The sequence below is a fragment of the Calidifontibacter terrae genome (assembly GCF_054778835.1).
Genome location: NZ_BAAGZF010000014.1, coordinates 1 through 56,568 on the forward strand (window position 1 = coordinate 1; position 56,568 = coordinate 56,568).

The 56,568-nt window shown below is 66.7% G+C and carries 58 protein-coding genes and 1 other RNA gene (1 of these 59 only partly in view); 19 read left to right on the plus strand and 40 right to left on the minus strand.

The genetic code is table 11. From position 1 onward, the window contains the following. On the plus strand, positions 1-310 hold a 310-nt coding region (locus ACYU98_RS14430; protein WP_460468924.1), incomplete at its 5' end, for a hypothetical protein. A 228-nt stretch (positions 311-538) separates the two neighbouring features. Here the strand turns inward: ACYU98_RS14430 and tyrS are convergent. The 17 genes from tyrS to ACYU98_RS14515 all read right to left on the minus strand — a co-directional run bounded on the left by tyrS (position 539) and on the right by ACYU98_RS14515 (position 17,860). Continuing rightward, the gene (tyrS, locus tag ACYU98_RS14435) at positions 539-1,795 is read right to left on the minus strand and encodes a tyrosine--tRNA ligase (RefSeq protein WP_460468925.1); all 1,257 of its coding nucleotides are present in this window, start codon (positions 1,793-1,795) and stop codon (positions 539-541) included. A 58-nt stretch (positions 1,796-1,853) separates the two neighbouring features. Continuing rightward, on the minus strand, positions 1,854-2,456 hold the full coding sequence (locus ACYU98_RS14440) for a DNA-3-methyladenine glycosylase (RefSeq protein ID WP_460469004.1): 603 nt from the start codon (positions 2,454-2,456) through the stop codon (positions 1,854-1,856). Between the two features lie 2 nt (positions 2,457-2,458). Then, positions 2,459-3,004, minus strand: a complete 546-nt coding sequence (locus ACYU98_RS14445) for an AAA family ATPase (RefSeq protein ID WP_460468926.1) — start codon at positions 3,002-3,004, stop codon at positions 2,459-2,461. 3 nt (positions 3,005-3,007) lie between these two features. Continuing rightward, a complete protein-coding gene (argH, locus tag ACYU98_RS14450; RefSeq protein WP_460468927.1) occupies positions 3,008-4,456 on the minus strand; it encodes an argininosuccinate lyase in 1,449 nt (482 codons plus the stop codon). Further along, complete coding sequence (argR, locus tag ACYU98_RS14455; protein ID WP_460468928.1) at positions 4,456-4,953, minus strand: arginine repressor; 498 nt, start codon at positions 4,951-4,953, stop codon at positions 4,456-4,458. The genes argH and argR overlap by 1 nt, the downstream gene beginning before the upstream one ends. Beyond that, positions 4,950-5,891 (minus strand): ornithine carbamoyltransferase, encoded by a 942-nt coding sequence (argF, locus tag ACYU98_RS14460; RefSeq protein WP_460468929.1) that lies wholly within the window; start codon positions 5,889-5,891, stop codon positions 4,950-4,952. Before argF ends, argR begins: the two co-directional genes overlap by 4 nt. Then, positions 5,888-7,060 (minus strand): acetylornithine transaminase, encoded by a 1,173-nt coding sequence (locus tag ACYU98_RS14465; protein ID WP_460468930.1) that lies wholly within the window; start codon positions 7,058-7,060, stop codon positions 5,888-5,890. The genes argF and ACYU98_RS14465 overlap by 4 nt, the downstream gene beginning before the upstream one ends. Next, positions 7,057-7,965, minus strand: a complete 909-nt coding sequence (gene argB, locus ACYU98_RS14470) for an acetylglutamate kinase (protein ID WP_460468931.1) — start codon at positions 7,963-7,965, stop codon at positions 7,057-7,059. The genes ACYU98_RS14465 and argB overlap by 4 nt, the downstream gene beginning before the upstream one ends. Before the next feature lie 9 nt (positions 7,966-7,974). Next, complete coding sequence (gene argJ, locus ACYU98_RS14475; protein ID WP_460468932.1) at positions 7,975-9,126, minus strand: bifunctional glutamate N-acetyltransferase/amino-acid acetyltransferase ArgJ; 1,152 nt, start codon at positions 9,124-9,126, stop codon at positions 7,975-7,977. A 61-nt stretch (positions 9,127-9,187) separates the two neighbouring features. Further along, positions 9,188-10,210 (minus strand): N-acetyl-gamma-glutamyl-phosphate reductase, encoded by a 1,023-nt coding sequence (argC, locus tag ACYU98_RS14480; protein WP_460468933.1) that lies wholly within the window; start codon positions 10,208-10,210, stop codon positions 9,188-9,190. A 210-nt stretch (positions 10,211-10,420) separates the two neighbouring features. Next, on the minus strand, positions 10,421-12,937 hold the full coding sequence (gene pheT, locus ACYU98_RS14485) for a phenylalanine--tRNA ligase subunit beta (RefSeq protein ID WP_460468934.1): 2,517 nt from the start codon (positions 12,935-12,937) through the stop codon (positions 10,421-10,423). Beyond that, complete coding sequence (pheS, locus tag ACYU98_RS14490; RefSeq protein WP_460468935.1) at positions 12,937-14,031, minus strand: phenylalanine--tRNA ligase subunit alpha; 1,095 nt, start codon at positions 14,029-14,031, stop codon at positions 12,937-12,939. The genes pheT and pheS overlap by 1 nt, the downstream gene beginning before the upstream one ends. Positions 14,032-14,114: 83 nt before the next feature. Next, positions 14,115-14,906: a TrmH family RNA methyltransferase gene (locus tag ACYU98_RS14495; RefSeq protein WP_460468936.1), complete on the minus strand. Its 792-nt coding sequence runs from the start codon at positions 14,904-14,906 to the stop codon at positions 14,115-14,117. A gap of 23 nt (positions 14,907-14,929) precedes the next feature. Continuing rightward, on the minus strand, positions 14,930-15,316 hold the full coding sequence (rplT, locus tag ACYU98_RS14500; protein ID WP_460468937.1) for a 50S ribosomal protein L20: 387 nt from the start codon (positions 15,314-15,316) through the stop codon (positions 14,930-14,932). A gap of 58 nt (positions 15,317-15,374) precedes the next feature. Then, positions 15,375-15,581 (minus strand): large ribosomal subunit protein bL35, encoded by a 207-nt coding sequence (locus ACYU98_RS14505; protein ID WP_460468938.1) that lies wholly within the window; start codon positions 15,579-15,581, stop codon positions 15,375-15,377. A gap of 87 nt (positions 15,582-15,668) precedes the next feature. Continuing rightward, a complete protein-coding gene (gene infC / locus ACYU98_RS14510) occupies positions 15,669-16,472 on the minus strand; it encodes a translation initiation factor IF-3 (RefSeq protein ID WP_460468939.1) in 804 nt (267 codons plus the stop codon). Positions 16,473-16,657: 185 nt separating this feature from the next. Next, positions 16,658-17,860 (minus strand): MFS transporter, encoded by a 1,203-nt coding sequence (locus ACYU98_RS14515; protein ID WP_460468940.1) that lies wholly within the window; start codon positions 17,858-17,860, stop codon positions 16,658-16,660. A 162-nt stretch (positions 17,861-18,022) separates the two neighbouring features. Here ACYU98_RS14515 and ACYU98_RS14520 point away from each other — a divergent pair, with 162 nt between their 5' ends. The 4 genes from ACYU98_RS14520 to lpdA all read left to right on the plus strand — a co-directional run bounded on the left by ACYU98_RS14520 (position 18,023) and on the right by lpdA (position 21,989). Continuing rightward, positions 18,023-19,585, plus strand: coding sequence for a catalase (locus ACYU98_RS14520; protein ID WP_460468941.1), 1,563 nt, complete (start codon positions 18,023-18,025; stop codon positions 19,583-19,585). Between the two features lie 69 nt (positions 19,586-19,654). Then, complete coding sequence (locus tag ACYU98_RS14525) at positions 19,655-20,185, plus strand: hypothetical protein (protein ID WP_460468942.1); 531 nt, start codon at positions 19,655-19,657, stop codon at positions 20,183-20,185. Positions 20,186-20,189: 4 nt separating this feature from the next. Beyond that, positions 20,190-20,522, plus strand: a complete 333-nt coding sequence (locus ACYU98_RS14530; RefSeq protein ID WP_460468943.1) for a DUF952 domain-containing protein — start codon at positions 20,190-20,192, stop codon at positions 20,520-20,522. 66 nt (positions 20,523-20,588) lie between these two features. After that, positions 20,589-21,989, plus strand: coding sequence for a dihydrolipoyl dehydrogenase (lpdA, locus tag ACYU98_RS14535; protein ID WP_460468944.1), 1,401 nt, complete (start codon positions 20,589-20,591; stop codon positions 21,987-21,989). A 98-nt stretch (positions 21,990-22,087) separates the two neighbouring features. Here the strand turns inward: lpdA and ACYU98_RS14540 are convergent, their stop codons facing one another. The 4 genes from ACYU98_RS14540 to ACYU98_RS14555 form a co-directional block, all read right to left on the minus strand. Beyond that, positions 22,088-22,666 carry a maleylpyruvate isomerase N-terminal domain-containing protein gene (locus tag ACYU98_RS14540; protein ID WP_460468945.1) on the minus strand — a complete coding sequence of 193 codons (579 nt, stop codon included), beginning with the start codon at positions 22,664-22,666 and terminating at the stop codon, positions 22,088-22,090. After that, on the minus strand, positions 22,663-23,163 hold the full coding sequence (locus ACYU98_RS14545) for an SRPBCC family protein (RefSeq protein WP_460468946.1): 501 nt from the start codon (positions 23,161-23,163) through the stop codon (positions 22,663-22,665). The genes ACYU98_RS14540 and ACYU98_RS14545 overlap by 4 nt, the downstream gene beginning before the upstream one ends. Beyond that, on the minus strand, positions 23,160-23,504 hold the full coding sequence (locus tag ACYU98_RS14550; RefSeq protein WP_460468947.1) for an ArsR/SmtB family transcription factor: 345 nt from the start codon (positions 23,502-23,504) through the stop codon (positions 23,160-23,162). Before ACYU98_RS14550 ends, ACYU98_RS14545 begins: the two co-directional genes overlap by 4 nt. A 75-nt stretch (positions 23,505-23,579) precedes the next feature. Further along, a complete protein-coding gene (locus ACYU98_RS14555; protein WP_460468948.1) occupies positions 23,580-24,326 on the minus strand; it encodes a DinB family protein in 747 nt (248 codons plus the stop codon). Between the two features lie 65 nt (positions 24,327-24,391). Here ACYU98_RS14555 and ACYU98_RS14560 point away from each other — a divergent pair, with 65 nt between their 5' ends. From ACYU98_RS14560 to ACYU98_RS14575, 4 genes are read left to right on the plus strand one after another with little or no spacing between them, the layout of a single operon-like run. Next, complete coding sequence (locus ACYU98_RS14560) at positions 24,392-24,883, plus strand: flavodoxin family protein (protein WP_460468949.1); 492 nt, start codon at positions 24,392-24,394, stop codon at positions 24,881-24,883. A gap of 57 nt (positions 24,884-24,940) precedes the next feature. Continuing rightward, positions 24,941-25,909 carry a zinc-binding dehydrogenase gene (locus ACYU98_RS14565; RefSeq protein ID WP_460468950.1) on the plus strand — a complete coding sequence of 323 codons (969 nt, stop codon included), beginning with the start codon at positions 24,941-24,943 and terminating at the stop codon, positions 25,907-25,909. Positions 25,910-25,946: 37 nt separating this feature from the next. After that, positions 25,947-26,783: a patatin-like phospholipase family protein gene (locus ACYU98_RS14570; RefSeq protein WP_460468951.1), complete on the plus strand. Its 837-nt coding sequence runs from the start codon at positions 25,947-25,949 to the stop codon at positions 26,781-26,783. After that, positions 26,780-27,775, plus strand: coding sequence for a 1-acyl-sn-glycerol-3-phosphate acyltransferase (locus tag ACYU98_RS14575; RefSeq protein ID WP_460468952.1), 996 nt, complete (start codon positions 26,780-26,782; stop codon positions 27,773-27,775). The genes ACYU98_RS14570 and ACYU98_RS14575 overlap by 4 nt, the downstream gene beginning before the upstream one ends. Here ACYU98_RS14575 and ACYU98_RS14580 read toward each other — a convergent pair. From ACYU98_RS14580 to ACYU98_RS14625, 10 genes are all read right to left on the minus strand, one after another. Then, the gene (locus ACYU98_RS14580; protein WP_460468953.1) at positions 27,766-28,494 is read right to left on the minus strand and encodes an SseB family protein; all 729 of its coding nucleotides are present in this window, start codon (positions 28,492-28,494) and stop codon (positions 27,766-27,768) included. The two genes, ACYU98_RS14575 and ACYU98_RS14580, sit on opposite strands and share 10 nt — an antisense overlap. Further along, positions 28,491-29,234, minus strand: a complete 744-nt coding sequence (gene priA, locus ACYU98_RS14585) for a bifunctional 1-(5-phosphoribosyl)-5-((5-phosphoribosylamino)methylideneamino)imidazole-4-carboxamide isomerase/phosphoribosylanthranilate isomerase PriA (RefSeq protein ID WP_460468954.1) — start codon at positions 29,232-29,234, stop codon at positions 28,491-28,493. The genes ACYU98_RS14580 and priA overlap by 4 nt, the downstream gene beginning before the upstream one ends. 38 nt (positions 29,235-29,272) lie before the next feature. Next, positions 29,273-29,890, minus strand: a complete 618-nt coding sequence (hisH, locus tag ACYU98_RS14590; protein ID WP_460468955.1) for an imidazole glycerol phosphate synthase subunit HisH — start codon at positions 29,888-29,890, stop codon at positions 29,273-29,275. Beyond that, entirely contained in the window at positions 29,887-30,504 is a 618-nt protein-coding gene (locus tag ACYU98_RS14595) for a hypothetical protein (protein ID WP_460468956.1), read from the minus strand. The genes hisH and ACYU98_RS14595 overlap by 4 nt, the downstream gene beginning before the upstream one ends. Positions 30,505-30,508: 4 nt before the next feature. Then, complete coding sequence (hisB, locus tag ACYU98_RS14600; protein WP_460468957.1) at positions 30,509-31,144, minus strand: imidazoleglycerol-phosphate dehydratase HisB; 636 nt, start codon at positions 31,142-31,144, stop codon at positions 30,509-30,511. Then, positions 31,141-32,268 (minus strand): histidinol-phosphate transaminase, encoded by a 1,128-nt coding sequence (locus ACYU98_RS14605; protein WP_460468958.1) that lies wholly within the window; start codon positions 32,266-32,268, stop codon positions 31,141-31,143. The genes hisB and ACYU98_RS14605 overlap by 4 nt, the downstream gene beginning before the upstream one ends. Beyond that, a complete protein-coding gene (hisD, locus tag ACYU98_RS14610; RefSeq protein WP_460468959.1) occupies positions 32,265-33,611 on the minus strand; it encodes a histidinol dehydrogenase in 1,347 nt (448 codons plus the stop codon). Before hisD ends, ACYU98_RS14605 begins: the two co-directional genes overlap by 4 nt. Before the next feature lie 89 nt (positions 33,612-33,700). After that, positions 33,701-36,682, minus strand: coding sequence for a bifunctional [glutamine synthetase] adenylyltransferase/[glutamine synthetase]-adenylyl-L-tyrosine phosphorylase (locus tag ACYU98_RS14615; protein WP_460468960.1), 2,982 nt, complete (start codon positions 36,680-36,682; stop codon positions 33,701-33,703). Beyond that, complete coding sequence (locus ACYU98_RS14620; RefSeq protein ID WP_460468961.1) at positions 36,679-38,016, minus strand: glutamine synthetase family protein; 1,338 nt, start codon at positions 38,014-38,016, stop codon at positions 36,679-36,681. The genes ACYU98_RS14615 and ACYU98_RS14620 overlap by 4 nt, the downstream gene beginning before the upstream one ends. 83 nt (positions 38,017-38,099) lie before the next feature. Continuing rightward, a complete protein-coding gene (locus ACYU98_RS14625; RefSeq protein WP_460468962.1) occupies positions 38,100-40,421 on the minus strand; it encodes an immune inhibitor A domain-containing protein in 2,322 nt (773 codons plus the stop codon). Positions 40,422-40,580: 159 nt separating this feature from the next. Here ACYU98_RS14625 and panB point away from each other — a divergent pair, with 159 nt between their 5' ends. Continuing rightward, positions 40,581-41,432, plus strand: a complete 852-nt coding sequence (panB, locus tag ACYU98_RS14630) for a 3-methyl-2-oxobutanoate hydroxymethyltransferase (protein WP_460468963.1) — start codon at positions 40,581-40,583, stop codon at positions 41,430-41,432. A 48-nt stretch (positions 41,433-41,480) separates the two neighbouring features. Here the strand turns inward: panB and ACYU98_RS14635 are convergent, their stop codons facing one another. Further along, on the minus strand, positions 41,481-42,695 hold the full coding sequence (locus tag ACYU98_RS14635; RefSeq protein ID WP_460468964.1) for an MFS transporter: 1,215 nt from the start codon (positions 42,693-42,695) through the stop codon (positions 41,481-41,483). Positions 42,696-42,744: 49 nt separating this feature from the next. After that, entirely contained in the window at positions 42,745-43,803 is a 1,059-nt protein-coding gene (locus tag ACYU98_RS14640; RefSeq protein ID WP_460468965.1) for an NAD(P)-dependent alcohol dehydrogenase, read from the minus strand. Between the two features lie 65 nt (positions 43,804-43,868). Between ACYU98_RS14640 and ACYU98_RS14645 the strand changes: the two genes are divergently transcribed. Together ACYU98_RS14645 and ACYU98_RS14650 are read left to right on the plus strand one after the other, a co-directional pair. Then, the gene (locus ACYU98_RS14645; protein ID WP_460468966.1) at positions 43,869-44,183 is read left to right on the plus strand and encodes a hypothetical protein; all 315 of its coding nucleotides are present in this window, start codon (positions 43,869-43,871) and stop codon (positions 44,181-44,183) included. A 30-nt stretch (positions 44,184-44,213) separates the two neighbouring features. Beyond that, a complete protein-coding gene (locus tag ACYU98_RS14650) occupies positions 44,214-45,062 on the plus strand; it encodes an MFS transporter (RefSeq protein ID WP_460468967.1) in 849 nt (282 codons plus the stop codon). Here the strand turns inward: ACYU98_RS14650 and ACYU98_RS14655 are convergent, their stop codons facing one another. Next, a complete protein-coding gene (locus ACYU98_RS14655; protein WP_460468968.1) occupies positions 45,063-45,239 on the minus strand; it encodes a methionine aminopeptidase in 177 nt (58 codons plus the stop codon). A 55-nt stretch (positions 45,240-45,294) separates the two neighbouring features. Between ACYU98_RS14655 and map the strand changes: the two genes are divergently transcribed. Both map and ppgK read left to right on the plus strand, forming a co-directional pair. Next, complete coding sequence (map, locus tag ACYU98_RS14660) at positions 45,295-46,155, plus strand: type I methionyl aminopeptidase (protein WP_460468969.1); 861 nt, start codon at positions 45,295-45,297, stop codon at positions 46,153-46,155. Between the two features lie 22 nt (positions 46,156-46,177). Continuing rightward, positions 46,178-46,930, plus strand: coding sequence for a polyphosphate--glucose phosphotransferase (ppgK, locus tag ACYU98_RS14665; protein ID WP_460468970.1), 753 nt, complete (start codon positions 46,178-46,180; stop codon positions 46,928-46,930). 22 nt (positions 46,931-46,952) lie between these two features. Here ppgK and ACYU98_RS14670 read toward each other — a convergent pair whose 3' ends face one another. The 3 genes from ACYU98_RS14670 to ACYU98_RS14680 are packed head-to-tail and all read right to left on the minus strand — an operon-like array spanning position 46,953 to position 48,967. Next, positions 46,953-48,077, minus strand: coding sequence for a lipid II:glycine glycyltransferase FemX (locus ACYU98_RS14670; RefSeq protein ID WP_460468971.1), 1,125 nt, complete (start codon positions 48,075-48,077; stop codon positions 46,953-46,955). Between the two features lie 23 nt (positions 48,078-48,100). Then, positions 48,101-48,277 (minus strand): hypothetical protein, encoded by a 177-nt coding sequence (locus ACYU98_RS14675; protein ID WP_460468972.1) that lies wholly within the window; start codon positions 48,275-48,277, stop codon positions 48,101-48,103. Positions 48,278-48,310: 33 nt separating this feature from the next. Then, positions 48,311-48,967, minus strand: a complete 657-nt coding sequence (locus ACYU98_RS14680; RefSeq protein WP_460468973.1) for an MBL fold metallo-hydrolase — start codon at positions 48,965-48,967, stop codon at positions 48,311-48,313. A 51-nt stretch (positions 48,968-49,018) separates the two neighbouring features. On the opposite strand from ACYU98_RS14680, the gene ACYU98_RS14685 reads away from it, so the two are divergent. Both ACYU98_RS14685 and rnpB read left to right on the plus strand, forming a co-directional pair. After that, positions 49,019-50,479 carry a GuaB1 family IMP dehydrogenase-related protein gene (locus ACYU98_RS14685; protein ID WP_460468974.1) on the plus strand — a complete coding sequence of 487 codons (1,461 nt, stop codon included), beginning with the start codon at positions 49,019-49,021 and terminating at the stop codon, positions 50,477-50,479. Positions 50,480-50,503: 24 nt separating this feature from the next. Further along, positions 50,504-50,853, plus strand: an RNA gene (gene rnpB, locus ACYU98_RS14690) — RNase P RNA component class A. 32 nt (positions 50,854-50,885) lie between these two features. On the opposite strand, the gene ACYU98_RS14695 is transcribed toward rnpB, so the two are convergent. Beyond that, a complete protein-coding gene (locus ACYU98_RS14695; RefSeq protein WP_460468975.1) occupies positions 50,886-51,806 on the minus strand; it encodes an EamA family transporter in 921 nt (306 codons plus the stop codon). Between the two features lie 71 nt (positions 51,807-51,877). Between ACYU98_RS14695 and ACYU98_RS14700 the strand changes: the two genes are divergently transcribed. Beyond that, complete coding sequence (locus ACYU98_RS14700; RefSeq protein ID WP_460468976.1) at positions 51,878-52,774, plus strand: LysR family transcriptional regulator; 897 nt, start codon at positions 51,878-51,880, stop codon at positions 52,772-52,774. 34 nt (positions 52,775-52,808) lie between these two features. On the opposite strand, the gene ACYU98_RS14705 is transcribed toward ACYU98_RS14700, so the two are convergent. Continuing rightward, entirely contained in the window at positions 52,809-54,254 is a 1,446-nt protein-coding gene (locus tag ACYU98_RS14705) for an RNB domain-containing ribonuclease (RefSeq protein WP_460468977.1), read from the minus strand. Between the two features lie 60 nt (positions 54,255-54,314). Here ACYU98_RS14705 and ACYU98_RS14710 point away from each other — a divergent pair, with 60 nt between their 5' ends. Together ACYU98_RS14710 and ACYU98_RS14715 are read left to right on the plus strand one after the other, a co-directional pair. Continuing rightward, on the plus strand, positions 54,315-55,064 hold the full coding sequence (locus tag ACYU98_RS14710) for a YaaA family protein (RefSeq protein WP_460468978.1): 750 nt from the start codon (positions 54,315-54,317) through the stop codon (positions 55,062-55,064). Beyond that, the gene (locus tag ACYU98_RS14715) at positions 55,057-56,136 is read left to right on the plus strand and encodes an SLC13 family permease (RefSeq protein ID WP_460468979.1); all 1,080 of its coding nucleotides are present in this window, start codon (positions 55,057-55,059) and stop codon (positions 56,134-56,136) included. Before ACYU98_RS14710 ends, ACYU98_RS14715 begins: the two co-directional genes overlap by 8 nt. Here ACYU98_RS14715 and ACYU98_RS14720 read toward each other — a convergent pair. Continuing rightward, positions 56,105-56,568 carry the 3' portion of a helix-turn-helix domain-containing protein gene (locus ACYU98_RS14720; RefSeq protein WP_460468980.1) on the minus strand. The gene runs 106 nt beyond the window's last position, so only the last 464 of its 570 coding nucleotides appear in the window; its start codon lies off the right edge, out of view; the stop codon is at positions 56,105-56,107. The two genes, ACYU98_RS14715 and ACYU98_RS14720, sit on opposite strands and share 32 nt — an antisense overlap.

Here is a 56,568-nt window from a genome sequence, read left to right on the forward strand (position 1 = left end):
ACAAGAGCAAAACAAACCAAAAGGTCTGCTCACTACAATGTACAATCTCAACCAAACAAACAATTGGCATCAATCATTCGACACGCTGTTGAGTTCTCAAGAAACAACTGCTCACCTTGGTGATGAATCGCTTTCGCTTTTCACCCGTTCGGGGCAACTCGTTAACCTTAGCATTCGTTTTCTTTCCGTTCAAACCGGGCTTTTCGGCCGATTCGAAGAAATTCATTCGAATGTTTGTCGCCTTTCAAGTGAGCTGCCTTTCGGCTTCTCACCCGCTTGGGGCAACCTGTCAAACTTATCATCTGCTTGATTCTCGTTCAAATCGGCGTTTCGACCGATCTGGCTGAGTCTCAGCGGAGGATTCGTTTCCCGGGCCGGCCAGGCCTCTCGGCTTGTCCGTTCCCCTCGGGGCGACTCGGAGAACATTACGCGGCGCTTCGACGGATGCCAAATCGGGCCCCCGAGAGCCTCCTGTGGAGGGTTCCCGAGACCCCGACTCGTCAGTCATGGCACGGAACAATGCCTCTTCGACGCGCTGTCAGACGCGCCGCGCAGCCGCCTGGTGCTTGCGCCCACGCTTGATGATCGCGACGGAGCCGTGCAGAAAGGTGCTGTCGTCGAGCGCCAGTTCCTCGGAGGCGACCTTGACGTTGTTCACCGAGACTCCCCCGTCGTTGATCAGCCGTCGGGCCGAGTTGCGACTGTCCGCCACCCCCACTGAGATCAGCGCATCCACGATGTTCGTCCCCACGGCCACATCACCACCGGGCAGCTCGGCAGTGGCGTCGCGCAGGGTGTCGGCGTCAAGGCCAACCAGGTCACCCTTGCCGAACAAGGCTTCCGAGGCTGCCTGCACCTTTTGAGTCGCGTCGGCGCCATGGACCAGCGTGGTGGTCACGGCGGCGAGCTCCTTCTGGGCGGCCCGTCGGAATGGTTCTTCGGCCACCTGTCGCTCAAACTCCGAAATCTGCTCCGCGTCGTGATCCCCGAACACCTTCAGCAACTTGACCACCTCGGAGTCTTCGACATTGAGGAAGTACTGGAAGAACGCGTACGGCGACGTCATCGCCGGATCGAGCCAGATCGCGTTGCCCTCGGACTTGCCGTACTTGCGACCCGTGCTGTCGGTGAGCAGCGGGGTCGTCAACACGTGAGCGCGCGCCCCCTCGGCCTGCCTAATCAGGTCGACTCCGGCGAGGATGTTCCCCCACTGGTCGACCGCACCCGTCTGGAGCGTGCAGCCGTAGGTCCGAAAGAGGTGCAGGAAGTCCAGGCCCTGCAGAATTTGGTAGCTGAACTCGGTGTAGCTGATCCCAGCATCGGAGTTCAGCCGCGCCGAGACCGCGTCCTTTTTGATCATCGCGTTGACCCGGAAGTACTTCCCGTAGTCGCGCAGGAAATCCAGCGCGCTGATGCTCTCGGTCCAGTCCAGGTTGTTCACCATGGTCGCGGCGTTGTCGCCATCGAAGTCGAGGAACGCCTCCGCCTGGTGTCGGATCGAAGCGACCGCCTCGGCGACCTGCTCCTTGCTGCGCAAGACCCGCTCACTGTCCGGTTTCGGGTCACCGATCAGCCCGGTCGACCCCCCGACGAGGCACAAGACTCGATGGCCGGCGCGCTGCAGCCTGCGGGCGACCACCAGTTGGACCAGGTTTCCGAAGTGCAGCGACGGCGCGGTGGGGTCGAAACCCACATACATCGTGATGGTCCCGCCGAGCGCCTCCCGCAGCGTGGCCTCATCGGTGGTCTGCGCCACCAAGCCACGCCACTGCAACTCGTCCAGGATCTCGCTCACGGTGTTCCGCACTCTCATGTCTGATGACGGCGACGGTTGTCGCCGGGTCAAGCCTGCCCTACGCCCCGGATCCACTGCGACGCGGTTTCGCGGGGCGATAGGCCGACACGGTCGGATCGTCATGCACCCAAAACCGCCACGGGTAGTCCACTCCCCCGCCTGCACCGGAAACACCAACCCGCGGACCGCTCCGAATCCGTTGCGGCGCAACAGGATCGTAGAGCTCGAGGCGTACGGGGGACGCGGGATCGTGCAGGTCGACGCCGTAGTCGTCCAGGGTCAGCCCGAGTGCGCTGGTGAGCCGCGCGGGACCGCGCGCCAGATCGCGAGCGGGTCCCTTCGGCCGCCGCTGCTGTGCGAGCTCGAGGCCGTCCACCACCTCGCCGGCGCGCAACAACACTGCCGCGGCGGTTCCGTCGACGCCACAGACGTAGTTCGCGCAGACGTGCATGCCGTAACTGAGATAGGTGTAGAGCCGCCCGGCCGGTCCGAACATCACCTCCGTCCGTGGCGTCGGCCCACGGAAGGCATGCGACCCCGGGTCGTCGACGCCCTCGTACGCCTCGACCTCGGTCAAGCGCACCGTCACCCCACGCCCGTGCAACAGGGAACCAAGCAGCCGTGGCGCCACGTCGAGCGCTGAATCGGTGAGGGCGGCCATCTTCACGCCTGATCCGCGAACGCCACGATGCGGTCAGCCGACTCTGCAGGCGTCAGGTCGGTGGTGTCGAGCTGCAGCGCGTCGGCGGGTGCAGGCAGTCCGGGCCGTTTCAGCAGCTCGCGCAACACCGCCGGGTCGCGCAACTTGGCTCGCGCCCCGCGATCGGCCGAGGTCACCCGTCGCAACAGCTCCCGCTCGTCGCAGGTGAGCCAGATCGGCAGGAACTGCGCGCCACGCACGCGGGCGAGGTTGGCCAAGGTCTGCACGAGCTGCGCGTTCGAAGGCTCATCGGGCAGCCAGTTGGTGAAGATGTGCGAAACATGCGCCGGCGCCGCCTGGGCCGCTTCGAGCACCACCTCGTGAACGCGCTTGCGCAGCGCATCGGTGACCGAGATGTCGGTAGTGCGATCGACCCCCATCGGCACGAACACCGGGTCGTTGATCAAATGGTTGTCGATCAACGCGGCCCCGGTTCGCTCGCGCAGCAGGCTCCCGATCGTCAGTTTCCCGACGGCCGGCGGACCCACCAGGTAGTAGAGGACCGGCATCAATCAGACCTCGACGGCGCGCTGCTGAGTCCAGAGTCGAGCCTGAGCCGCAACGATCTTCGCGGCTTCGCGCTGTTCGGCGACGCGCACCGGGGCGGTGCCTCCTTGAGCGTCGCGGGAGCTCAGCGATCCCTCGACGCTCAGCACCTCCCGTACGGCGGGAGTGAGGGCCGGGTTGATCGCCGCGAGTTCCTCGTCGGTGAGGTCCCACAGCTCTTTATCCTGCTTCTCGCAGACCCGCACGCATTCACCGGCAACCTCGTGGGCGATCCGGAACGGGGTGCCCTGGCGCACCAGCCACTCGGCGATATCGGTGGCCAGCGCAAAACCCTGCGGCGCCAGCGACTCGAGCCGATCGGTGTTGAAGACGAGGGTGTGGACCATGCCGGAGAACGCCGGAAGGAGCACTTCGAGGGTGTCGACGGCGTCGAACACCGGCTCCTTGTCTTCCTGCAGGTCGCGGTTGTAGGCCAACGGCAACGCCTTGAGCGTGGTGAGCAGCCCGGCGAGGTCGCCGACGAGCCGGCCGGCCTTCCCGCGCGCGAGCTCGGCAACATCCGGGTTCTTCTTCTGCGGCATGATGCTCGACCCGGTCGAGTAGGCGTCGTCGAGCGTGACGAACGAGAACTCCTTGGTCGCCCAGAGAACGACCTCTTCGGCGATCCGGGAGATATCGACCGCGGACATCGCCGAAATGAACGAGAACTCCGCGACGAAGTCCCGGCCGGCTGTTCCGTCGATCGAGTTCATCGTCGACCGGCTGAACCCGAGGTCTCGGGCCACCGCGTTCGGGTCGAGACCGAGGCTTGAGCCGGCGAGGGCGCCCGAACCGTACGGGGATTCGTCGGCGCGCTTGTCCCAGTCGGCCAGACGCTGCACGTCGCGCAACAGCGCCCAGGCGTGAGCCAGCAGGTGGTGCGAGAGCAACACCGGCTGCGCGTGTTGCAGGTGGGTGCGACCCGGCATCGCGACGCCGTGGTGCTGTTCAGCCTGACCGATCAACGCCTCGACGACATCCAGCAGCAGGCCGCCCACGACCCGCGCGTGGTCGCGCAGGTACATCCGGAACAGGGTCGCCACTTGGTCGTTGCGGCTGCGACCAGCTCGCAACCGACCACCGATATCGGCGCCGGCCCGCTCGATCAAGCCGCGTTCCAGCGCGGTGTGGACGTCCTCGTCCTCCAGAGCCGGAGTGAACGCGCCGGACCGTACGTCGGTCAGCAGTCGATCCAGCGCCTCGATCATCGCGTCGCACTGGGCTTGGTCGAGCAGCCCCGCGGAGTGCAAGACCCGGGCGTGGGCCTTGGAGCCCGCAATGTCGTACGCCGCCAGGCGCCAGTCGAAGTGCGTCGACTTCGACAGCGCGGCCAGCGCATCTGCCGGTCCGCCGGCGAACCGACCGCCCCAGAGGCTGAGGCGTTCGTCGGTGCTGTTCGGAGTGTTCTCGCTCATCAGTTCCCTTGTGCCAATTCGAGGAAGTAGGCCGCGACCGATTCTGCCGTCCCGGTGCCGGACGCGATCACCAGGATGGTGTCATCGCCAGCGATGGTGCCCAGCACATCCGGCGGCTGGGCGTGATCGATCGCGGAGGCGAGCAGGTTTGCGCCGCCCGGAGGGGTCTTGAGAACGACCAGATTCTCCGAGAACTGCGACGAGACAAGGAAATCCGCGCAAATCCGGCGCAACCTGCCGCTGGGTTCTGCCAGCGAGAGCGGAGCGTTTCCGTCGCCACCCTCGGCGGCGATTGCATAGACCAAACCGCCGTCGCGCCGCAGCTTCACCGCGCCGAGTTCCTCCAGGTCACGCGACAGCGTCGCCTGAGTGACCGAGAAGCCGTGCGTCGCCAGCCGCTCGGCCAGATCGGGCTGGGAGCGTACGTCCTCGCTGCCGATGATCTGGGTGATCGCGCGATGCCGGGCGGCCCGGTTGCCGGTGTTGCCGGCGCTCACAAGACACCACTGTGGTTCAGCAGGAAGGCCATCAGTGCCTTCTGCGCGTGCAGCCGGTTCTCGGCTTCATCCCAGACCACCGACCGCGGCCCATCGATGACGTCGGCGCTGATCTCGTAGCCTCGGTAGGCCGGCAGGCAGTGCATCACGATCGAGTCGGGCGCGGCGTGGGAGAGCAGATCGCCGTCGAGTGCGTATTTGGCGAACGGGCTTGCCTCACCCTTGCGGCTGTCGCTCTCGTTCTCCTGCCCCATCGACACCCAGGTGTCCGTGATCACCGCGTCGGCGCCAGTGACCGCCGCAATCGGGTCATCGGTGACCGACACCGAACCGCCTGTCTCAGCAGCGATCTCGCTCGCGCGGGTCAGGATCTCGGGGTCGGGTTGGTGACTGCTCGGGGTGCCGATCCGAACGTTCATCCCGGCCAGCGCGCCACCGAGCAGGTAGGAGTGGGCCATGTTGTTCGCGCCGTCGCCGACGTAGGTCATCGTCAGGCCCGCGAGAGCGCCCTTGTGTTCGGTGATCGTCAGCAGGTCGGCCAGAATCTGGCAGGGGTGGAACTGGTCGGTGAGAGCGTTGACCACCGGAACCGTTGCCTGCGAAGCCATTTCGTCGATCCGCGACTGATCGTGGGTGCGCCACACGATGGCGGAGACCTGTCGGGTGATGACCCGGGTGACGTCGGCGATCGACTCGCGGGTGCCAATCTGAGCAAGGTTGCCGTCGACCACCGTGGCGATACCGCCCAACTCCGCGACACCGACCGAGAACGACAACTGGGTGCGCAGCGTCGGCTTGTCGAAGATCAACGCAACGGCTTGCGGACCGGCCAGCGGCTGCTCGGCATGCCGACTCGTCTTGAGCCGAGCAGCCAGTTCCAACACCTCGGCCTGCTCGGCCGGCGTGAGGTCGTCGTCGCGCAGGAAGTGACGGATCATGAACGGGACTCCTGAATCAGCGTGGGAAGAACGTCGAGGAACCTCTGCAGGTCGTCGCGAGTGAGGATCAACGGCGGCGCGATGCGCAACGCATCGGGCGCCACCGCGTTGACGATGAACCCCGCCGCACGGGCATGTTCGACGACAGTTGTGGCAATCGGCTCCTCGAGCACGAACGCCTGCAGCAGGCCACGCCCACGGATCTGTCGTACGCCCTCGATCTCCTGTGTCTGCAGCCAGTCGCCCAGTTCCTGAGCGCTGGCCAGCAGGTGGTCGCGTTCGAGGGTGTCGATCACGGCGAGGCCGGCGGCGCAAGCCAGCGGGTTGCCGCCGAAGGTGGAGCCGTGCTGGCCCGGTTCGAGCAGCGTCGAGGCCCGCTCGCCGAACGTGATCAGGGCCCCGATCGGCACCCCGCCGCCCAGGCCCTTTGCGACGGTGATCGCGTCCGGCACGATCCCGCTGCGCTGGAAACCGAACCAGTCGCCGGTACGCCCAACGCCGGTCTGGATCTCATCGACCACCAGTAGCGCGCCGGCCGCGGTCGTGATCTCGCGCGCAGCGCGCAGGTAGTCGTCGTCAGCGACGATGACGCCGCCTTCGCCTTGTATCGGTTCCAAAAATACAGCCGATGTGTCCGCGCCGACCGCGGCGCGCAAGGCGTCAACGTCGCCGTACGGAACATGGCTCACGCCCGGCAACAACGGCTCGAAGGGTTCGCGGTAGGCGGCCTTGTAGGTCAACGCAAGTGCGCCGGTCGAGCGGCCGTGAAAGGCCGACTCGGCAGCAACGATGCCGGTGCGGTCCGTGCGGCGGGAGAGCTTGATCGCGGCCTCGATCGCCTCGGTGCCGGAGTTGGCGAAGAAGACTCGCGATCCGGCCGGCGCACCGCTGATCCGCACCAACGTCTGCGCGAGCTCGATCTGAGCGCGAGTGGTGAAGAAGTTCGACACGTGGACGCACTCCGCGGCCTGCTTTGAGACCGCGGTGACCAGCGCGTGGTGGTTGTGGCCGAGGGCGTTGACCGCAATGCCGCCCAGCAGGTCGAGGTAGCGCTTCCCGTCGGTGTCCCAGACGTAGGCGCCGTCGCCGTGGTCGATGACCAACGAGGGGCGGCCGAACACGCCCAGAAGGTTGTCGACGTACGCCTGCAGTTCGTAGTCCTGATTCATACCGATTCCTCCGGAACGATCATCGTGCCGATGCCGGCGTTGGTGAACACCTCGAGCAGCAGCGAATGGGGGCGACGGCCGTCGATCACGTGGGCCTGAGGTACCCCGCCCTCGATCGCGCGTACGCATGCCTCGAGTTTCGGGACCATCCCGGCGTCAACGGTTTGCAGGAGTTCGCGGGCCTGGCTGACCGGCAAGCTGGAGAGCAGGCTGTTGCGATCAGGCCAGTTTTCGTAGACGCCTTCGACGTCGGTGAGGACCACCAGTTTGCGCGCGCCGAGCGCGGTGGCCACGGCCGCGGCGGCGGTGTCAGCGTTGACATTGAGCACCTGTCCGTCGTGGTCGAGATCAGGCGCGACCGACGAGATCACCGGGATACGGCCCGCGTCGAGCAAATCTTGTACGGCGGCCGGGTTCACCGTTTCGACGTCGCCGACCAGGCCGATGTCGACCGTTTCGCCGTCGACGACGGCGCCGCGCCGCCGGGCACCGAACAGGTGGGCGTCCTCGCCGGACATCCCGACCGCGAGCGAGCCGTGACTGTTGATCAGCCCCACCAACTCGCGGGAAACCTGGCCGGTGAGCACCATGCGTACGACGTCCATTGTCTCTGGGGTCGTGACCCGCAAGCCGCCCTTGAACTCACTGCTCAGGTTGAGCCGATCGAGCATCGCCTGGATCTGCGGGCCGCCGCCGTGGACCACGACCGGGCGCAGTCCGGCGTATTTCAGGAAGGCGACATCCTCGGCGAACGCTGACTTCAGCGCGTCGTCGGTCATCGCGTTGCCGCCGTATTTGATCACCACCAGGGCGCCGCGGAACTCCTGCAGCCACGGCAATGCCTCGACCAGCGTCGTGGCTTTATCGGCCGCGGCGGCCAGAGAGGTGGTGTCGCGCAGACTCATTCGTGGTCCTCAGGTGCTGTAAGCGGAGTTTTCGTGGACGTAGTCGTGGGTGAGGTCGTTGGTCCAGACCGTCACCTCGTCGCTCCCGGCGTGCAGGTCGACGGTTATCGTCACCTCGCGGGCAGTGAGGTCGATCAGGGATCGGTCCTCCCCCACCCCACCGGACCGACACACCTGTACGCCATTGATCGACACATCAAGCTGGTGCGGTTCGAACGCGGCGCGGGTCGTTCCGACCGCGGCGAGCACCCGCCCCCAGTTCGGGTCGTTGCCGAAAACCGCACACTTGAACAGGTTGTTTCGCGCAATCGAGCGGGCCACCTCGAGGGCGTCGTCCTCTGTTGCGGCATTCGTGACCTGGATCGCGATGTCGTGGGCAGCGCCTTCGGCGTCGCCGATCAGCTGTCGGGCCAGGTCCAAACAGACCTGCCTGACCGCAGCGGTGAGTTCGTCGCGCGTCGGGCGCGCGCCGGAGGCTCCGGACGCCATCAGTAGCACCGTGTCGTTGGTCGACTGGCAGCCATCGGAGTCGATCCGGTCGAAACTGACGTGGGTCGCCGCCCGCAGGATCTCGTCGAGTTCGCCCGCGTCGACGACCGCGTCGGTGGTGATGACGACCAACATGGTTGCCAGGGCCGGCGCCAACATCCCAGCGCCCTTGGCCATCCCGCCGACGCTCCAGCCCTCGCCCGTCGCCACTGCCTGCTTCGAGACGGTGTCGGTGGTCATGATCGCCGTCGCTGCCGCGGATCCGCCCTCCCGCGCCAACTGTGTCGCCGCTTGAGGAACAGCCGCTTCGAACTTGTCCATCGGCAGCAGTTCGCCAATCAGTCCGGTGGAACAGACCACGACATCACCGGCCGAGACACCGAGGGCATCCGCGACCAACTCGGCGGTGTGGTGAGTGTCGAGAAAACCCTGGGCGCCGGTACACGCGTTCGCGCCGCCGGAGTTCAGGATCACGGCGTCGACCCGGCCGTCGTTCACGACCTGGCGGCTCCAGGTGACCGGAGCAGCCTCGACCCGGTTGCTGGTGAACACCGCCGCCGCGTGATGATCGGGGCCGTCGTTGACGACCAGCGCCAGGTCGGGCGAACCGCTCACCTTGAGGCCGGCAGTCATGCCAGCCGCGCGGAAACCTTGAGCTGCAGTGACGCTCATTCGGGCACCCCAGCGCAGTCTCGGAGCGAGGAATGAGCGGAGAACTTCGGGGGCTGGATCCTCACGGCGCCACTCCTGTCATCGGGAGACCCAGGGTCTCAGGGAGGCCCAGAGCGAGATTCATGCATTGCACGGCCGCACCGCCGGTGCCCTTGGTCAGGTTGTCGATCGCCGAGACAACGACCAGCCGCCCAACGCGCTCGTCGACGGCGATCTGGATCTGCACGTTGTTCGAGCCGAGCACGGCGCCGGTGTTCGGCCACTGACCCTCGGGCAACAGATGCACGAACGGCTCTGCCGCGTAAGCAGATTCGTACGCCGACCGCACCTTGTTCGCTGCGCCGGTCAGCCGTGCGGTGCAGGTGGCGAGGATGCCACGCGGCATCGGGGCGAGCGTCGGTGTGAACGAGACCGTCACGGGGGCGCCCGCTGCGGCCGACAGGTTCTGTTCGATCTCGGGGGTGTGCCGGTGGCCGCCACCGACGCCGTACGGCGACATCGAGCCCATCACCTCGGAGCCGAGCAGATGCGGCTTGAGTGACTTCCCAGCGCCAGATGTGCCCGAGGCCGCGACGATCACAATGTCATCGAGCGCGATGAGGCCCGCAGCGGCAGCCGGTGCGAGGGCCAACGAGGTGGCCGTCGGGTAGCAACCGGGAACGGCGATCCGATGCGCGCCACGGAGTGCCTCGCGGTGGTCGGGCAACTCGGGCATGCCATAAGGCCATGACCCGGCGTACGGGGTGGTGTAAAAGGTGGTCCACGCCTGCTTGTCCCTCAGCCGGAAGTCGGCGCCGCAGTCAATGACCACGGTGTCCGGACTCACCTCCCTCGCCACCGCGGCGCTTGCACCATGGGGTAGCGCCAGGAAGACGACGTCGTGACCCGACAGCGTCTCGGCCGAGGTCTCGACGAATGTCCGATCGGCGTAGGGCGTCAGATGCGGGTGGATTGAGGTGACTGGCTGGCCTGCGTTACTTCCGGCGGCCAAGGCGCCGATCTCGACCTGCGGGTGGCTGGTCAGCAATCGCAGGATCTCGCCGCCGGCGTAGCCGCTGGCTCCAGCGATGGCAATGCGCTTCATGTGATGATCATACACATTGATGAATGATCATCCACACGGTCTCCCGTGCCCGCCGCATGAGATACCTGGTCCGGTCCGTGGTGACGCGAAAATTCGCACTCCCTCGAACCGGACCAGTTATCTCAATGTGTTTCAGGCCCCGCGCAGCACCGCCTGTTTCAGGCCCCGCGCAGCACCGCCTGTTTCAGGCCCCGCGCAGCACCGCCTGTTTCAGGCCCCGCGCAGCACCGCGCCGTGAGCCTTCTGCGCCGCCTGCACCGTCGCATCCCGTACAGCGTTGACCTCTTCGGTCGTCAGCGTGCGGTCGCCGCGGAAGGTCATCCGGTAGGCCAGCGACTTCTTGCCGTCGCCCACCTGGTCACCCTCGTAGCTGTCGAACAGCACAATCGACTCCAGCAGTTCACCCGCTGCGCCACGCAGCGTGGTCAACACCTCACCGGCGCGAACCGCACTGTCGACCGTGAGCGCGATGTCGCTGTTGACCAACGGGAAGTTGGACAGCCCCTTCGCCTGCGGTGTCGTCGCCGCCGCGATCAGCGCGTCGAGATCCAGTTCGCCACCGACCGGCCGGCCCGACAACTGCAGCGCCGACACGACCTTCGGGTGCAGCTCACCGGCGACACCGATCACGGCACCGTTGACGGACAACTGCGCGCAGCGGCCGGGGTGGAACGGCGCCTGCGCACCGGTTGACACCTCGACCTCGACGCCGAGCGCTTCACCGAGTTCACGAGCCACGGCGATCGCGTCGGCCCAGTCTGCGACGCGGCCGGCGCCCCACCAACCGGCTCGATCGAACTCGCCGGTCATCGCCCAGGCCACCAGGCGCGGCTGAGCTGGAACGGCAGCCTCGATTTCGGCCACCGCCTCCGCGCCGGGATAACTGCCGACCTCGTACGTCGGGGCCACTCCGGCGGGACCGCCGATCACCAGGCCGTGTTCGAAGAGGGCGAGGTCCTTGGCACCGCGAGAAACGTTGCGGTGCAACGCGTCCAGCACACTCGGCAACACCGAGGTGCGCAGCAGCGGCTGCTCGTCGGACAGTGGGTTCGCCACTCGCAGCGTCCCGCGCCGCGGGTCGTCAGCTGCATAGCCGAGTTGGTCGAACAGCTTCTCGCTGATGAACGGCGCGCTCCAAACCTCCGAGAACCCCTGCGCGGCAAGGATGTTCGCCACCAACCGGCGGGTGGTCTGGGCGGCGGTCAGGCCACGACCACCGGGAGCCGCCGGGAGGATCGACGGGATCGACTCATAGCCCTCGATCCGGGCCACTTCCTCGATGAGGTCGGGGCCGGTGGTGAGGTCGGGACGCCAGGACGGCGCGGTGACCTTCCATGGCGAGACCGAGGTGTCGAGCCTGCAGCCGATCTGGGTGAGCACCGCTTCGACCTGGGCGGCCGAATAATCGACGCCGACCAGCCGGCCCGGGGCCGCCGGGTCGAGGTCGATAACCGTCGCCGGCAACGGCGTGTGGACGTCGGTGACTCCGTCATCGACGGTCCCACCCCCGAACTCCACCAGCAGGTCAACCGCCAGCTGGGCGGCAGCCGGAGCGAGCTCGGGGTCGACCCCGCGCTCGAAGCGCTTGGACGCCTCGGTGGTCAGCTTGTGACGACGAGCCGAGCGGGCGACCGTCACTGTGTCGAACCGGGCGGCCTCGATCAACACTGCTGAGGTGGTGGAGGTGACCTCGCCGTCCTCCCCGCCCATCACCCCGGCGATTGCCAGCGGCTTATCGCCGGCATCGGTGATCAGCAGGTCCTCCGGCAACAGCTTCCGCTCGACGTCGTCGAGCGTCTTGAGCTTCTCCCCCGCGCGCGCCCGACGAACCACGATCGGCCCGGTGAGGCGGTCGAGGTCGAAGGCGTGCAACGGCTGACCAAGAGCCAGCATCACGTAGTTGGTGACGTCGACCGCGAGCGAGATCGGTCGCATGCCAGCCTCGGTAAGTCGGGTGGCCAGCCACGCCGGCGTCGGCGCGTTCGGGTCGATGCCTCGTACGACGCGGGCGACGTAGCGCGAGCAACCGGTCACGCCGCGCAGCGGCTCCTCATCGCGGATCTCCACCGCGAAGCCACCGTCGTTCGCGGCAGGAGCCTTCTGCCCCAACGCGATTGCCGGATCGGTGAACTCGGCGCCCGTCGCGTGGGCGTATTCACGCGCAACCCCGCGCAGGCAGAAGCAGTAGCCGCGGTCGGGCGTGACGTTGACCTCGACGGTCTCCCGGTCCAGGCCGAGCAGCGCGATTGCGTCTTCGCCGGCAGTGAACTCCCGGCCGGGCATCAGGTCGGCCAGCCGGATGATGCCATGGGAGCCATCGTCGGGCAGACCGAGTTCGTCGGCCGCGCAGATCATGCCGGCCGAGGTGTGGCCGTAGGTTTTGCGCGCGGAGATCGCGAAACCGCCGGGCAAGGTGGCGCCCGGGAGCACCACGACGACCCAGTCGTCGACGCCGAAGTTGTGCGCGCCGCAGACAATGCCCTGCGGCTCGCCGCTGCCATTCGCGTCGCCGACGTCAACCTGACACCAGTTGATCGTCTTGCCGTTCTTCTGCTCCTCCGGCTGCTGGGAGATGACACGACCCACGACCAGTGGACCGGTGATCTCACCGCCGTGGAGGCCTTCCTCTTCCAGACCGACCTTCACCAGGGAGGCCGCGATGTCGACCCCGCGAGCGTCGGTCGGGACGGCAACGTAGTCACGCAGCCAATCGATCGGCACCCGCATCAGATCTCCATTCCGAACTGCGCGTTGAAGCGCACGTCGCCCTCAATCATTTCCCGCATATCGGCCTGGCCGGTGCGGAACATCAACGCGCGGTCGATGCCCATCCCGAACGCGAAGCCGGTGTATTCCTCAGGGTCGATGTTGCAAGCCCGCAACACGTTCTGGTTGACCATGCCGCAGCCGCCCCACTCGATCCAGCCGGTTCCGGAGCAGGCACGGCAGTCCGGGTCCTCGCCGCGACAGACGAAGCAGCGCAGGTCCATCTCGGCGGACGGTTCGGTGAACGGGAAGTAGGACGGGCGCAACCGGGTCACGATCCCCGGTCCGAACAGTTCAGCGGCGAGCCGGTCGAGCGTGCCCTTCAGGTTCGCCATCGTCAGGCCCTTGTCGACGGCCAGACCCTCGACCTGGTGAAAGGCCGGCATGTGGGTGGCATCGAGCTCGTCCGTACGGAAAACACGGCCGAGGCAGGCGATGTAAAGCGGTGCGCCGCGCTCGAGCATCGAGCGGGCCTGGACCGGGGAGGTGTGGGTCCGCAGGACCAAGCCGGCGTCGACCGGGTCGAGATAGAAGGTGTCCTGCATCTGACGCGCGGGGTGGTCGGCATCGAAATTAAGGGCGTCGAAGACGAACCATTCGGCCTCGACCTCGGGGCCTTCGGCGACCTCCCAGCCCATGCCGACCATGACGTCGGCGATGCGCTGGCTCATCAGCTCAATGGGGTGACGCCGACCCAGCGGGTGGCGAGCCGGGACCATCGTGACGTCGACGGCCTCCTCGACCAGGATCCGCTCATCGCGCTCGGTCTCGAGCTGCGCCTGACGGGTCTTGAGGGCCGCGCCGACCTGGCCGCGGGCCTGACCGACGCGTTTGCCGGCCTCGGCCTTCGCGCTCGGTGGCAAGGCACCGATCTCCCGGTTCGCCAGCGCCAACGGCGACTTGTCGCCTTGGTGCGCGGTGCGTACGGATTTGAGGTCGTCGAGGCTTTGGGCTCCCGCGATGGCGGCGAGCGCGGCTTGCACGGCCTGATCGATCTCGGCGGGGTCCAGGGCGCTCACCTCGACCGGGTCGTAATTCGTATTAGGTCCTGACACCCGGCGATCCTATCGAGCCACTCCGGATGTCCGTCATCCACGCCGCGACACGCCACCGAAGTGGCGGACAACCGCGATGGGAGTCAGGGACGCAAGACGCCCGCGCTGGCGTACAGGCAGATCGTCGCGGCCATCGCCAGGTTCAGTGACTCGGCCTGGCCGTAGATCGGCACCCGGACCACCTCGTCGCAGGCATCCCGAATCTCGGGCTCCAGGCCCCAAGCCTCGTTGCCCATCACCCAGGCGTGCGGCCGCGTGAGATCGGTGTCGGGCAGCAGTTGCTCCCCCACGCCATCAGCGGCCAGCAGCAGCAGGCCGGCCTCGCCACAGGCGGTGAAGATTTCCTCAATGCTCGACCCGGTGTGGATCGGCAGATGCCAGAGCGAACCGGCGGTCGAGCGGACGACCTTCGGGTTCTGGATGTCGACGCTGGAGTCGCTGATCAACACGCAGCGGGCGCCGGCCGCATCGGCACCGCGGATCACCGTTCCGGCGTTGCCGGGATCTCGTACGTTCGTCAGGACGACCACGAAACCCTCACCGGCCAGGGCCTCGGGAAGCGGCACGTCGACCGGGCGCACGACCGCAACAACCGGCTGCGGATGCTGCGCTTCGCACATCGCAGCGAGCACCTCTGGGGTGCACTCGCGGGTGGCGACCTGTTGCCCCGTCGCGAGCTCGACCAACTCGGCGCTGCGCGGTCCGCGAACGTAATAGACCGTGTCGACGGTGCGCGGCGCAAAGCGCAGCACCTCGCGTACGGACTGCGGGCCCTCGGCCAAGAACCGACCGGCCCGCTGACGCGACGAACGCCGGTGGAGCGACCGCACCTTCTTCACCCGATCTGAGGTCGGGTGGGAAAGGACGGTGTCCACCGGCGTTCGGCGTTGGTCAGGTGTCAGGCCACGGGCGCTGCGGCCGGGGCCTCAGCGGGAACGTTCGCCTTCGCGATCTCGACGAGCGCGGTGAACGCAGCAGCGTCGTTCACGGCGAGCTCGGCCAGCATGCGACGGTCGACCTCGATCTCGGCGATCTTCAGACCCTGGATGAAACGGTTGTACGTCATGCCGTTCGCGCGGGCCGCAGCGTTGATGCGCTGGATCCACAGGCGACGGAAGTCGCCCTTCTTCGCGCGCCGGTCACGGTACGCATAACCCATGCTGTGGGTGACCTGCTCCTTCGCCTTGCGGTAAAGGCGCGAGCGCTGGCCGCGGTAACCGCTGGCCTGCTCGAGAACTGTACGACGCTTCTTCTGGGCGTTTACTGCCCGCTTCACGCGTGCCACGTGAATCTCCTTCGGTGTGGTGCTGCCCCATCAGGGGCGGATGCAAAGTGGGCTGGGATTACTTGCCGAGAAGGCGCTTGACGCGCTTCTGGTCGGCCGGGGCGACGATGACCAGACCGGCCTGGCGACGACGCTCCTTGCGGCCACGGGGCGACGACGCGAACGCGGCACCGGCCTTGCGGCGAGCCTGCAGACGCGCAGCCTTACCGGAACCGGTCATCTTGATGCGCTTCTTGGTCCCGCTGTGGGTCTTCATCTTCGGCATGGGCCGATCTCCTTCATCTGCTGTGTTCCGGCTGCGATCGCCGGTTCTGTCCGTCGCGGGTCAAGACCCGCGAATGTGCGTTCCGCTCTATTCAGCGGTGGTTTCTGCGGCCTGCACCGGTTCGGTCGATTCGATCGACTCAGTCGATTCGATCGGCTCGGCCGGTTCGCCCTCTGCTGGCAGGACGTCGGTCGGCTCGATGACCGTTGCCGAATCCGCGGCTTCCTGCTCACGGCGACGACGCCCTTCGGCGCGTGCCTCGGCCTTCTTACGGGTCGGGCCGAGCACCATGATCATGTTGCGACCGTCCTGCTTCGGCGAGCTCTCGACGAACGCGAGCTCGGTGGTGTCCTGAGCCACCCGCTGCAGGAGTCGGAACCCCAACTCCGGACGCGACTGCTCACGGCCACGCAGCCAGATCGTCACCTTGACCTTGTCGCCGGCCTTGAGGAACCGGGAGATGTGGCCGAGCTTGGTCTGGTAGTCGTGCGGGTCGATCTTCGGTCGGAGCTTGATCTCCTTGATGACCGTGTTGACCTGGTTCTTGCGCGCTTCACGGGCCTTGAGGGCAGCTTCGTACTTGAACTTGCCGTAGTCCATGAGCTTGGCGACCGGCGGCTTGGCCTGCGGTGCGACCTCGACGAGATCGAGATCTGCTTCAGCGGCCAGTCGCAGCGCGTCTTCGACACGCACGATTCCGACCTGCTCACCGTTAGGACCGACCAACCGCACTTCCGGAACCCGGATACGGTCGTTGATACGAGGCTCGACGCTGATGTCTGCTCCTTGGGGCTGTTGATGTCGCACCGCCCGGAACGAGAAAAGGCTCCTCGTGACCGGAGTGGTCGAGGAGCCGACGCAGTGATCACGGGCCCTCACGATCTTCCCCATCGGGGATATCGCGAACGAACGCCGAAACGTTCTGCCCGGAACCGGAACCTTGGGGTATGCCTACCGCCAGAGGTGGAAGCGTCAGCTTCTCTTGCACACTTGCATGCGGAACACACAAGTCGGTGATGCCAGGTTAGCAGGACGGCCGCCGTGCCCCAAATCGAGGCAACGGCGGCCGTACGCGGTCAAGCGGCGAGGTCGACCTCGGCCACCGACAGCCGTCCCCGGCGACGCAATGCGACCGCTGCGGCGCCGACGACGGCCAGCGCCGCACCGATGAGGGACACAAGGACGAACCCGCCGGCGTAGCCCGCGCGGTCGATGGCCAGGCCGCCGACCGGTGCGCCGATCGCAGAACCGGCGGTCATGAACGAGCCGTGCCAACCCATCGCTTCACCGCGCGCCGACTCGGGCACGACGCGAGCGACGGCGTCGACGGTGGCGGTGATCGTCGGAGCGCAGAAGAGGCCAGCCACCACACCGGTGCCCGCGAGCCACCACATGTTGGGCGCGAAGCCCATCGGGATCGTGGTCACCGCCAGGCCGAAGAGCAGCAAGAACGGCGAGATCGGCCGACTCAGCGCGCCGTAGAGCAGACCGCCGACGACTGATCCGAGCGACCAGAAGAGCAGGACGGCACCCATCTTCGGAACCTGCCCGAAGTCACGCATCGCCGCAACGATGCCAACGTCGCTGCCGGTCAGGACGATGGTTGCCCCGACCGCCGCGCTGCAGACAGCCAGGAAGCGGCCCCGCAACCAGCGACTGCGTGGAATGGCGACCTTCATACCGCCCACCAGGTCAGCGTCTCCGCGCAGCGGCGGGTTGCTCCACCACAGCACAGCGCCGAAGACGACACCGATCATCTCGATGCCGAGCAACACGTAACGAGTGGACATCACCGTGCTCAGCCAGACCGCAGCCAGCGGCCCGACCATGAACGACAACTCGACCACGACTCCGTCGAGTGACAGAGCGGTGCGGCGTTGCGACTCAGGCACCGCCGCAATGACGCCCTGACGGACGATCGAGAAGGTCGGCACCACGAAGAGCCCGCCGATTGCTGCCAGCACGAGCAACCACCAGTAGCCCACGAACGGCGCGATCATCCAGACAACGGCCGAGACGATCAGCGAGGGCAGGACGACGCGGCGCAGGCCGAGGCGGTCCAGCAGCCGGCCACGCCACGGACCGGAGACCGCGATCGCGACGGTGGCCACGGCTGAGACCAGGCCAGCATCGGTATATGACCGGCCGAGGGTCTGCACGACGTGCAGCGTCAGGATGACGGCGGCGCTGAAAATCGGGATCCGCAGGATGAAACCGAGCAGCATGATCCGCACGGCGGACCTGTTGCCCAACACAGTGCGGTAGGGGCTGATCGACATGAGCCACATTGTTCCAAACCGAAATCTTCGAAATCAAATTAATTCTCGGTGAGTTCGCTCACCACCCGCAGGGATGGATCGGTGCTCGGGGACCAACCATCGGCTGCGCAGAAGTGTGAGGCTGGAAGAGATGGCTTTTCCACCGGCGAAAAGGACGTTCCCATGACCGACCAGCACCCCTCCCCCGAAGCCGAACTCGGTTCCACCACCGACACCGGCGCCCCAGCCCCCAGCGACCGCAACTCGCTCACCGTCGGTCCCGACGGGCCGATCTTGTTGCATGACACCCACTTCCTGAGCCAGATGGCTCACTTCAACCGCGAGCGCATCCCCGAGCGAAATGTTCACGCGAAGGGGTCCGGGGCGTTCGGCGAGTTCGAGTGCACTCAGGATGTGAGCGCCTACACGAAGGCCGCCCTGTTCCAGAAGGGCAGCAAGGTCGAGATGCTGGCGCGCTTCTCGACCGTCGCCGGCGAGCAGGGCTCCCCCGACACCTGGCGGGACCCGCGCGGTTTCGCGCTGAAGTTCTACACGCCGGAGGGCAACTACGACCTCGTCGGCAACAACACGCCGATCTTCTTCGTCCGCGACACGATGAAGTTTCCCCACTTCATCCGAAGCCAGAAGCGGCGCGGTGGATCCGGGCTGCGCGACAACCACATGCAGTGGGACTTCTGGTCGCTCACTCCGGAGTCGGCTCACCAAGTCACCTATCTGATGGGCGACCGGGGCATCCCGAAGACGTTCCGCCACATGAACGGCTACGGCTCCCACACCTATCTCTGGATCAATGACGCCGGCGAGAAGCACTGGGTGAAATATCACTTCCACAGCAACCAGGGCGTCGAAGGCCTGACCGGCGAGGAAGCCACCCGCATCGCCGGCCAGGATGCCGACCACCACCGGCGCGATCTCTACGACGCCATTGACGGCGGTGACTTCCCCAGCTGGAAACTGTCGGTGCAGGTGATGCCCTACGACGACGCCAAGACCTACCGGTTCAACCCGTTCGACCTGACCAAGGTGTGGCCGCACTCGGACTACCCGCTGATCGAGGTCGGCACGATGACGCTGAACCGGAACCCGGACAACTTCTTCGCGCAGATCGAGCAGGCCGCCTTCGAACCGAGCGCGCTGGTTCCGGGCATCGGCTTCTCGCCCGACAAGATGCTGCTCGGCCGAGCCTTCGCTTACGGCGACACCCATCGCTATCGGATCGGGCCGAACTACCACCAGCTCCCGGTCAATCAGGCCAAGGCGGTCAAAGACAAGAACACCTACAGCTTCGATGGCCCGATGGCCTTCGACCACACCGGCGACCAGCCGGTCTACGCCCCGAACTCCGAGGGACGCGGCTACGCCGACAATCTTGGCGAAGTCGAAGAGAGCTGGGAGAGCGACGGTCCGATGGTGCGCGAGGCCTACACGCTGCGCGCCGACGACGACGACTTCGGTCAGGCAGGCACCCTCGTACGCGATGTGTGGGACGACGATCAACGCGAGCAATTCGTGCAAACGGTCGCCGGGCACCTACTCGGCGGGGTGAAGTCGCCGGTGTTGGAGCGAGCGTTCGACTACTGGAAGAACGTCGACGCCGACACGGGCGGGCGCATCGAGAAGGCCGTACGCCTCGGCCAGGGTGGCGCGAACCCCGGCGGCGAGGCCGACGACGCCAAGGTGGTCAAGGACCCGATCGTCGAGAGCAACACCCAAGCAGGCAACTGAGCTCGACCCGTACGAGGCGGCCCGGCGCGTTCGACGCGCCGGGCCGTCGCGTTTGGCACCATCGACCTCATGGGTTGGAACACCACATTGACCGTCGTCAAGGAGTGCACCCCCGAAGACCTCGGGAAGGTGCTCACTTTTGGCGAGCCGACGTCCTGCGACCACGGCGCCGACGACGCGGTCGCCATTGCGGTCTCGGGTGCCGTCGTCATCGCCGGCAGCCACGATCGGTTGGCGGAGATCGGCAGTGCGCTTGCCGCGACCGAACGGCGAACGGTCACCGTTGTCTTGGGCAGCGTCAGCGACACGTACGAGTTGCGGGTGCAGGATGGCGACGCCGTCCTGCGCCACCTCGTGGAGTCCGCCGGCGACACTGTCGTTGACGAGGGCGAACCGCTGGCCCGCGAGCCGCTCGCCGCGCAAGAGCAGTTCGCCGAAGACCGGTTCCTGGCGCTCTGGCAGATCGCCGGCGGTTTGATGATCGGTGACTGGTATTTCGACCCGGACGGGCGCGCGGTGTCCCTGGCTGGCCAGCTACCCGCCACTCCCGACCGCGCCGATACGAATCGCGGACTGCGCCGGTGGTTCGGTCGTGCATGAACCCGTGGACTCTGTGAACCTCTTTCACCTCGCTGACCCGTTCGATTACGGACTGGCTTGTGTCACAGGTGAATACCGGATGTCGACTCGCGGGCGGACGCTCGAGGAGGTCGGCTTCGTGCACCTGTCTTACGCCCACCAGTGGCCCCTGACGCGGCAACGGTTCTACGCCGACGTCGACACCCCGCTGCTGCTGCTCACCATCGATCCGACCGGGCTCGACGTACGTCCGGAGGTTGGCAACCCGGCCTCCGGTGAACTGTTCCCGCACCTGTTCGGACCGCTGCCGCTGCGCAACGTCGTACGGGTCGAACGGCTCGATCCCCCGCACGCCTGAACCCCTCGTACCGCTCGGTTCGCCGGTCCCCGGCAACGCTGGGACCGACGGCGTTAGGCTCAGCTCGTGGCAGATCACTTTGACGTCGTTGTCCTTGGCGCGGGCCCCGGTGGCTACGTCGCCGCCATTCGCGCCAGCCAGCTTGGCCTGCGGGCCGCTGTGGTGGAGAAGAAGTACTGGGGAGGTGTCTGTCTGAATGTCGGTTGCATCCCCAGCAAGGCCCTGCTGAAGAACGCCGAGCTGTCCCACACCCTGACTAAGGAGAAGGACAAGTTCGGCATCGTCGGCGATGCGACGATGGAATACGGCCCCACTCACAAACGAAGCCGCGCGGTCTCCGACGGCATCGTCAAGGGTGTCCACTTCCTGATGAAGAAGAACAAGATCACCGAGATCGATGGCTGGGGCACCCTCAAGGACGCTCACTCCATGACGGTCGCGCTCAACAACGGTGAGACCCAGGAACTGACCTTCGACAACCTCATCCTCGGCACCGGAGCGACCACCCGGATGCTGCCCGGCGTTTCGGTGAGCCAGAACGTCGTCACTTATGAGGAGCAGATCCTCGACCCGAACTTGCCGAAGTCGATCATCATCGCCGGCTCCGGCGCGATCGGCGTCGAGTTCGCCTACGTCATGACCAATTTCGGCGTCGACGTGACGATCGTTGAGTTCCTCGACCGGATGGTGCCGACCGAGGACGAGGAAATCTCCAAGGAACTGGCCAAGCACTACAAGAAGCTCGGCGTGAAGGTGCTGACCGGCACCAAGGTCGAGTCTGTTGAAGACACCGGCTCAGGCGTGAAGGTCACCGTCTCCCCCGCCAAGGGTGGCGACCAGCAGGTCCTCGAGGCCGACCGACTGCTGTCGGCGATCGGTTTCGCGCCCCGGCTCGAGGGCTACGGCCTGGAGAACCTCGGCGTCGAGACCACCGATCGCGGCGCGATCAAAGTCGACGACTACGGCCGTACGAACGTCGACAACGTCTACGCGATTGGTGACGTGACCGGCAAGTTCATGCTCGCCCACGTCGCCGAAGCGATGGGCATCGTCGCCGTCGAGACCATCGCCGGCGCCGACACCCAGACGATCGACTTCCAGAACATCCCGCGCGCCACCTACTGCATGCCGCAGATCGGTTCGATGGGGTTGTCCGAGGCCCAGGCCAAGGAAGCCGGCCACGAGGTCAAGACCGCCAAGTTCCCGTTCACCGCCAACGGCAAGGCCATGGGCCTCGGTGAGCCGGTCGGCTTCGTGAAGGTGGTCGCCGACGCGGAACACAACGAAATCCTCGGCGTCCACATGATCGGCCCCGACGTCACCGAACTGCTCCCGGCCGCGGTCACCGCGACGACCTGGGACCTCACCGCCGCCGAAATGTCGCGGGTCGTGTGGGCCCACCCGACGCTGGGTGAGGCCCTGAAGGAAGCGTTCCACGGCATCGAAGGGCACATGATCAACTTCTGATCGATGCTCCTTCGCAGTCGAAGGGCCTCCGGCGCACGCGCCGGGGGCCCTTCACATATTCCGCAACGCCAGCCTCCGCTGGGGTGCGGTGGTTGTTCTCAGTGGTGCGGTGGCGCCCAATGCGGGTCTCGTCCCAGGAAAGCGAACAGCTTGTCCTGGTCGGTGGCGTCGTCGGCGACTGGTTGCTGCTGGCCGAACTGACCGCTCGGCCGGAGTTGCTCCTCGGCGGCCGACATCCCGACGTACGCGTCGTGCACCAGGTCCGCGTCGAGGGTGTCGTCCAGCCCGTTGGAGCGGGCCAGATCCCAGGTGTGGAAGAAGACGTCGCCGGTGAAGATGTTGTTGATCAACTCCGGAACCGGGTTCTGCCCGGTGTATTGGTGCGTGTGGATCAGATCCATCGAGGCGGGGTCGTCCAGGATCTGCTGCACCTGAGTGTCGAACGCAGCCCATGCCCCTACCGGATCGTCGGCTGCGGACGGGCCGGGCTGGATCGGAGCGACATCACCCAGCACCGCGGGCAGCCAGGTCACGAGGTGGTTCACGACATCGCGAGCCGCCCATTCCTGCACCGGGGTCGGGGCGTCCCAATCGCTGACGGCCCGCACCCGGTCGCTGAAACCAGCCGCGATGATCCGGTACTTCTCTGCAATCGGCTGATCGGGCAGGCGGGTCATGCGATGGTCCCGTCGGCAACGAGTCCATCGAGCTTGGCGTAGCCGTCGTTCACGCCGCGTTCCATGCCACTGTTCAGCCAGCCTTCACGCGCCTCGAACGAGTCAACTAGCGATTGTGCGTGCAGCCGGGTCCAGCCATCGCCGAGATCCTCAAAGGTCAACGTTTCCAACGAAACTCCGTCGGGTTCGCCCTCGAAGGTAAAGGTCTGGACCAGGCGGTCAGGCCGCACCTCGTGGAAGCTGCCGTGGAAGGCATACTCCTCGTCGCCCCGGGTGTTCACGAAGCGCCAACTCCCACCCGTACGCGCGTCCCAATGGTCGATCCGCACACCGAGGTCGTCCGGGCCCACCCACCGCTGATAGATCTCGGGGTCGGTGTGTGCCCGGAACAACTGCGCCGGCGTGGCGTGGAAGTCGCGGGTGATGTGAATGATCGGCAACTGCGGGTCGGCCTCAATCCGGGCCTTCTCCACATGCTGATCGGTGTTGCTGGTCATGACGTTTCTCCCTCTGCATCGGTGCGATTCAGGTCCTGCAGAACTGCGTCGAGGCGGCTGAGCCGCTGTTCCGCCCGGCGGTGGTGGCGGTCGATCCACTCGGTGAGTCCACCGAGAACCGCCGCTTCGAGGTGCACCGGACGCCGCTGCGCATCCCGGCGCCGGGTCACCAGACCCGCCGCCTCCAACACCTTGAGGTGCTTGCTGATCGCCTGCAGGCTCATGTCATAGGGCGCGGCGAGCTCACCCACCGTGGCGTCCCCGATCGAGAGCCGCGCGACGATGTCTCGTCGCGTCGGATCTGCCAGAGCCGCGAACGCCCTAGACAGCTGGTCCTGCATGATCGATCCCTTGTTCAACCGCTTGGTTGATAAAAGCTTTACGCAGCGTGTCCGGATTGTCAACCAGTTGGTTGATCACCGGCGGGTGAGCGCATCCAGGTCTCGGGTGGCGTAGCGCAAGTGCTCCCACCCTTCTTCGAGAATGGTTATGAGACAACCAAGGACCGTCTCGGAATAGTGCGGAGCCCACGGATGCGGGTGCTCCTCACCTAGGGTCTGGGCCGTCACGGTGGAGACGTAGTCGCGCACCATCGTGGCTCGCTCTGCGAACGCGGCCAACACCTCGTCGTACGCCGGCAGCCCGGGAGAGAAGACCGTCGGGTCATAGCCATCGGAGTAGTACTCGACGTTCGGCTGGCCGATCGGGTGGTAGGGCTCAGCGATCTCCAGCACCGCACCCCGCAGCCAGGTGTCGATCGCCATCACCAGGTGACGGACCGTCTGGGCGAACGACCATTCACCGTCAACCGAGACGTCCGGGATCTCCGGCGACATCGCGGATACTCGCGCGAACACTCCGGTCCACGCAGACTCGAGCGCCGCCCACGCCGCGCGCAGCTGATCGGAGTCCGCAGGTCGGCGCAGCGACCGACCGGGGAACCGGCGATCGAGCTCCGCGTTCACATATCCCGTGACATCAACTCCGTTGACCCACAATGGCTCTCCACTCTCAATGAGCCACGGCGCGTCGAGATCAGCGCGACCGAGCTGGACTCCACGCAACACCGCCCCGGACAGGTCCGAGCGCACGAATCGCGCGCCACGTAGGTCTGTCGCAATGAAGCGTGCGTCTTGCAGATCCGCTGACTCGAAGGTTGCCATGGGTCCAGCCTGTCAGTCACGGGGTGCGAGGTCCCCTTGGGCCACCGATGCGGTTGGCTGGACCCATGGCCACGCTGCTCATCGCTCACCACTCCCCCACCCGAGCGACGCGCGCACTCACCGAAGCGGTCGTTGCCGGAGCGACTGACGACGCGATCGACGGCGTACGAGTCGAGGTTCGCGAGGCGCTGACCACCACGGCCGACGATCTGCTCGCCGCCGATGGCTACCTGCTCGGAACGCCAGCGAACTTCGGCTACATGTCCGGCGCGTTGAAGCACCTCTTCGACAGCACCTTCCTGGCCATCGGCGGGGCTCTCGACGACTCCGGTTCCGCTGCTGGCACCGGCGCAACCACCGCGGGGCGGTCGTACGGGCTCTACGTCCACGGCCGTTACGACACGACCGGAGCTGTGCGCGCGGTGCAGGCAATCGTCGGTGCGCTTGGTTGGAAGCAGGCGGCGCCGGTGGTCGACATCACCGGCGAAATCGACGATGCGGCGATCGCGCAGGCGTACGAACTCGGAGCGACCCTCGCGGCCTTGCTGAGCGAGTGACGCCAGGTTGGATCCGCCCCCGACCGCCGGGCGGATGAATCCGCTTAGGGTGGGCGAATGATCGCTGCATACGCCGCCCGCACCGACGCCACGGACCCCCTGTCCGCGCTTGAAGTCGGCGAGCTCGACCAGTCGGCCGCCCCGGAGGGTTGGGTCACTGTCCGGATGCGGGCCATGAGCTTGAACCATCACGACGTGTGGTCGCTGCGCGGCGTCGGACTTCCCCACGAGCGGTTGCCGATGGTGCTCGGCTGTGACGGGGTCGGCGAGACCCCTGATGGTCGAACTGTCGTGTTGCACACCGTGATTCCGTCTCCCGGCTGGTCCGGCGACGAGACGCTCGATCCGAAACGCACGTTGCTCTCCGAACTGCATCCGGGCACCCTTGCCGAGCAGGTTCACGTTCCCGCAGCCAACCTCGTTCCGTTGCCCGACGGCCTCGCGGTCGAACACGCGGCCTGCGTCTCGACCAGTTGGTTGACCGCGTTTCGGATGCTCTTCGTGCAGGCCGGGGTGCGACCGGGCGACACCGTTCTGGTGCAGGGCGCCGGCGGTGGTGTGGCGACCGCAGCAGTACAGCTCGGAACTGCCGCAGGGCTGCGCATGTGGGTAACCAGCCGGGACGAGGCCAAGGGCGCCCGGGCGATCGAACTGGGCGCCGATGCGGCGTACGCCAATGGCGAGCGGCTGCCCGACCGCGTCGATGCGGTGCTCGAGACGGTCGGCGCCGCGACCTGGTCCCACTCCATCAAGTCGCTGCGCCCGGGCGGCACCGTGGTGATCGCCGGCGCCACGTCGGGCGATGCTCCCACGCATGCAGAGCTGACCCGAATCTTCTTCCAACAGATGCGAATTCAGGGGTCGACGATGGGCACACGAAGCGAGTTGCAGTCGCTGCTCGCCTTCATGGCGCAACACCAGATCGCGCCGACGATCGATTCCGTACGTCCGCTGGCTCAGGCGCGCGACGCCTTCGCCCAAATGATCGATGGAGACGTGTTCGGCAAGTTGGTCCTCACCGTCTGAGCCAGCTCCGCAGGTAGTGGTGGATAGGGTCGGTCGGGTGAGCAGCCAGAAGCCGCGTACGGCGTTCGTCCTGGGCGGCGGTGGGGCCCTCGGCGCGAGCCAGCTCGGGGCGTTGCGCGCGCTGGTCGAGCGGGAGATCGTTCCTGACGTCATCGTCGGGACCAGCATCGGAGCGATCAACGGCGCTTACTTCGCCGGGAACCCGAGCCTTGACGGTCTCGGCGCACTCGGATCACTGTGGAACAGGCTGACCTCGGTCCGCGGACTGCGGCAACAGTCCGGCTATCTGCGCCGGCCGAGAGCCGCCGACCTGCGCACCCACATCTATCCCTCCGGTGGGTTGCTGCAATTGCTGCGCGACGAACTACCGGCCCGCCGCTTCGAGGACCTCGCAATCCCGTTCCAGTGCGTCGCCGCCAGCGTCGAACACGCCATGGCCCACTGGTTCGACTCGGGCGAACTGGCCGCCCCCGTCGTCGCTTCCTGTTCCGTTCCGGGCTTGTTCCCACCCTTCCGGATCGCCGACGAGCACTACCTCGACGGCGGCTTGGTCCACTCGATCCCGGTCGGCCGCGCGCTGACTCTCGGCGCCACCCGGATCTATGTCCTCCACGTCGGCCGCGTCGAGCAACCGCTACGGTCACCACGCTGGCCGTGGGAGGTAGGTCAAGTCGCCTTCGAGATCGCCCGCCGACACCGCTACCTCGAGGAGCTCGCCACCGTTCCCGACTCGGTCGAGTTGGTGGTGCTTCCCACCGGTTCCGAACGCTCCCCCGCCGTCTCCCTCAGTCAGCTCGGCCGCAGCGCGATCAACCGACGCATCAACGATGCCTATGCCGCGGCGACCGCCCACTTGGATCGGGGCATCGAATGAATCTCCCCGTCCTGCCCCGCTGGGCTCGCCGCACGTTCCGCGACCCGATCTACGTAGCGGCCGCGCCCTTGGTGGGTGGTGTGCTGCTGATTGCTGGCGGGCTCGCCCGCATCCTGGAGATGCCAAGTCGACGAAAGCGCGCCTCACGCTTGCTTTGGTCCGGCGCGGCCGCCGTACGCCTGGATTACTTCGTGTTCGCACGTTGCGTCTGGCTGTGGTGCACAGCGCGTCCCGACGGTGGCGACAGTCTGTGGTGGAAGCAGCAACACAGTCGCGTTCTGGGCGAGGAACTGCACCGCTTCATGACCACGCTCGATCGGCTGGTGGGGATCGACCTGTCGATCACCGCGCCGCGGCTGCAGGACGACGTTCCCGTCTTGGTGTTGTCGCGCCATGCGGGTGCTGGCGACTCACTGCTGATGGTCTACGTGATCACCCACTACCTCGGGAAGATCCCGCAGGTGGTGCTCAAGCGCGAGCTGCTCTGGGATCCCGCGATGGACCTAGCCCTCGGTCGACTGGACGCATACTTCCTACGCAGCAACGGCGTCACCGCCGAGCAGCGCGCCGCGGAACTGGGTGCGTTCGCCGATCGGGTCGAACCCCAGGACGCGACGTTGTTGTTCCCGGAGGGACGCAACTGGACCCCGCGACGCCACGCGGACGAGGTCGCCACCGCTCTGGAGAAGGGTGATGAAGCCCGCGCGGCGTGGCTCCAGCGCAATCCACGGGTGTTGTCCCCGCGGGCGACCGGGGTTCGCCGCATCCTGGCCGCTTGTCCGGGAATCCAGGTCATCATCGCCGGGCATCAAGGCCTGGAAGACCTCATGTCGGTGCTGGCCATCTGGCAACAGCTGCCCCTCGAGCGGGTGCTGAGCATCGACTTGCGCGCGACCGAAGCGCCGGCCGACGAACACGTCGAACGCTGGCTGCACGAAGAGTGGGAACGCCTCGATGCCTGGACCGACGCCCTAGACGAAGATCAGGCCTGACGGATCGCGAATCCCACGGCGTCGATCCGCGCGCGGGTTTCCCCGTCGGTCGCCAGCTGCTCACCGATGCGTTGCGCCAGTTCACCGATTGCGCCGGAGTCAAGCCCCGGCCGCAGGCTCAGCACGATCCGGAGCGCACCCTCGCCGCCGTCCGCACACGTCGCCTCGACGACGTCCGGCTCATCCCGTACGGCCGTCTGCACCGCCGCTGCCACATGATCGTCCTCATGGGCCGGGACCCAAACACGCCCCATCGCCAACGCCCACACCATGCTCGGTCGCAGGGCCACACACAGGCCGGCGACGTCGATGACGATCGCCTCGCACTGCTCGCTCACGGCCGCCTGCGCGGCACGTTGCGCGGTCACCGGGCTGGGTCGCGCCTGTTCATCCCACGCGCCAAGGGACTCCATGGAGGTGAATGCCGGCAGCGCTCGGGTTCCGTCGGGAGCCACGAGAACGGCCACGGCCATGTCAGCCGCCTTATCAGCGGTCAACCCTCCGTTGTCGGTCACCTCGGTCGGCTCCGCCACGATCGGCACCAAGAGTCTGGCCGCTGCCACCGCGGCCACCATGGTGGCGTCGTCGGCGATGAGTGCCGCCAGCAATGCTGGGTCGGCGGACCCGTCGTCGTCGCCGAACCCGGTATCGGTTACCTCGCGCCCCTGCCAGGTCCGCCCGGCGGAGTCGGTGGGATCAATGCCGTGCTCGTCGCTCACGGGCGACCCGCCACGTCGAGGGCCTCCCGCAGCGTGAACGCTCCCTTGTAGAGCGCCGATCCAACGATGGCGCCTTCCACCCCCGCCGCGACCAAGCCGCGAATCGCGCGGACATCATCCAGGGTCGAAACACCTCCGGAGGCGATGACCGGACGGTCCGTACGGGCGCAAACATCCTGCAGCAGAGCAAGATTCGCGCCCTGCATCATGCCGTCCTTCGCCACGTCGGTGACGACGTAGCGGGCGCAACCCTCGCGGTCGAGGCGCTGCAGCGTTTCGTAGAGGTCGCCGCCCTCCTTGGTCCACCCACGGGCGGCGAGAGTGGTGCCGCGGACGTCGAGCCCCACGGCCACCCGGTCGCCGTGGTCGGCGATAGCTCGAGCGGTCCACTCCGGGTTTTCCAGCGCGGCTGTTCCGAGGTTGACCCGCCGACAGCCGGTCGCCAGCGCCCGCTCCAACGTCTCGGAGTCACGGATCCCACCGGAGAGTTCGACCTTGATGTCGAGGCGCTGCACGATCGAGGCCAGCAGTTCGTGGTTACTCCCCCGCCCAAAGGCTGCGTCGAGGTCGACGAGGTGGAGCCATTCGGAGCCTTGGTCCTGCCACGCTTTGGCGGCCTGCCATGGGTCACCGAACTCGCCGCCGGTGCCCGCTATGCCCTGCACGAGCTGCACCGCGTGGCCGTCGACGACGTCAACTGCCGGCAGCAGTTCGAGACGCGGTTCCTGCGGTGCGGTCATCTTCAGATCTCCTGGGTTCAACGACGGGTTGGACGAATTCACAATGAGTTCAGCCAGTTCCGCACCAAGGCGGCCCCGGCATCACCGGACTTCTCCGGGTGGAATTGGGTGCCGCAGAGCGGACCGTCCTCCACCGCGGCAAGAAAGGTTGCCCCGTGATCGGCGGTGCTCAGCACTCCGGCGGGCAACTCCCGACCGGCCATCAGCGGGGCGTAGGAATGCACGAAGTAGAAGCGTTCGTCGCCCAATCCGGCCAGCAGGGTCGACCCTTCACCGGCGGCGACCTCACTCCACCCCATGTGGGGCACGACTGGCGCGCGCAACCGCTCGACGACGCCCGGCCAGAAGCCGAGCCCCGGCCGTTCGACTGAGCTGCGTTCGGTCGAACCCGCGAAGAGCACCTGGTAACCGACACACACGCCCAAGACGGCCGAGCCGCGCGCAAGGCGTTGGCGGATCAGGTCGCCTGCACCGACCGCTGCGAGCCCGGCCATGCAGGCGTGGAAGTTGCCAACACCCGGAACGTAGAGACCATCAGCGGCAGCGACGGCGGCGGGATCGGCGGTCAGTTCGACCTGAGCACCGACTCGTTCAAGCATCCGGACCACGGAGCGTACGTTGCCGCTGCCGTAGTCGAGCACCACCACCGAGGTCACTGGTTCTCCCGGAGCTCGGCGGCCATCGCCGCCTCTTCGCCAGCGACCTTCTCGAAGTGACCGACCGCCTTTTGATCCGGTTCGACCAATACAGCTTCGACGTCGGACTTCACACCGTGTCCGGCGAGCATTTGGCCGCCGGGCAGCGCCAGGGCGGCAATCAGATCCTGCAACTGGGTCATCGGGCTGCCGCTGCGACGACCAAGAACAGCGCGCAGTTCGGTCACCCCCGATTCGACCAAACCAGCGGCTTCGGCCAACTGAGGCAGCCGCAGGGGCGGGAACCCGGGCACCGCATCGGCTCCCCGGCCGGTCTTCCAGCTGAGCATCCGGGGTTCTTGGCGCCAGCCCCGAGTTTGCAGCGTGACGACGGCGAGATCATCAATCACGAAGAACCCGAGGGCTGTTCGCAGTCGGGTTGGCACCGGCCGGTTTGCGGTCACCGTCAGGGCGTCGTCGTAGGGTGCCGTCGCCTGGCTGGGACCTGCGGGCACGACCGCGGTCCAGCCCGACAACGGAACGACATAACTCGGCACCACTCCGCGCCGCACCCAGGCATCGGCCAACCGGCCGTCGGCGTGCAGAAGAAGCAACCCGGGCAGCGTGGGGTTCATCGGTTCAGAGCACACCCTTGGCGCTGGGCACGCCTTGAACCCGCGGATCCCGCTGCACCGCGAACCGCAGCGCTCTGGCCACGGCCTTGAACTGGGCTTCGACAATGTGGTGCGGGTCGCGACCGGAGAGGACCCGAACGTGCAGGGCGATCGCGGCGTGGTGGGCGAAACTCTCGAAGACGTGTCGGGTCAGCGATCCGGTGTAGTTGCCGCCGATGATCGCGTAGATCTGCCCCTCGGGCTCACCTTCGTGGACGGTGTAGGGGCGCCCCGCGACGTCGACGACGGCCTGCACGAGCGCTTCGTCCAACGGGACGACCGCATCACCGAAGCGACTGATGCCGGACTTGTCGCCCAGCGCCTGCCGGATGGCTTGACCCAGCAGGATCGCGGTGTCCTCAACGGTGTGGTGCGCGTCGACATCGGTGTCTCCGTTGGCCTGGATGTCCAGGTCGATCAGCGAGTGCTTGGCCAGGCTGTGCAGCATGTGGTCGTAGAACCGCACCCCCGTCGAGATGGTGCTTTTGCCGGTGCCGTCGAGGTCGACGCGCACCTTCACCGAGCTCTCGGAGGTGGTGCGTTCCAGCTCCGCCACCCGGTGCGGCAGTTCCTGGAACGGTTGGGCCTGAACGGAGTTCATCCGATTTCCTTCCGGTCGTCGACAACGGCGGCCAGGGCCGAGAGTACGGCGTCGGTCTCGGCGGGTGTTCCAGCCGTGATCCGAAGGTGGTGCGGGATTCCGACGTCGCGCACCAACACGTCGCGGTCGAGCAGAGCCTGCCATGCCACGCCCGCATCACGGAAACCCCCGACCAACACGAAATTCGCGTCGCTCGGCACAGGGCGCAGGCCCAGGGCGGCGCAGCCGCGCACCAGGTGATCCCGTTGTTCCTTGATGGCCTCGACCATCGACAACATGGTGTCGGCATGGTCCAGAGCCGCGAGCGCGACCGCCTGGGTCACCGACGAGAGGTGGTAGGGCATCCGGACCAACCGGAGCAGATCGATGAACTCAGTAGACGCGGTGAGGTAACCGACCCGCGCACCGGCGTAGGCGAAGGCCTTCGACATGGTGCGGGTGACGACCAACCTGTCGCGCCCCTCGAGCAGGGCGACCGCGCTGGGGGTGCCCGGCCGGGCGAACTCGGCGTAGGCCTCATCGACGACCACGATCGCGTGGGGCGCCGCGTCGTAGACGGCCTTGACCACCGAGAGGTCCAGGGAGGTTCCGGTCGGGTTGTTCGGCGAACACAGGAACACGATCCGGGGGTCGTGTTCCTGAGCCTGCGCCACAGCGAGCTCGCGGTCGATGTCGAACTCACCGGTCGACTCGCCCGCGCGCGACCCGCGCAGACCATCGACCCAGGTCAAGCCGCTGACACCGCTGATGATGGGGTGCATCGAATAGGACGGAGTGAAGCCCAGCGCCACGGCGCCCGGCCCACCGAACGCCTGCACGATGTGTTGCAACACCTCGTTCGAGCCGTTACCGGCCCACACCTGGTCGGCGCTCCGCGAAACACCGGTGGTGCGCTGCAGATAGGCCGCAAGCGCCGCCCGAAGCTCACTGAACTCCCGGTCCGGATAGCGGTTCAACGAGCCGGCGACGGCGCGCACCCGCTCGGCGATGGTGTCGACGACCACCTCCGGCACCGGGTAGGAAGACTCGTTCGTGTTCAGCGCGACGGCGACGTCGAGTTGGGGGGCGCCGTAGGCCGTACGACCGCGCAGGTCCTGCCGCAGCAGGTCACCCAGTGCACTCATCGCGACCCCTCGAAACGCGCGGTGACCGCCTCACCGTGGGCCGGCAGATCCTCTGAGTTCGCGAGTGTGACAACGGTTTTCGCGACATCCTCCAGAGCGGAACGGGAGTAGTCGACGACGTGGATCCCGCGCAGAAAGCTCTGCACCGACAGGCCGCTGGAGTGGCAGGCGCAGCCGCCAGTCGGCAACACGTGGTTTGAACCGGCGCAGTAGTCGCCCAGGCTCACGGGGGCGTACGGGCCCACGAAGATCGCGCCAGCGTTGCGGACCCGCTCGGCGACGGCGGCCGCATCCTGGGTCTGAATCTCCAGGTGTTCGGCGGCGTAGGCATCGACCACCCGCAGGCCGGCATCGACGTCGTCGACCAGCACGGTCGCCGACTGCCGGCCGCGCAGGGAGACATCGACACGTTCGTGGTGCTTGGTGGCGGCCGCCCGGCGGGCTAGCGCGGCATCGACGGCGTCAGCCAACTCCGGGGAGTCGGTGACCAGCACCGCGGCGGCGAGTTCGTCGTGTTCTGCCTGGCTGATCAGGTCGGCAGCCACCAGTTCGGGGTCGGCCGAGGCATCGGCGAGGATCGCGATCTCGGTCGGCCCTGCTTCCGCATCGATACCAATAAGACCCTTCAGCAACCGCTTCGCGGCCGCCACATAGATGTTGCCCGGGCCGGTCACCAGCGTGACGGGCTCACACACCGTCGCACCGTCGGCATCGCGGGCGCCGTAAGCGAACATCGCGACTGCCTGGGCGCCGCCGACCGCGTGGACCTCGTCAATGCCGAGCAGCGCGCAAGCCGCCAGGATGGTCGGGTGTGGGTAGCCCACGAAGACCCCGGTGTTGTCGACCTGCGGCGGGCTTGCCACGGCGATCGAACCGACTTCCGCCAGCTGCGCCGGCACGACGTTCATGACCACGCTGCTGGGATAGACCGCCTTGCCCCCGGGAACGTAGAGCCCTACGCGCTCGACCGGGATCCACTTCTCGGTGACCGTTCCGCCCGGGGCGACCTGGGTGGTGACCGAACTGCGGCGCTGGTCGGCGTGGACCAGTCGGGCGCGGCGGATCGATTCCTCGAGGGCGGTGCGCACCTCCGGATCAAGCGCTGCGAGCGCCGCATCCAGCACCTTGGTCGGCACCCGCAATGAAGCTGGCCGCACCTTGTCGAACTGCTCGGAGAGGTCCAGCAGCGCTTCGACGCCACCATGCTCCACCCGCTCGCAGATCGGGCGGACCACCGACAGCGCGGCCTCAACGTCGAACTCGGCTCGGGGAAGGGTGCTGCGCAGCCCGCGGGCGTCCAGGGACGTCAGCGCCTCACCACGCAAATCGATACGGGAAATCACTCGCTCAGTCTACGAACTGCAGCCGATCACGCTCCGTGGTGTTCCGCCTCGTGACATCAGCGACCGCTGAGGTAGCGCAAGGGACGCCTTCACCGCGCCGCGTAGGGATCCCAGGTGCGGTCGTCGGGGGTCTCACCGTAGAAGACGCGCTCGACAACCGCCCGGGATTTGCGGGCAGCGCGCAGGTAGCGCTCCCCCAGTTGATAGCCCGAGCCCACCGGCCACCCCATCACCCGCGCGATGCCGTTGGCATCCGTCATGTCGCTGGGCAGCGAGTCGACCGGGCGGCCGCGCCACAGCACCGACGCGTTGCGCAACCGGGAGGCCAACTCCCACGACTCGCGCAACTCGTCGGCTTCCTCCTGGGTCAGCAGGCCGTGTTCGGCCAGCAACCGCAGCGGGGTCAAGGTTCCGGGGTGTCGCAGCGGCGGAATGTCGTGGGCGTGCTGCAACTGCAACAACTGCACCGTCCACTCCACGTCGGACAACCCACCGTGGCCGAGCTTGAAATGCCGCTTTCGATCGCCGCCGCGCGGGATCCGCTCGGCCTCCATCCGCGCTTTGAGGGTCCGGATCTGGCGCACCGCCTTCTCGCTCATCCCACCCTCGGGATAGCGCAACGGGTTGATCAGCTCCACGAACTTCGCACCGACCTGCGCATCGCCGGCGATCGGGGTCGCGCGCAACAGCGCCTGCGCCTCCCAGCCCTCTGACCAGCGGTCGTAATAGGCGGCGTAGGACTCGAGGGTCCGGACGATCGGGCCGGCCTTGCCCTCCGGGCGCAGGTCCGCGTCGACCACCAGCGCCGGATCGGGGCCATTGCTACCGAGCTCCCGCCGTACGAAGTTCACGACGGTCTCTGCCTGCGACTGCGCCCGGGTGGCCACGGCCCCCTCGACCGGGTCGTGCACGAAGAGAACGTCGGCGTCGGAGGCAAAACTGCACTCCCGTCCGCCCAGACGCCCCATCCCGATGATCGCCACCCGGGTCGAAAGACGCTCCCCCAGGTCGCGTTCGACCTTGCGAACCGCAATCCCAAGCGTGGCGTGCAGGGTTGCCGCCGTCAGGTCGGTGATCGCTTTTTCCAGTCCGTCGACGTCGAGCGAGCCGGACAGTTCAGCCATCGCGATCCGGATCAATTCCGTACGCCGGGTGGATCGCAGTCCGAGCACCGCCCGGTCGTCGTCTTCCTGGCGCGCAGCTGACGCCTTCATTGCGGTGATGATCGCCTCGCGCTGCAACGGCACCAGCGCGCCGGCATCTCCCAGCAAGGCTGCGGCCGACGGAGCGCGTTCCAAGAGGTCCGCGACGTAACGACTCTTGGCCAGCACCCGGGCCAGGGTCTCCGCGGCGCTGCCCTCGTCGCGCAGCATCTTGAGATACCAGTGGCTGGTGCCGAGCGTGTCGCTGATCTTCCGGAAGGCGAGCAGACCCTGATCGGGGGCGGCTTCCTGGGCAAACCAATGCAGCATGACCGGCAACAGGGTGCGTTGGATCGCGGCTCGCCGGGTCACCCCGGCGGTCAACGCCTCAAGGTGGCGGATAGCGCCCTTGGGGTCGCGATAGCCGAGCGCCTGCAGCCGGTCGGCGGCGCTCTCCGGGCTCAGCCGAGCCTCGTCATCCGAGAGCCGCGCGACGGCCGACAGCAGCGGCCGGTAGAAGATTCGTTCGTGCAACCGGCGGACCTCGCGGGACTGCGCCTGGCGCAGTTGCTCGACCATCGTGACCGGATCGGAAAACAGCCGAAGCCCACGACCCAGCCGGCGCAACTCCACCTGCGAGGTTGGCATCAGATGCGTACGCCGCATCTTGGCGAGCTGGACGCGGTGTTCCAGGGCTCGCAACACCCGGTAGGCGTTGTCCATCGCCGCCGCGTCGGAGCGGCCGATGTAGCCCAGGCGCGACAGCGCGTCGATCGCCGCAAGCGTGGAGCGCAGTCGCAGTCGCTGGTCGGTGCGGCCGTGGACCAGCTGCAGCAACTGCATGCTGAACTCCACGTCACGCAGGCCCCCGGGGCCGAGTTTGATCTGTCGGGCTGCCTCGCCGGCGGGAACATGGTCCTCAACGCGCCGCCGCATGGCCTGCACGTCATCGACGAAGTTCTCCCGTTTGGCTGCCTCCCACACCATCGGGCCGACGGCGTCGAGATAGGCCTGGCCGACCTCGGGATCTCCAGCGATCGGTCGGGCCTTCAGCAAGGCCTGGAACTCCCAGGTCTTGGCCCACCGCTCGTAGTACTGCTTGTGACTGGCAACCGTCCGCACCAGCGGACCCTGCTTGCCCTCGGGCCGCAGCGCCGCGTCGACCTCCCACAACGTCCCTTCGCCGCTGTGTGTGCTGCAGATGCGCATGATCTCGCTGGCGACCCTGGTTGCGATCGCCAACGCTTCGTCTTCGTCGACGCCCTCGGCCGGCTCCGCGGCGAACACGACGTCGACGTCGCTGATGTAGTTCAGTTCGCGAGCGCCGCACTTGCCCATCGCAATCACCGACAGGCGCGCGCGATCACCGTGCGGATGTTCCCGTACGGCGATGTCGTGGGCGGCCTGCAGGGCCGCGCCGGCGATATCTGCGAGCGCCTCGGCGATCTTCGGCAGTTCCTCGACGGAGTCCCCCGCTACGTCGACGGCGGCAATCCGCACCAGGTGTCGCCGGTAGGCAATCCGCAGAGCATCGCAGGCCTCCTCACCGACTTGGTCGCCCACCGCGTCGCTGATCAGGGCGCGGTAGGTGGCCTCGTCCGCCAACTCAGCCCCGACCACGTCCCGCCACATCTCGGGGCGGCGCACCACGACGTCCGTCAGGGCGCTGGAGGCGCCGAACAGGTTGACCAGTCGTTCCCGACCCGATGTCGGGTCGGTGAGTGCCCGCGCCACCTCGGCGCGTTCGGGGCCGGCCAACTCGTCGTAGAGCCGACACAAACCAAGGGCGGCTTGGTCGGGGTCGGCGCTGCCAGCGAGGAGCCCCAGCAGCGCTTCGGTCGGCCAGTCCGGCAACGCGGAGAGCAACGACGCACCCCGGGTCGGGTCGTCGAATCCGGCGCGGGCGAGATCGGTGGCGCGCAGGGTCACAGTTTCGAGAGGTACTGATCGATCTCGAACTGGGTGACCTGTTCGCGGTAGAGCGCCCACTCGGCCTTTTTGTTGCGCAGGAAGAAGTCGAAGACGTGCTCGCCGAGGGTTTCCGCGACCAGGTCGCTTTCCTCCATCAGGTGGATCGCGTGGTCCAAGGAAGCCGGCAATGGGTCAATGCCCATCGCGCGCCGCTCACGGTCGGTGAGACCCCACACGTCGTCCTCTGCCTCGGGCGGCAGGTCGTATTCCTCGGTGACCCCCTTCAGCCCGGCGGCCAGGATGACCGAATAGGCCAGGTAGGGGTTGCAGGCAGGGTCCAGCGACCGAATTTCGACCCGGGTCGACTGACCCTTCATCGGCTTGTACATCGGGATGCGGATCATCGCGCTGCGGTTGTTGTGGCCCCAGCAGACGTGAGCGGGCGCTTCGGCGCCGCCCCACAGCCGCTTGTAGGAGTTGACCCACTGGTTGGTGACCGCGCTGATCTCGGGAGCGTGGCGCAGCAGGCCGGCGATGAAGCGGCGCCCGGTCTGCGAGAGCTGGTAGGGCGCACCCGGTTCGTAGAACGCGTTGGTGTCGCCGTCGAACAGCGAAACGTGGGTGTGCATGCCCGAACCCGGCTGGTAAGCAAGGGGTTTCGGCATAAAGCTGGCAAAGATTCCACGCTCGAGCGCGACCTCTTTGATGACCGTCTTGAAGGTCATGATGTTGTCGGCGGTCGACAGCGCGTCGGCGTAGCGCAGGTCGATCTCGTTCTGCCCCGGACCGGACTCGTGGTGGCTGAACTCCACCGAGATGCCCATCGTCTCCAGCATCGAGATCGCAGCCCGCCGGAAGTCATGGCCGACACCCTGGGGAACGTGGTCGAAGAAGCCGGCCTGGTCGATCGGCACCGGCTCGCCCTTGGCGTTCGGTTCCTTCTGGAAGAGGTAGAACTCGATCTCCGGGTGGGTATAGAACGTCAACCCCATGTCGGCGGCCTTCGACAGCGACCGGCGCAGCACAGCGCGCGAGTCGGCCGAACTCGGGGAGTCGTCGGGCAACCGAATGTCGGCGAACATCCGAGCGGTGCCCGGTCGGTCGCCGCGCCACGGCAGGATCTGGAAGGTCGAGGCATCGGGGCGCACCAGCATGTCGGCCTCGTAGACCCGGGCCAACCCCTCGATCGAGCTGCCGTCGAACCCGATGCCCTCGGCGAACGCGCCCTCGAGTTCGGCTGGCGCGACCGCCACCGACTTCAAAGTTCCGAGCACGTCGGTGAACCACACCCGGATGAAACGGATGTCCCGTTCCTCGATGGTGCGCAGCACGAATTCCTGTTGCCGATCCATGGCGCCCATCTTGTCGTACGTCCGGGTCACATGAAACGGCCCCGGGCGAAATTCGCCCGGGGCCGCTCACGATTGAGCCTGGATCAGTTCTTGAACTGGATCTTCAGCTGCATCGAATTGGCCAACTGGTTGAGCACCGTGATCTTGGTGCCGGAACCGGCGACCTTGGTGGATCCGTACTTATTGTCGGTCGTGTAGTACGCGTTCGCATCACTGTCGTCGAACACGCTAACCGGCGCCTGCGACGGCACCGAGGTCGGAACCCCTGCGCGGTGCAAGGTGAACGCGTCGGTCGCCTGGGTGCCGAAGGTCGCGTCGAACGGCTGGATGCGGTTGGACATCAACGCCCCGTCCGACCACTTCAGCGGAACCGAGTGAGCATCGACCGGCAGCACCAACCCACCACCGGGGTGCAGGTAGGTGTTGTTGTCTTCGTACTCACCGTTGACGAAGGTGATGAGCAGTCCGTCCTGGTAGGGGAAGTGCTCTACCCAGTCCGGCTTCGGCGCGGGGTTCCAGCCGAAGTTGTACGGCCCGGTCTGCAGCGTCTTGTCATAACCGGCGTAGCGACGGTATTCCGCGAGGTAGTACTGCGGCACCTGCTTGCTGGTCGAACCGTTCATCCGGGTGAAGCCGGCGGCCGTCCAGTCGGAGGTCGTCGACTCCGCACCATCGCTGGTGGTTGTGCCATCGATCGTCGTCGCGATGTCGTCGAGGAAGGCACCACCCTGGTTCACGCCACCGTCGGTGACGTAGAGCCAGCGGAACTTGACCTTCTTGCCCTTGTAGGCCGACAGGTCGTACGAAGCGGTCGACCAGGTCATGTTGGTGCCGGTCTTCGGCGCCGCGACGTCGGTCCAGGTCGAGCCGCCGTCGGTGGACACCTGGGCGTAGAGGAAGTCGTAGTCGTGCTCGATGTCATAAGCCAAAGCGGCTGAGACGGAGGCAGTCGAAGCACTCGTCAGGTCGAGATCACGGGTCAGGGAGGTGGTCAGGTTGTCGCCCCGACCACTCCACCATTCCTGCGAACCGGTCTTGGGAGTGTTGTAGCTGGTCGTGACCGTCTTGTCCGGCAGTGTCACTGCCACCGCCTGGGGCAGCTTCGAGTCGTCGGCGTCAGCCGGACCAGTGGCGACCACCTGGGTCGACTTGGCGCCGTACGGCACTGTCTTGACGTCGGCCCATCCGAGCTGAGTCTTCTCCCACGCACCCATGTAGCCCGGGGTCGTGCCGATGTCGTTCTTGCCGTGGTTCAACCAGGAGCCGGAGCTCATCAGGGTCCAGAACGAGGTGCTGTTGGTCGAGCGGTTGGTCGTGTCGTAGAGGTCCGGCAGACCGAGGTCATGGCCGAACTCGTGCGAGAAGACACCCAGGCCGCCGTTCTCCGGCTCGGTGGTGTAGTCACCGACCCACAGGCCGGTGGTGCCGATCTGCGCGCCACCCGACTTGTTGCTGGCCGGGCCGGTCGTGCCATAGCCGGCCTGAACTGCCCAGCGGTGGGACCAAATGGCGTCCTCGCCCTGCGCGCCGCCGCCAGCTTCCTCGCCCTCACCGGCGTGGATCGCCTGGAAGTGGTCGATGTAGCCGTCGGGCTCGTTGAAGTTGCCGTTGTTGTTGTAGTCGTAGCGGTCCCACTGGTCGAACTGCGCCAAGTAGGTCTTGATCTCCGCGTCGGTCTTGCCGGCCTTCTTCTGCGCGGTGTACCAGGAGTTCACGGAGTCCTGGATGAAGCTCCAGTAACCGCCGGCCTCGGTGGTGCCATCCCCGGCAACCGGGTTGTGGCCGTAGCGAGCCTCGTTGTAAGGCACGGTGACCCAGTCGCTGACGTCACCCTCGACGTCGAATCGCCCCTGCGACTGCGACTTGTAGAAGTTCTTGAAGGACTCCCCGTCACCAAACATCATGTCGAGGTAGTGCTGCCGGTCGAACTTCGGCTCCCAGTAGGTCGAGTTGTCCTGGGTGCGGTCCGGCTGCGCGATGCTGCCAGCCTGCGGGCCGGCGGTGCCACCCTGCGGGCTCTTGGCCTGGTCGCCGAACTGAACCAGCACGGTGAAGATCGAGGCGGTCTGGTTGACGTCGTATTCGACGTACTTACCCTTCTTGCCCTTCGAGCCCTTGTTCTTGTTGTCGCCAGCCTGCTTGCCCTGAACCTCGATCACGCGCTTGCCGTTGATCGTCTTGGTCGTGGCCTTGCCTTGCAGCAACTTGGTGACCGCATCTTGGCGCAATTGCGCCTGCGCCTCAGCGCGCGGGTTGGGCAGGTTGTCCGGTCGTGACGTCGCCGAGGCGGCCACGGTCGTGGCCTGCTCCGGGTTCGCCGGCGGTACGGCTACGGCACTCGGTGATGCGAATGCCACGGTCGCCGCGGTGGCGCCGATGGCAGCGCCAACAATGCGTCGATTCACTGTTCCTCCAGGGGGATCAGCCGGGTGACGAGGTGACCCGGCCCCAGGATTCTGGCCGCACTGACAGGAAAAATGTTGGCTTTTCCGAGGTTTCTTTAAGGTTTGTTTACCTTTGGCCACCCGCAGGGGTTAAAACCGCCGAGCGATAGCCTGATCCGTATGAGCGAAGAGCCCGCGCCCTACGGCGCCGCCCAGCCCGCGTCGAGGCCGCGTCGGCGGATCCGCACCGTCCATCTGCAACAGATGAAACAGCGCGGTGAGCGCTGGTCGATGCTGACTGCGTACGACCAATACACCGCGGCGATCTTCGACGAAGCCGGCATCGAGGTGCTGCTTGTGGGCGACTCCGCCGGCAACAACGTGTTCGGCTATGACACGACCCTGCCGGTCACGCTCGAGGAGTTCATCCCCCTGGTGCGCGCCGTCAGCGGAGCTGCCAAGCATTCCCTGGTGATCGCCGACATGCTCTTCGGAACGTACGGCGGCAGCGTGCAGCAGGGCTTCGATGCTGCCGTACGGCTGATGAAGGAAGGTCGCGCCCACGGCGTGAAGATCGAGGGCGGCGTCGCCATGGTGCCGACGATCAAGGCGATCACCGACGCCGGGATCCCGGTCATCGCCCACATTGGCTTCACCCCGCAGAGCGAGCACAACCTGGGCGGATATCGCGTTCAGGGCCGGGGCGACAGCGCCGAGCGGATGGTCGAGGAGGCCAAGGCGCTGCAGGAAGCGGGTGCGTTTGCGGTGTTGATGGAGATGGTTCCGGCGCCGGTCGCGGCGGCGGTCACCAAGTCGCTGTCGGTGCCGACGATCGGTATCGGCGCCGGGCCGGACTGCGACGCGCAAGTTCTGGTCTGGCAGGACATGGCCGGACTACGCACCGGCAAGGCACCCCGCTTCGTCAAGCGCTACGCGAACCTGCACGACGTGTTGCTGCAGGCAGCCACGGACTATCGCGACGACGTGGTGGGCGGCACCTTCCCGGACGAACAGACCTCGTTCGCCGACTGACCCCGCTCCCGTCCAAGTCCGCACGAGTTTCTGCCGGGAGACTTTCGTCTATCCGGCAGAAACTCGCGCCGATTTGAAGGGCCGGTTCTTGCGGGGCACCGACCGATAGAGCACCGCGGCGGCGCCGAGGCCGACGACACCGGTGGTGGCGATGGCCGGGCCGAGCGACACAGCGGCGGTGACGGCCGACAGCAATCCCGGGCCACCCACAGCGCCGAGGTCGGACAGTTCACGCCAGATCCCCAGGAACTGGGCTCGACCCACGTCGGGCGAGTAATCGGCTCCGAGGGTCATCACCATGCCCGCCCCGATCCCGTTGCCGAAGCCGAGCACACAGGCCACGATCGCGAACGGGATAACCGAGTGGGTGAACGGCATCGCGATCAGACTCGCGGCCATCACCAACATCGAGGGCACCGTCACCCAGCGACGGCCGTAGAGATCCATCACCTTGCCGGACGGATAGAACACGAGCATGTCGACGCCGCCGGCGATGCCGTAGACCAGTGAGGCCGCCTGGGGCGACAGCCCGAGGTGTTCGGCCCACAGCGGGATCACCGCCTGCCGGCTCGACCGCACCGCGGCAACCAGCAGGATGCCGATGCCGACGGTGAGGAAGGTGCGGCGATGTTCGACCAGCACCCGCCGCACGCTCACCGGCCCCGCGGCGCGGACCTTGTCGGTGGCCGGCAAGTCCGGCAGCGTCGCGGCAATTGCGCCCGCCGCGGCGACCGCCCCCAGATAGACGAGGTAGGAGGACCGCAGGCCGCCGAGGCCGATGGCGGCGGCGCCGAGGAACGGCCCGATAAAGACACCAATCCGCATGACGCCGCCCAGCGTGCTGAGCGCGCGGGCCCGGAATGCCGCTGGCACCGCCTCGGTCAGATAGCTCTGCCGGGCAAGCATGAAGACTGAGGCCGACGCACCCATCAGCAGGACACCGACGACCAGCATCCACAACTCGGTGGCCGCCCAACAGACCAACGCCGATACCGCGGCGGTGGCCGCCGCACCGACGATCGACCACCGCTCTCCGAACCGCGCGGTGACGATCGAGGCCGGAACATTGCAGAACAACGAGGCGACGTCGATCAGCATCACGATCAGCGCGGCTTCGGGGACGCTCGACCCCAGGTGACGGGCGGTCAGCACGATCACCGGCAGGGCCGCACCCTCGCCTAAACCGAACAGCAGCGACGGACCGTACGCAGGCAGCGCCAGGCGGCGCAGCGAGAACTCCGGCTCGGTGGACGAACTTGTCATCGGACAGACCGATGGCCCAGCGGAATCCGCTGGGCCACAGGGCTTTTCCTCACTTGGTCGCCGGAGCGATCGTGGAGGTGTCGATCACGTAGCGGTAGCGGACCTTGCCGGCGACGACGTCGTCATAGGCCTTGTCGACCTGGTCGGCGGTGATGGTCTCGATGGTGGCGCCGATGCCATGTTCGGCGCAGAAGTCGAGCATCTCCTGGGTCTCCGGGATGCCGCCGATCATCGACCCGGTCAACACCTTGCTGCGACCGACGACGGCGCGCGGCGGGATGACGTAGTCGCCATTGGGCAGACCGACGCTCACCAGCACCCCGAACGGCTTCAACAGATTCATGTAGTCGTTCATCGGCAGGTCGGCACTCACCGTGTTCAAGATGATGTCGAAGGTGCCCCGGTTGTCCTTGAAGGTTGCGGGGTCGCCGGTGGCGAGGTGGGCGCTGGCGCCGAGCGCCTCGGAGTCAGCAGCCTTGTCCATGGTGCGCGAGAGGCCGACGACCTCCGCGCCCATAGCGGCGGCGATCTTGACTCCGAGGTGGCCGAGGCCACCGACTCCAACCACACCGACCCGCTTGCCCGGGCCGGTTCCCCAGCGCTTCAGCGGCGAGTAGGTGGTGATGCCGGCGCAGAGCAACGGAGCGGCAACATCGAGCTCAAGCTCGTCGGGGATGCGGCAGACGAAACGTTCGGTGACCACGATCTGCTGGGCGTAGCCGCCCTGGGCGCGCTCACCGTCGTAGTTGACCGAGGCGTAGGTGAAGACGGCGGGCTTGACGCAGAACTGCTCGTGGCCGTCCTTGCAGTTCTCGCACTCACCGCAGGAGTCGACCATGCAGCCGACGCCGACTCGGTCGCCGACCTTGTATTTGGTGACGGTCGATCCGACTTCACTGACAATTCCGGCGATCTCGTGACCGGGAACGAGGGGGAACTCGACACCGCCCCATTCCTGGCGAACGGTGTGGATATCGCTGTGGCAGATGCCGGCGAACTTAATGTCGATCCGGACGTCGTCGTCGCGCAGAGCGCGTCGCTCGATGGTTGTCTGCTCGAAGGGTTTTCCGGCCTGGGTAACCGCAATGGCGGCAGTTGTCGTACTCATCGCTCCCCAAACTACTCCGCAGTCCCGGACCTCCCAAAGTCGAGCGCGGGTGATGGGATGGGCTGGTGCTGTCGACGTACGCCCCCCTACTGCGGGATCCCGCCGCTCGCCGATTCCTTGGTGGTTCGGCCATCGGCCGGTTCGGTTATTCGATGTACGGCATGGGCCTGGTCACCATGGTGTCGCTGCGCACGGGGTCGTTCGCCCTGGCCGGGGCGGTGTCGGCAGCCGGGTTGATCGTGTTGGCAGTCTCGGCAGTCATTTCCGGGCGACTCGTCGACCGCTACGGCCAGCGAGTCGTCGCACTTCCGCTGCTGGCGTGGTCCCTCGCATGGACCGTGGTCGTGGCGATTTCCTCGGCGAGCCACTGGCCGCACTAGACTCTCTTCGTTTCGTACGCCTTCGGGTCTGTGCCGGCGAACATCGGGACGCTGAGCCGGGCTCGGTGGGCCCATCGCCTGGCCGACTCCCCCGGCCGGCTGCACTCGGCGATGTCGTTGGAACAGGTCACCGACGAGCTGGCGTTTGTCCTGGGCCCAGCGCTCGCGGTGGGCCTGGCCACGCTCTGGTTCCCCGAGGCCGGCGTTCTCGCCGCCGGGGCGCTCGGCGCGATCGGCACGCTGCTGTTCCTGTCCGAGCGGGAGACCGAACCACCGGTCGATGCGGCCACCCACCACCAGAGCGCCCTTGCCGTCCGAACCCCTGGGATCGTGCTGCTGGCCGTCATCTTGTTCATGACCGGCACCATCTTCGGTTCGAATGAGGTGTCGACCGTCGCGGTTGCCAAGCATCTGGGTCAGGCCTCAAGCGCCGGACTTGTCATCGGGCTGTTCGCGCTCGGCTCTGCCGTTGCCGGGTTGTGGTTCGGAACCCGCACGCTCGGCCATTCCCTGCCGACCGCGTTGATCGCGGGCACGGCGGCGATGTTCCTGCTCGAGACCCCGATCCTGTTGGCAGTCGACCGGCTGACCGTGCTGGGCCTGGTGCTGCTCGTCGCCGGCGCGGCCACCGCACCGACGCTGATCATCGCGATGCAATTGGCTCAGCGCTGCGTTCCGAGGGCCCAGAGCAGCGAGGCGATGAGCGTGGTGCTCACCGGTCTGTTGATCGGTGTGGCCGTCGGCTCGGCGGCCTCGGGTTCTCTGATCCAGCGTTTCGAACCGGGCACCGGGTTCCTGGTGACACTCAGCGCAGGGGCGGCCGCCCTGCTCATCGCAGTGGTCGGCCGCCCCGTGTTGAAGCGTGGTCTCAACGGCTAATCAGCCGTCTTCCCACTCCTTGTCCTCGGCATCCCAGCGGTCGGTGTTGGCCTTGGCCTTCTCCAAGGCGGCGCGCGCCTCGTCCTCCGAGGAGTAAGGACCCATCAGGTGGTCCTTGGACTCGGTCGAGCCGTCTTGTTCGACTTGTCCGGTGTTGGTGTTGAACCAGTACGCCATTCGTCACTCCTTCTCATGGGCTGTCCTGGGCTGGGTCGCCCTTAGGCTGAACCCTATGTCGCAGCGAGCCAGGATGGTCCCCGGAAACATCAGTCCCCGCCGCGCCGTCCCGACCACGATCGCCCGTCCCGAATATGTCGACCGCCCCGAGCCCCGGCCGTACGACGGCAACGAGGTCAAGGACGCCGAGACGATCGAGAAGATGCGCATCGCCGGGCGCCTCGGGGCGCAGGCGTTGCAGGCTGCGGGGGCCGCGGTCGCGCCAGGAGTCACCACCGACCACCTCGACCGAGTGGCCCACGAGTTCCTGATGGACCACCGCGCCTACCCCTCGACCTTGGGCTACCGCAGCTTCCCCAAGTCGCTCTGCACCAGCGTCAACGAGGTCGTCTGTCACGGCATCCCAGACGACCTGCCGTTGCAGGAAGGCGACCTTGTCAAAATCGATGTGACGGCTTATATCGAGGGAGTTCACGGCGACAACTGCGGGACGTTCTTCGTCGGCGAGGTCGCGCCGGAGGTGCGCGATCTGACCGAGCGCACCCACGAGGCGATGATGCGCGGGATCAAGGCGGCCCTGCCTGGTCGCCAGGTCAACATCATCGGCCGGGTGATCGAGAAGTACGCCGCCCGATTCGGCTACGGCGTCGTGCACGACTACACCGGCCACGGCATCGGCGACACCTTCCATTCCGGCCTGGTGATCCCGCACTACGACGCGGCCCCGTCCTACGACGACGTGATCGAGCCCGGCATGACCTTCACCATCGAGCCGATGATCACCCTCGGTTCCGGTGACACCCAACTCTGGGACGACGGCTGGACCGTCACCACCGTCGACGGCTCATGGTGCGCGCAGTTCGAGCACACTCTGCTGATCACCGACGACGGCCCTGAGATCCTGACCCTGCCCTGATCCGCTCATCGAAGGAGATCGCATGACCAACACCCACCCCCTTGGCATCGACGTCGGCGGCTCCGGCATCAAGGGCGCCCCGGTCGATCTGAGCACCGGTCAGTTCGCTGCCGACCGGCTGCGGATTCCGACGCCGGAGAAGTCCACTCCGGAGAACGTCGTCAAGGTCATCGCCCAGATCGTCGAGCATTTCGCCGACCAGATCGGCAACGAGGCGGTGGGCATCACGCTGCCCGCCGTGGTCACCCACGGGGTCGTCCGCACGGCCGCCAACATCGACAAGTCGTGGATCGACACCGACGTCGAGAAGTTGCTGGAAAAGACCCTCAAGCGTGATGTCGTCGTGATGAACGACGCCGACGCCGCCGGGGTCGGCGAACTTCAGTACGGCGCGGCGAAGGGCCAGGAAGGACTGGTGCTGGTCTCGACGCTGGGCACCGGCATCGGTTCAGCTCTGCTCAACCACGGCGTCCTGGTTCCCAACACCGAATTCGGTCACCTTGAGATTGACGGACACGACGCTGAGTCCAGGGCGGCCGACAGCGTTCGCGATGCCAAGGACATGTCGTGGGAGAAGTGGGCCAAGCGGTTGCAGACCTACTACAGCCACATCGAGATGCTGCTCTCCCCCGACCTGATCGTGGTCGGTGGCGGTGTGTCGTCGAAGTCGGAGAAGTTCCTGCCGCTGCTCGACCTGCGCGCACCGATCGTGCCGGCAAAGCTGGAGAACGCGGCCGGGATTGTCGGCGCCGCCTGGAGCGCAGCGAACAAGTAGGGCTCGCCCCCGTCGGCGGCCGTCAGCTGCTGCGACGCTTGGCAACCGCCTCGCGTACGCCGGCGACGGCCGCCTTCGGGTCCTTCACCGCGGCCTTCGCCTGCGGCACAGTCGTTTTCACGACCTTGCGAACGGTCGGCAGCGCCCGGGAGAACACCGGGAACATCGGCGACAGCTGCCGATCGTAGGTTCCGACCAGCAGGTTTTCGTGCTTGGCGAACTGCCGCTTGAAGTCGCTAATACCGTCGTTCAGCAGGCCGTTGAAGTCGTAGCGGCTGACACCCTGCTCGCGAACGTGCTGCATCGCCCAGAACTTCAGTCCGTAGTTCAGTCGCAGCTTCATCCCGCGTTCGTTCACTCCGCCGTAGAGCTCAAACGCTGTCCTGCCCGACACGACGAGCCATACGAACGCGACGACCTGGTCGCCTTCGTACGCCGCAATCAGCTGCGATCGCTCGCCCAGGCACTCCCGGATCGCGTGGTGGTAGTCGTCGCTGTGCACGTTGAAGCCGGCGCGACGAGCCGTCTCGTGGTTGATCGCGAGCACCTGTTGCAGGTCGGCTTCGTCGGTGACGAGCCCGAACCGCACGTTCTCGGCCTTGAACGACTTGCGCACGTTTTGCCGGGCGCTCGAACCGAAGCCCTTCATCAGCGCGTCGTCGTCGAGGCTGCAATCAACGATCAGGGTGCTGGGGATCAGGCCCGTGTTCTCGCTGCGTACGAACCCCGCGCGAGTGATCGCGTCAAGCCACGGGGCGCTGGCCGAAGGGTCGGCCTCCTGCCCCTTCGGAAGCGGGGAATCCGGTGTCTCCCAGTCGGGTTCGACGGTCAGACCGATCGGTTTGCGGGTCTGCTTGATGTGGCCGGCAATCGCTTCGAGCACCACCACGCGGTCATCGTCGCTGCCGACCTGCGGCCCTCGTGGAATGTAGGCGAGTGACCGGAACGGCTGCGGGAGCTTGCGGAACAAGACCTGGGCCGAGCCGAGAACCTCAGCCCCGTCGCGCACGACCAGACGGTCGGCGCTCCAGTCGTAGCGAGACTTCAGCTCGCCCCAGCCCCACAATTGCAGCGGGTGGCCCCCAGAGCTGTTCACCAGCTCGTCCCATTCGGCGCGATCGGTGCACGGCGTCACACGAAGAGTCATGCGGTCAGGCTAACGGCCGCGGCTCAGCGGGCGCGCACCGACTTGGCGACCTTCTTCGGTGGCTTCGAGGTCACCGCGTAGAGGCGCGAGTCAACCTTCTTGGCGTGTCCGAGCATGGTGAGTCGGTGCATGACCACGGGGCACTTCTTGCAGCGTGGATTGCTCTTGCAGCACTTCTTCTTGACCTTGATCTCCGGCACGATCGCGATCTTAGGCCAGGCTAAGCTGAGTTGTTAAAGCATCTCAGTGGCTGGCGCACCCCGCAGGTCGCGCATTTCCACGCCGCCGTCGAGCCCGAACTGGCCGATGTGATGCAAATACACCGCGCGCCCGACGTCGGTCAGCAGACCGTCGTGGATCGGAATGACCGCCTTCGGCGCAATGCGGCGTACGAAATCAATCGTTTCTTTCACCGCGGCCCACGGCGCGCTCACCGGCACCGCAAGCAGGTCGACCGGCTCCAGCGGCTGCCCCTGGAGAGCATCGCCGGGGTGGAACAGCGAGGGTTGACCCGGACTGCTCAGCAGCAGTCCGACATTGGCGATCCGAGGAATGTACGGGTGGATCTCAGCGTGTTCGCCGCCCACCGGAGTGACCTCGACCGGCCCAAGGCTGAACCGCTGACCGGCCGCATTCGCGGTGACTTGGATGCCAGAATCCGTCAGGATCTGCGCGGTCTCCGGGTCGGTGCGCAGCTGTGCGTTGGGGTTGCGCTCGAGCAGTGCGTCGAGCTTGTCGGTGTCGAGGTGATCGGGGTGCTGGTGGGTCACCAGGATCGCGTCGACGCCGCTGACCGGCTCGAACGACGACAGATTGCCCGGATCGATCAGGATCCGCAGGTCTGGATATTCGACCAGCAGGCAGGCGTGTCCGAGATGGGTGAGGATCATGCTCGTCACGCTAATCGACGTAAGCCGTCCCACGACGTACCATCCCTCTACGTGAAACTCCTCGGTGACCTGCCCCCGTACGACCTCACGTACAGCGACGTCTTTATGGTTCCGTCCCGCTCGTCGGTGACCAGCCGCCTCGACGTGGATCTGACCACCCCGGACCTTGTCGGCACCACCGTCCCGCTCGTCGTTGCGAACATGACCGCGGTCTCGGGTCGTCGGATGTCGGAGACCGTCGCCCGACGCGGCGCGATTGCGGTGCTGCCCCAGGACATTCCGGTCCACGAGATCACCAAGACCATCGATTACGTGAAGTCGCGCCACACCGTCTTCGAGACCGCGGTGACGATCGCCCCCGATGCCCCGGTCGCCTCGGCAATCGCCTTGTTGGGCAAGCGAGCCCACGGCGCCGCCGTCGTGGTTGACGACGCTCACCGCCCGATCGGCATCGTCACCGAACACGACCTCAAGGAGGTCGACCGGTTCACCACGGTCTCCGACGTGATGAGCGCGGAGCTGTTCACCGTGTCGGCCGACGCGAACCTCGACGCCGTTTTCGATGACCTCACCCGCCACCACCTCGGGGTGGCCCCGGTGGTGAGTGACGGTGTGCTGCAAGGGGTTCTGACCCGTCGCGGCATCCTGCGCTCGGCGATCTACCAGCCGGCGCTGGACGCTCAGGGGAAGCTGCGCCTTGGCGTGGCGATCGGAATCAACGGTGACGTGCGCGCCAAGGCCGAGGCAATGCTGAAGGCGGGCGCCGACGTGCTCGTCGTCGACACCGCCCACGGCCACCAAGAGAAGATGATCGACGCCCTGTCGATCGTGCGCGATGCACGCGACGCGCATGAGGCAGAGACCGGCGTACGCGTTCCGGTCGCCGCAGGCAATGTCGTCACTGCCGATGGTGCGCGCGACCTCGCTCAGGCGGGCGCCGACATCATCAAGGTCGGCGTTGGTCCGGGCGCAATGTGTACGACCCGGATGATGACAGGCGTCGGCCGACCGCAGTTCTCTGCGGTTCTCGAATGTGCCGCCGCGGCAACTGAAGTCGGCGCTCACGTGTGGGCGGACGGTGGCGTGAAATACCCGCGCGATGTTGCGCTCGCCCTCGCCGCTGGCGCCGCGTCGGTGATGATCGGTTCGTGGTTCGCCGGAACGTGGGAGAGCCCCGGTGACCTCAACCGCGACGCTAACGGTCTCTATTACAAGGAGTCTTTCGGCATGGCGTCGGCGCGGGCGGTGCGCAACCGTACGGCGGGCCGTTCGGCCTACGACCGCGCCCGCTCGGCGTTGTTCGAAGAGGGAATCTCCTCCTCGCGGATGTATCTGGACGCCCAGCGCCCGGGCGTTGAGGACCTCATCGACTCGATCGTGGCCGGCGTCCGGTCCAGCTTCACCTACGCAGGTGCCCGTGACATCGCCGAGTTCCGCGAGCGGGCGACCGTCGGTGTGCAATCGGCGAGCGGCTACGACGAGGGCCGCCCGCGCGAAACGAGCTGGAGCTGACTCGGGGCTAGACTGCTGCGCGAACGAGTCGGCCAGGCGGCCGCGTCGGGAGTTCGCTCCCGCCGAGGAACGTCCGGGCTCCGAAGAGCAGGGTGGTGGCTAACGGCCACCCGGGGTGACCCGCGGGACAGTGCCACAGAAAACAGACCGCCTGCGCTTGCGCAGGTAAGGGTGAAACGGCGGTGTAAGAGACCACCAGCGCCCCAGGTGACTGGGGCGGCTAGGTAAACCCCACCCGGAGCAAGGCCAGACAGTGTGCGTTTGAGGGCTGCTCGCCCGAGCACACGGGTAGGCCGCTGGAGGCGACCGGCAACGGTCGTCCTAGATGGATGGTCGCTCAACGACAGAACCCGGCGTATCGGCCGACTCGTTCACTTCAGCTCACGACCCGAACCAGCCAGTCGGGCTAGGTCGCCTTGAGCGGCTCGCGCAGCGAAGTCGGCTCTTGCCCCGATTCTCTTGGCGCGGGCACCGGTTGGGCCGACGCGTACAACACACCGGCCACGATGATCACCCCGCCGACGATCTCGATCGGCAGCGGCCACTCCCCCAGCGCGAACCCGGCCGTCGTCATTCCGACCACCGGCACCAGCATTGAGTACGGCGCCACGACACCAGCTGGGTGGCGCGCCATCAGCCAGGTCCACAGCCAACTGCCGGCGACGGCGCCGAGCAGCACCGTGTAAGCCAGCCCGACCCAGGCGCCCACCGCATGGCCCGAGGTGGCGAATGCCGACCCGATGCGGTGTGGACCTTCGGCCACGAGTGACAGCAGACCGAGCGGGATCACCGGCACCACGGACATCCACAGCGAGAAGTGCAGCGGGTTCGGAGCGTGTGCCTGGCGACTGGCCAGGTTCCCGAACGCCCATCCAAGGGCACCGAACAGGGTGAGCAGGAAGGGCCACCAGGTGGCTCCACCGGTGTGGGCACTGGCCACGACCGCCAGCCCGAGGACGGCGACTCCAACACCCGCGCCGCGCCGCCCGCCCAACCGTTCACCGGTGAAGACAGCCCCGAGCAGGACGGTGAAGGGCGCCGAAGCCTGCAACACCAGGGACGCCAGTCCGGTCGGCATCCCCTGCGCCATCGCGGCGTAGAGGAAGGCGAACTGCAGGGTGCCGAATCCGGCGCCGTAGCCCAGCAGGTAACGCAGCGGAACCTGCGGGCGCGGAACGAGCAACACCGTCGGGATCGCGATCGCGACCCAGCGCATCGTCACCAACAGGAATGGCGGGAACTGTTCGAGCGAGGCATGAATGGCCAGGAAGTTCACCCCCCACAAAGCGGCGACAACCAAAGCGAGAAGACGGTGGCGAACGGGCATGCCTCGATCTTCGTCCAAGGATCTACTGAGGTCTACTGAATCTTTATGTTCTATAGGTTTAGCCTTCCTACATGATCGATCCACGCCACCTCAGCCTGATCCGCGAGTTGCAACATCGCGGCAGCGTGGCGGCCGTTGCGACCGCGACCCACCGCACCCCCTCCGCGGTCTCCCAACAGTTACGTACGGCCGAACGCGACCTCGGCGTACGACTGGTTGAGCCGGATGGTCGCGGGATCCGATTGACCGACGCCGGCCGACGGGTCGCCGAACTCGCGCTGGACGTCGAGGTCGCCCTCGAACGGGTTGCCACCGAGCTGGTCGATTTCACCCAGCGGACGGCAGGGACCGTACGTCTGGCGGCGCTGCCCAGCGCTGCCGAATATCTGGTCCCTGCCGTCCTGACTGCGTTGCGCGACACCGACATTCAGCTACATCTCGACGACGTCGATGTCTCCGAGGAACGCTTCGCAGAACTGAGCAACGACTATGACTTGGTCCTCGGTCACTCGATGAGGGACGCTCCGGAGCGCTCGGCCAGCTTGCTCACCAGGTCGTTGGTTCCCGAACCGCTCGACCTTGCCGTTCCCGACACGGCGGCCTGGGCCGGACGACGCACGGTGCGCGCCGCCGAAGCCGTTCAACACCCGTGGATCGTGCCGCCGCCTGGGTTCCCTTTCCGCGCGCTGCTGAGCCTCATCGAGCAGCGGGCCGGGCGAGAAGCGCACATCGTCGGCGAGGTGCGCGACAACCGCGTGGTGGAGGCGATGATACGAGCGGGCCACGGCGTGGCGCTCCTCCCCCGGTTCACGACCCGCGCACAGTCCGGCGTACGAACCCTCGCCCTCACCGACGTCCCGGCGGTCCGACATGTGGTCCTCACCGCGCGCCGGGACCGAGCCGAACGCGCAGCCGTCCGCCACGTGACGGACCTGTTCGTCCGCGTCGCCGAACAGCACGGCCGCTGACCCCATCGCCCAAACATCGCCCAAACGCGGGCGGTCAGGCGAGAACGAACTGAACCTTCCCGGCCGCGATGTCTGCCGACTCCAACCGCACCGAAACGGTCGAACCAAGCTCGGCCTGCCCCGCCACGTTCGCGATCACGGCGTGGTCGGTGAGCTGGACGAGGATCCCTGCCTTGCCGTTGTTGTCGACGACAGCAGCCTGGAAGGTCTCCCCGACGTGAGTCGACAAGAACGCGGCCTCCACGACGTCGGTAGCGGCCCGCTCGGCGGACCTGGCCGCCTCGTCGGACTTCTTCATTTCCTCCGGCAGGTGCGCCAACGCCGTACGAACCCACGCCGGCACCTCCGCATCCCGACTCAGCGCCTCGCAAATCACCAGACCGAAGCGGTCCACCAGCCGGCGCAGCGGCGCGGTCACGTGTGCGTACGGCGCGGCGACTGCAGCCTGCTCGGTCACCTCCGGGATGTCGCCGTCGAAGCAGGTGTAGCCGGCGCCACGGAACAGACTGGTTGCTTCGTAGATCAGCGCCAGCTGACGGGGGTCGTTGCGGTCGAGGGTGCGTAGGAACTCGCCATAGGTCAAGTCAGCGCGCCACTCGGCGCCGAGAGCCTGGGCGGCTCGTTTGAAGCTGGTGATGGCGTGTGTGTCGGGCGGCGGCATCGTGCGCAGGATCCCGATCTGGTTGTGCAACATCATCTCCGCGGCGGCCATGCCGGTCATCAACGAGATCTGCGCATTCCAGTCCTCGGCAGGGACCGGCGGGCGCAGGGTCAGGTCGTAGCCGGTCCCCTTGGGGTGAATCTCCTGCTCCGGCATCGGCAGGTTGGCCCCACCACGGGCTTGCTCGAGGGTGATCCGCTTCTCGCCGATCTCCTTCAACAGCAGCAACCGCTCGTCGGCAGATCCGTCGTCGATGGAGCCCTGGACACCGGTGTAGTCGAGCCGCGCGATGCTCTTGACCTTCGCGAGGTAGACCTCGCTGGCCGTGACCTCACCGCTGGCGTTCAGCCGGAAGTCCCACACGAACGCGCCACGCACCGCCCCCTCGAGCAAGCTCGCGGCGCCCTCACTCATCACGGTGGGGTGCAACGGGATTCGCGCGTCCGGCAGGTAGATCGTCTGGCCGCGGTGGTGGGTCTCGGTGTCGAGCGCGCCGCCGGGTTCGACGAAGGCCGGCACGTTCGCGATCGCGTAACGCACCCGATATCCGTCACCGTCGCGCTCCAGACACATCGCCTGGTCCAGGTCCTTGGACCCTTCGGGGTCGATGGTGAAAAACGGCACCGCCGTCTCGTCCCGATCGGGCAACGGCGGGTTGGCCGATTTCGCCTCGGCCTCCCGTACGGCGTCGGCTGGATAGTCGGTCGGAAGTTCCAAACGCTGTCGCAAGCCGTCGAACGCGGCCTTGAGTTCGGGACTGTCGACCCGATCGCTGGGTTCGTCGGTCGCAGGGCGGATGGAGATCACTCGCTTCACCATGGCGCCACTCTATGGACCATGGATGGTGGGTGAGGGGCTACTGCCTCGTAGACTCCTGCGGTGCTCGTTTTGTTGCCGCCGTCGGAGACCAAATCGACCCGCACCCGCGGCAAAACGCTCGACCTCTCCCGCCTGACTTTCCCGGAACTGAACGATGCGCGCGAGCAGGTGCTCGACGCCGTCGGCGCGCTGAGCGCCGCTGACAATGCGGCCGCGGTCCTCGGGGTCAGCCCCAATCTCATCACCGAGATCGCGCGCAACACCGCGTTGCGAACCTCGCCGGCGATCCCGGTCGAGCAGCTCTACACCGGCGTTCTTTACGACGCCCTCGACGTTCCGAGCCTGGACGCGGCCGCCCGCCGGCGGGCGCGCCGGTGGATCCATGTGCAGTCGGCACTGTTCGGGGTTTTGTCGCTGCGCGACAGCGCACCCTCCTACCGCCTGTCGATGGCCGTCAATGTTCCGGCGGTGGGACCGCTGGCCGGCCACTGGCGCACTGTGCTGGACGAACCGATGCAACAGCTGGCGGGCAAGGGACTGATCGTCGATTGCCGATCGAGCACATACGCCGCGGCCTGGACTCCCCCAGCCGACCTCGCCGACCGCTGGATCCACATCCGAGTTCCGGGCGCTACCCACATGGCCAAACACACCCGCGGCTTGGTGGCGCGAGCGATCTGCGAGCTCGGTCTTGATCCGCGCCGGCCGCAACGCCTCGCTCAGGGACTCGCCGATCGGTTTGAGGTGACTCTCACCGAGCCCGTGAGCTCAACCAAACCGTGGATCCTCGACGCGGTAGTCCGTGCCTGACCTCGCCGGCCTGCTGGAGCGCGTTGCACCTGTTCTGGGCTTTCTGGTTGCGCTCACCATCGTTGCCGAGATCGCTGATCGGGCCGGCCTGTTCGACGTCACTGGCCACTGGGCGGCCCGCGCGGCGCGCGGCAGTGTCGTGCGCCTCTGGTTCCTGGTCGTCCTGCTCGCTACCGCCTCCACGATCGTGCTGAGCCTTGACACAACCGCCGTCCTGCTCACGCCGGTGGTGCTGTCGATTGCCCACCGCGCGGGAGTGGACCGCGCCGCATTTGCCTTGACGACCGTCTGGCTGGCTAACACCGCATCCCTCTTGCTGCCCGTCTCGAACTTGACCAATTTGCTAGCGCTGCATCAGTTTTCGAGGCTTCCCGGGCATCCGTCGTACGTCGGGGTCATGTGGCGCCCAGCCCTCGCCGCGATCATCGCGACGGCGGTCGTCGCCTGGTTATTGCACTGGCGACAACTGCGCGGCCGGTTCACCGCCACCGAGCCCGCAGCGGCACACGATCGAGTGCTGCTGATCACCGCCGCAGTCGTCTGCGTGTCGCTGGCGCCGCTGTTCATCTCGGGTATTACCCCGGTCTACCCGGCGGCTGGCGCTGCCGTGGTGCTGCTTGGGGTTCTCGCCTGGCGCGACCGGGCCGGGCTGCGCGAGCTAGAGCTGCCGTGGACGACGGTCGTTGCGGTGGTGGTGCTCTTCGTCGTGGTCGATCTTGCCGGCAAGCACGGCCTGACCGAACTTTTGCGCAGCCTTGGCGGGGCCGGCAGTTCAACCGGTGACTTACTCCGCCTCGCGGCCACCTCAGCGGGGCTCGGCAACCTGGGAAACAACCTCCCGGCATATCTGGCGATGGAACCGGTCGCGGGGTCCGCCGACCGTTTTGCGGCGATCTTGGTGGGTGTCAACGCCGGCCCGCTGATCACCGTGTGGGGGTCGGTGGCCACTCTGTTGTGGCGCGACCGCTGCCGGCGCGCAGATAGCGAGGTCGCGCTGTGGACCTACACCTGGCGTAGCGCGGTGCTGGCTATTGCCTGTGTCACGGCGGCCACTGTGACGACAGCCCTTTAGGCGACGCGGCACCGCGATCGCGATCGCTATCCACGTTCGAAGTTCCCGCGGCCCCGGGACCAGACACCGGCGGACATTGAAAGGTCCACGCTGGCACGACCGTTGTGGTCAACCAGCCGCCGTGGCGCGCCCACCACCAGGTCGGCGGAATCCGCGGTGCGCCGATGATGGGCAAATGGGCGGGAAGCCGGCGTCCGACTTCATCGCGAGCGACTAACTCGCGCCCAGCAACCGCGCCAGCAGGCCTCATCAAGCTCAGGTCGACGGCCTGCTCGACCACGGCCAAGACGTAGCCCGAACCATCCAGCAGCCACCGGACCCGGTCGAAGGTCATCTCGCCACTGCGCCCAGCCTCCGCCCGCGCGATCACTGAGCGGCTGCACCCCCGAAATTCGGCGTATGCCCGCTGACTCAGCCCCAGCACCCGCCGCT

Coding starts and splice junctions, on each gene's coding strand:
- ACYU98_RS14440 (WP_460469004.1), bottom strand. CDS start 2,456: ATGGCCGCCCTCACCGATTCAGCGCTCGACGTGGCGCCACGGCTGCTT.
- ACYU98_RS14445 (WP_460468926.1), bottom strand. CDS start 3,004: ATGCCGGTCCTCTACTACCTGGTGGGTCCGCCGGCCGTCGGGAAACTG.
- argH (WP_460468927.1), bottom strand. CDS start 4,456: ATGAGCGAGAACACTCCGAACAGCACCGACGAACGCCTCAGCCTCTGG.
- argF (WP_460468929.1), bottom strand. CDS start 5,891: ATGATCCGTCACTTCCTGCGCGACGACGACCTCACGCCGGCCGAGCAG.
- ACYU98_RS14465 (WP_460468930.1), bottom strand. CDS start 7,060: ATGAATCAGGACTACGAACTGCAGGCGTACGTCGACAACCTTCTGGGC.
- argB (WP_460468931.1), bottom strand. CDS start 7,965: ATGAGTCTGCGCGACACCACCTCTCTGGCCGCCGCGGCCGATAAAGCC.
- argJ (WP_460468932.1), bottom strand. CDS start 9,126: ATGAGCGTCACTGCAGCTCAAGGTTTCCGCGCGGCTGGCATGACTGCC.
- argC (WP_460468933.1), bottom strand. CDS start 10,210: ATGAAGCGCATTGCCATCGCTGGAGCCAGCGGCTACGCCGGCGGCGAG.
- pheT (WP_460468934.1), bottom strand. CDS start 12,937: ATGCGGGTGCCGATCGATTGGCTGCGTGACTACGTTGCCGTCCCGACC.
- ACYU98_RS14505 (WP_460468938.1), bottom strand. CDS start 15,581: ATGCCGAAGATGAAGACCCACAGCGGGACCAAGAAGCGCATCAAGATG.
- infC (WP_460468939.1), bottom strand. CDS start 16,472: ATGGGGAAGATCGTGAGGGCCCGTGATCACTGCGTCGGCTCCTCGACC.
- ACYU98_RS14515 (WP_460468940.1), bottom strand. CDS start 17,860: ATGTCGATCAGCCCCTACCGCACTGTGTTGGGCAACAGGTCCGCCGTG.
- ACYU98_RS14520 (WP_460468941.1), top strand. CDS start 18,023: ATGACCGACCAGCACCCCTCCCCCGAAGCCGAACTCGGTTCCACCACC.
- ACYU98_RS14525 (WP_460468942.1), top strand. CDS start 19,655: ATGGGTTGGAACACCACATTGACCGTCGTCAAGGAGTGCACCCCCGAA.
- ACYU98_RS14540 (WP_460468945.1), bottom strand. CDS start 22,666: ATGACCCGCCTGCCCGATCAGCCGATTGCAGAGAAGTACCGGATCATC.
- ACYU98_RS14545 (WP_460468946.1), bottom strand. CDS start 23,163: ATGACCAGCAACACCGATCAGCATGTGGAGAAGGCCCGGATTGAGGCC.
- ACYU98_RS14550 (WP_460468947.1), bottom strand. CDS start 23,504: ATGCAGGACCAGCTGTCTAGGGCGTTCGCGGCTCTGGCAGATCCGACG.
- ACYU98_RS14555 (WP_460468948.1), bottom strand. CDS start 24,326: ATGGCAACCTTCGAGTCAGCGGATCTGCAAGACGCACGCTTCATTGCG.
- ACYU98_RS14560 (WP_460468949.1), top strand. CDS start 24,392: ATGGCCACGCTGCTCATCGCTCACCACTCCCCCACCCGAGCGACGCGC.
- ACYU98_RS14565 (WP_460468950.1), top strand. CDS start 24,941: ATGATCGCTGCATACGCCGCCCGCACCGACGCCACGGACCCCCTGTCC.
- ACYU98_RS14575 (WP_460468952.1), top strand. CDS start 26,780: ATGAATCTCCCCGTCCTGCCCCGCTGGGCTCGCCGCACGTTCCGCGAC.
- priA (WP_460468954.1), bottom strand. CDS start 29,234: ATGACCGCACCGCAGGAACCGCGTCTCGAACTGCTGCCGGCAGTTGAC.
- ACYU98_RS14595 (WP_460468956.1), bottom strand. CDS start 30,504: ATGAACCCCACGCTGCCCGGGTTGCTTCTTCTGCACGCCGACGGCCGG.
- hisB (WP_460468957.1), bottom strand. CDS start 31,144: ATGAACTCCGTTCAGGCCCAACCGTTCCAGGAACTGCCGCACCGGGTG.
- ACYU98_RS14605 (WP_460468958.1), bottom strand. CDS start 32,268: ATGAGTGCACTGGGTGACCTGCTGCGGCAGGACCTGCGCGGTCGTACG.
- ACYU98_RS14620 (WP_460468961.1), bottom strand. CDS start 38,016: ATGGATCGGCAACAGGAATTCGTGCTGCGCACCATCGAGGAACGGGAC.
- panB (WP_460468963.1), top strand. CDS start 40,581: ATGAGCGAAGAGCCCGCGCCCTACGGCGCCGCCCAGCCCGCGTCGAGG.
- ACYU98_RS14635 (WP_460468964.1), bottom strand. CDS start 42,695: ATGACAAGTTCGTCCACCGAGCCGGAGTTCTCGCTGCGCCGCCTGGCG.
- ACYU98_RS14640 (WP_460468965.1), bottom strand. CDS start 43,803: ATGAGTACGACAACTGCCGCCATTGCGGTTACCCAGGCCGGAAAACCC.
- ACYU98_RS14655 (WP_460468968.1), bottom strand. CDS start 45,239: ATGGCGTACTGGTTCAACACCAACACCGGACAAGTCGAACAAGACGGC.
- map (WP_460468969.1), top strand. CDS start 45,295: ATGTCGCAGCGAGCCAGGATGGTCCCCGGAAACATCAGTCCCCGCCGC.
- ppgK (WP_460468970.1), top strand. CDS start 46,178: ATGACCAACACCCACCCCCTTGGCATCGACGTCGGCGGCTCCGGCATC.
- ACYU98_RS14670 (WP_460468971.1), bottom strand. CDS start 48,077: ATGACTCTTCGTGTGACGCCGTGCACCGATCGCGCCGAATGGGACGAG.
- ACYU98_RS14680 (WP_460468973.1), bottom strand. CDS start 48,967: ATGATCCTCACCCATCTCGGACACGCCTGCCTGCTGGTCGAATATCCA.
- ACYU98_RS14695 (WP_460468975.1), bottom strand. CDS start 51,806: ATGCCCGTTCGCCACCGTCTTCTCGCTTTGGTTGTCGCCGCTTTGTGG.
- ACYU98_RS14700 (WP_460468976.1), top strand. CDS start 51,878: ATGATCGATCCACGCCACCTCAGCCTGATCCGCGAGTTGCAACATCGC.
- ACYU98_RS14705 (WP_460468977.1), bottom strand. CDS start 54,254: ATGGTGAAGCGAGTGATCTCCATCCGCCCTGCGACCGACGAACCCAGC.